Source organism: Shimia sp. R11_0, assembly GCF_017744035.1.
GTDB classification, from domain to species: domain Bacteria; phylum Pseudomonadota; class Alphaproteobacteria; order Rhodobacterales; family Rhodobacteraceae; genus Shimia; species Shimia marina.
Window position 1 is genome coordinate 345331 of the sequence record NZ_JAGHQY010000005.1, and the last position, 47065, is coordinate 392395.

At 59.2% G+C, this 47065-nt stretch carries 46 protein-coding genes (1 of these 46 cut by a window edge); 23 read left to right on the forward strand and 23 right to left on the reverse strand.

The genetic code is table 11. The annotated features are described in order from the left end of the window. Together fsa and J7382_RS13090 are read left to right on the forward strand one after the other, a co-directional pair. Positions 1–20, forward strand: partial view of a fructose-6-phosphate aldolase gene (fsa, locus tag J7382_RS13085; RefSeq protein WP_209069437.1) — the end only. 634 nt of this gene lie to the left of the window's left edge; the window shows 20 of its 654 coding nt (coding positions 635–654); its start codon lies off the left edge, out of view; the stop codon is at positions 18–20. 141 nt (positions 21–161) lie between these two features. Continuing rightward, complete coding sequence (locus tag J7382_RS13090; protein ID WP_209069438.1) at positions 162–1172, forward strand: hypothetical protein; 1011 nt, start codon at positions 162–164, stop codon at positions 1170–1172. Between the two features lie 39 nt (positions 1173–1211). Here the strand turns inward: J7382_RS13090 and J7382_RS13095 are convergent, their stop codons facing one another. The 6 genes from J7382_RS13095 to J7382_RS13120 all read right to left on the reverse strand — a co-directional run bounded on the left by J7382_RS13095 (position 1212) and on the right by J7382_RS13120 (position 7297). Continuing rightward, on the reverse strand, positions 1212–2642 hold the full coding sequence (locus tag J7382_RS13095) for an SPOR domain-containing protein (protein WP_209069439.1): 1431 nt from the start codon (positions 2640–2642) through the stop codon (positions 1212–1214). A 121-nt stretch (positions 2643–2763) separates the two neighbouring features. After that, entirely contained in the window at positions 2764–3396 is a 633-nt protein-coding gene (gene upp, locus J7382_RS13100; protein WP_058241314.1) for a uracil phosphoribosyltransferase, read from the reverse strand. Next, positions 3393–4379 carry an adenosine deaminase gene (locus J7382_RS13105; RefSeq protein ID WP_209069440.1) on the reverse strand — a complete coding sequence of 329 codons (987 nt, stop codon included), beginning with the start codon at positions 4377–4379 and terminating at the stop codon, positions 3393–3395. Before J7382_RS13105 ends, upp begins: the two co-directional genes overlap by 4 nt. Continuing rightward, a complete protein-coding gene (locus tag J7382_RS13110; protein ID WP_209069441.1) occupies positions 4376–5584 on the reverse strand; it encodes a phosphopentomutase in 1209 nt (402 codons plus the stop codon). Before J7382_RS13110 ends, J7382_RS13105 begins: the two co-directional genes overlap by 4 nt. Continuing rightward, positions 5585–6889 carry a thymidine phosphorylase gene (locus tag J7382_RS13115; RefSeq protein WP_209069442.1) on the reverse strand — a complete coding sequence of 435 codons (1305 nt, stop codon included), beginning with the start codon at positions 6887–6889 and terminating at the stop codon, positions 5585–5587. After that, positions 6890–7297: a cytidine deaminase gene (locus J7382_RS13120; RefSeq protein WP_058241310.1), complete on the reverse strand. Its 408-nt coding sequence runs from the start codon at positions 7295–7297 to the stop codon at positions 6890–6892. A 354-nt stretch (positions 7298–7651) separates the two neighbouring features. Between J7382_RS13120 and J7382_RS13125 the strand changes: the two genes are divergently transcribed. Further along, positions 7652–9931: an NADP-dependent malic enzyme gene (locus J7382_RS13125; RefSeq protein ID WP_209069443.1), complete on the forward strand. Its 2280-nt coding sequence runs from the start codon at positions 7652–7654 to the stop codon at positions 9929–9931. A gap of 87 nt (positions 9932–10018) precedes the next feature. Here the strand turns inward: J7382_RS13125 and J7382_RS13130 are convergent, their stop codons facing one another. Further along, a complete protein-coding gene (locus J7382_RS13130; RefSeq protein ID WP_348540028.1) occupies positions 10019–10696 on the reverse strand; it encodes a YceI family protein in 678 nt (225 codons plus the stop codon). Between the two features lie 246 nt (positions 10697–10942). Here J7382_RS13130 and prpE point away from each other — a divergent pair, with 246 nt between their 5' ends. Further along, a complete protein-coding gene (prpE, locus tag J7382_RS13135) occupies positions 10943–12835 on the forward strand; it encodes a propionate-CoA ligase PrpE (protein ID WP_209069444.1) in 1893 nt (630 codons plus the stop codon). A 100-nt stretch (positions 12836–12935) separates the two neighbouring features. On the opposite strand, the gene J7382_RS13140 is transcribed toward prpE, so the two are convergent. Beyond that, positions 12936–13697, reverse strand: a complete 762-nt coding sequence (locus tag J7382_RS13140; RefSeq protein ID WP_058241308.1) for an NAD kinase — start codon at positions 13695–13697, stop codon at positions 12936–12938. Between the two features lie 193 nt (positions 13698–13890). Here J7382_RS13140 and glyA point away from each other — a divergent pair, with 193 nt between their 5' ends. The 4 genes from glyA (at position 13891) to J7382_RS13160 (ending at position 18467) form a co-directional block, all read left to right on the forward strand. Beyond that, entirely contained in the window at positions 13891–15183 is a 1293-nt protein-coding gene (gene glyA, locus J7382_RS13145) for a serine hydroxymethyltransferase (RefSeq protein ID WP_058241553.1), read from the forward strand. A 115-nt stretch (positions 15184–15298) separates the two neighbouring features. After that, the gene (locus J7382_RS13150; protein ID WP_209069445.1) at positions 15299–16006 is read left to right on the forward strand and encodes a class I SAM-dependent methyltransferase; all 708 of its coding nucleotides are present in this window, start codon (positions 15299–15301) and stop codon (positions 16004–16006) included. A 274-nt stretch (positions 16007–16280) separates the two neighbouring features. Then, positions 16281–17150 carry a LysR substrate-binding domain-containing protein gene (locus J7382_RS13155; RefSeq protein ID WP_209069446.1) on the forward strand — a complete coding sequence of 290 codons (870 nt, stop codon included), beginning with the start codon at positions 16281–16283 and terminating at the stop codon, positions 17148–17150. Positions 17151–17294: 144 nt separating this feature from the next. Continuing rightward, positions 17295–18467, forward strand: a complete 1173-nt coding sequence (locus J7382_RS13160; protein ID WP_209069447.1) for a crosslink repair DNA glycosylase YcaQ family protein — start codon at positions 17295–17297, stop codon at positions 18465–18467. Between the two features lie 18 nt (positions 18468–18485). On the opposite strand, the gene J7382_RS13165 is transcribed toward J7382_RS13160, so the two are convergent. After that, positions 18486–18881, reverse strand: coding sequence for a hypothetical protein (locus J7382_RS13165; RefSeq protein ID WP_144432628.1), 396 nt, complete (start codon positions 18879–18881; stop codon positions 18486–18488). A 59-nt stretch (positions 18882–18940) separates the two neighbouring features. Here J7382_RS13165 and J7382_RS13170 point away from each other — a divergent pair, with 59 nt between their 5' ends. Next, a complete protein-coding gene (locus tag J7382_RS13170) occupies positions 18941–19723 on the forward strand; it encodes an alpha/beta fold hydrolase (RefSeq protein WP_209069448.1) in 783 nt (260 codons plus the stop codon). On the opposite strand, the gene J7382_RS13175 is transcribed toward J7382_RS13170, so the two are convergent. Beyond that, positions 19711–19893: a hypothetical protein gene (locus tag J7382_RS13175; RefSeq protein ID WP_058241302.1), complete on the reverse strand. Its 183-nt coding sequence runs from the start codon at positions 19891–19893 to the stop codon at positions 19711–19713. The genes J7382_RS13170 and J7382_RS13175 overlap by 13 nt on opposite strands. A gap of 132 nt (positions 19894–20025) precedes the next feature. Next, complete coding sequence (locus tag J7382_RS13180; RefSeq protein ID WP_209069449.1) at positions 20026–20784, reverse strand: META domain-containing protein; 759 nt, start codon at positions 20782–20784, stop codon at positions 20026–20028. 195 nt (positions 20785–20979) lie between these two features. Here J7382_RS13180 and J7382_RS13185 point away from each other — a divergent pair, with 195 nt between their 5' ends. From J7382_RS13185 to J7382_RS13205, 5 genes are all read left to right on the forward strand, one after another. Next, the gene (locus J7382_RS13185) at positions 20980–21666 is read left to right on the forward strand and encodes a response regulator transcription factor (RefSeq protein WP_209069450.1); all 687 of its coding nucleotides are present in this window, start codon (positions 20980–20982) and stop codon (positions 21664–21666) included. A 56-nt stretch (positions 21667–21722) separates the two neighbouring features. Next, complete coding sequence (locus J7382_RS13190; RefSeq protein WP_209069451.1) at positions 21723–22877, forward strand: FIST N-terminal domain-containing protein; 1155 nt, start codon at positions 21723–21725, stop codon at positions 22875–22877. 3 nt (positions 22878–22880) lie between these two features. Beyond that, positions 22881–25094 carry a PAS-domain containing protein gene (locus J7382_RS13195; RefSeq protein WP_209069452.1) on the forward strand — a complete coding sequence of 738 codons (2214 nt, stop codon included), beginning with the start codon at positions 22881–22883 and terminating at the stop codon, positions 25092–25094. 103 nt (positions 25095–25197) lie between these two features. Continuing rightward, on the forward strand, positions 25198–25767 hold the full coding sequence (locus tag J7382_RS13200; protein ID WP_209069453.1) for a DUF4202 domain-containing protein: 570 nt from the start codon (positions 25198–25200) through the stop codon (positions 25765–25767). Then, positions 25764–26456 carry a CbiX/SirB N-terminal domain-containing protein gene (locus J7382_RS13205; protein WP_209069454.1) on the forward strand — a complete coding sequence of 231 codons (693 nt, stop codon included), beginning with the start codon at positions 25764–25766 and terminating at the stop codon, positions 26454–26456. Before J7382_RS13200 ends, J7382_RS13205 begins: the two co-directional genes overlap by 4 nt. 22 nt (positions 26457–26478) lie before the next feature. Here J7382_RS13205 and J7382_RS13210 read toward each other — a convergent pair whose 3' ends face one another. Then, positions 26479–27477 carry a LacI family DNA-binding transcriptional regulator gene (locus J7382_RS13210; protein WP_209069486.1) on the reverse strand — a complete coding sequence of 333 codons (999 nt, stop codon included), beginning with the start codon at positions 27475–27477 and terminating at the stop codon, positions 26479–26481. Between the two features lie 170 nt (positions 27478–27647). Here J7382_RS13210 and gap point away from each other — a divergent pair, with 170 nt between their 5' ends. Genes gap through eda form a run of 4 tightly spaced genes read left to right on the forward strand, consistent with a single transcriptional unit; the run spans position 27648 to position 32617 of the window. Next, positions 27648–28655: a type I glyceraldehyde-3-phosphate dehydrogenase gene (gene gap, locus J7382_RS13215; protein ID WP_209069455.1), complete on the forward strand. Its 1008-nt coding sequence runs from the start codon at positions 27648–27650 to the stop codon at positions 28653–28655. 6 nt (positions 28656–28661) lie between these two features. Beyond that, positions 28662–30116, forward strand: a complete 1455-nt coding sequence (gene zwf, locus J7382_RS13220; RefSeq protein ID WP_209069456.1) for a glucose-6-phosphate dehydrogenase — start codon at positions 28662–28664, stop codon at positions 30114–30116. A gap of 39 nt (positions 30117–30155) precedes the next feature. After that, a complete protein-coding gene (gene edd / locus J7382_RS13225; protein WP_209069457.1) occupies positions 30156–31970 on the forward strand; it encodes a phosphogluconate dehydratase in 1815 nt (604 codons plus the stop codon). Then, positions 31970–32617 carry a bifunctional 4-hydroxy-2-oxoglutarate aldolase/2-dehydro-3-deoxy-phosphogluconate aldolase gene (gene eda, locus J7382_RS13230; protein ID WP_209069458.1) on the forward strand — a complete coding sequence of 216 codons (648 nt, stop codon included), beginning with the start codon at positions 31970–31972 and terminating at the stop codon, positions 32615–32617. The genes edd and eda overlap by 1 nt, the downstream gene beginning before the upstream one ends. A gap of 21 nt (positions 32618–32638) precedes the next feature. Here the strand turns inward: eda and J7382_RS13235 are convergent, their stop codons facing one another. The 9 genes from J7382_RS13235 to J7382_RS13275 form a co-directional block, all read right to left on the reverse strand. Continuing rightward, positions 32639–34027 (reverse strand): MATE family efflux transporter, encoded by a 1389-nt coding sequence (locus J7382_RS13235; RefSeq protein ID WP_247744992.1) that lies wholly within the window; start codon positions 34025–34027, stop codon positions 32639–32641. A gap of 2 nt (positions 34028–34029) precedes the next feature. Continuing rightward, the gene (locus tag J7382_RS13240) at positions 34030–35967 is read right to left on the reverse strand and encodes a cation:proton antiporter (protein WP_209069459.1); all 1938 of its coding nucleotides are present in this window, start codon (positions 35965–35967) and stop codon (positions 34030–34032) included. Further along, on the reverse strand, positions 35964–36566 hold the full coding sequence (locus J7382_RS13245) for an NAD(P)H-dependent oxidoreductase (protein WP_209069460.1): 603 nt from the start codon (positions 36564–36566) through the stop codon (positions 35964–35966). Before J7382_RS13245 ends, J7382_RS13240 begins: the two co-directional genes overlap by 4 nt. 174 nt (positions 36567–36740) lie before the next feature. Then, complete coding sequence (gene nqrF, locus J7382_RS13250) at positions 36741–37964, reverse strand: NADH:ubiquinone reductase (Na(+)-transporting) subunit F (protein ID WP_209069461.1); 1224 nt, start codon at positions 37962–37964, stop codon at positions 36741–36743. 16 nt (positions 37965–37980) lie between these two features. Beyond that, positions 37981–38589 (reverse strand): NADH:ubiquinone reductase (Na(+)-transporting) subunit E, encoded by a 609-nt coding sequence (nqrE, locus tag J7382_RS13255; RefSeq protein WP_058241289.1) that lies wholly within the window; start codon positions 38587–38589, stop codon positions 37981–37983. Next, a complete protein-coding gene (locus J7382_RS13260; protein WP_209069462.1) occupies positions 38589–39242 on the reverse strand; it encodes an NADH:ubiquinone reductase (Na(+)-transporting) subunit D in 654 nt (217 codons plus the stop codon). The genes nqrE and J7382_RS13260 overlap by 1 nt, the downstream gene beginning before the upstream one ends. Beyond that, positions 39242–40048 (reverse strand): Na(+)-translocating NADH-quinone reductase subunit C, encoded by an 807-nt coding sequence (locus J7382_RS13265; RefSeq protein WP_209069463.1) that lies wholly within the window; start codon positions 40046–40048, stop codon positions 39242–39244. Before J7382_RS13265 ends, J7382_RS13260 begins: the two co-directional genes overlap by 1 nt. Next, positions 40041–41240 (reverse strand): NADH:ubiquinone reductase (Na(+)-transporting) subunit B, encoded by a 1200-nt coding sequence (locus J7382_RS13270; RefSeq protein ID WP_058241286.1) that lies wholly within the window; start codon positions 41238–41240, stop codon positions 40041–40043. The genes J7382_RS13265 and J7382_RS13270 overlap by 8 nt, the downstream gene beginning before the upstream one ends. Positions 41241–41243: 3 nt before the next feature. After that, positions 41244–42581, reverse strand: coding sequence for a Na(+)-translocating NADH-quinone reductase subunit A (locus J7382_RS13275; RefSeq protein WP_209069464.1), 1338 nt, complete (start codon positions 42579–42581; stop codon positions 41244–41246). Between the two features lie 247 nt (positions 42582–42828). Between J7382_RS13275 and J7382_RS13280 the strand changes: the two genes are divergently transcribed. Both J7382_RS13280 and nqrM read left to right on the forward strand, forming a co-directional pair. Further along, a complete protein-coding gene (locus J7382_RS13280; RefSeq protein ID WP_247744993.1) occupies positions 42829–43851 on the forward strand; it encodes an FAD:protein FMN transferase in 1023 nt (340 codons plus the stop codon). A 16-nt stretch (positions 43852–43867) separates the two neighbouring features. Continuing rightward, positions 43868–44116, forward strand: a complete 249-nt coding sequence (gene nqrM / locus J7382_RS13285) for a (Na+)-NQR maturation NqrM (protein WP_209069465.1) — start codon at positions 43868–43870, stop codon at positions 44114–44116. 68 nt (positions 44117–44184) lie between these two features. On the opposite strand, the gene J7382_RS13290 is transcribed toward nqrM, so the two are convergent. Beyond that, entirely contained in the window at positions 44185–44562 is a 378-nt protein-coding gene (locus tag J7382_RS13290; RefSeq protein ID WP_209069466.1) for a helix-turn-helix domain-containing protein, read from the reverse strand. Positions 44563–44743: 181 nt separating this feature from the next. On the opposite strand from J7382_RS13290, the gene J7382_RS13295 reads away from it, so the two are divergent. Beyond that, complete coding sequence (locus J7382_RS13295; protein WP_209069467.1) at positions 44744–45508, forward strand: nuclear transport factor 2 family protein; 765 nt, start codon at positions 44744–44746, stop codon at positions 45506–45508. 100 nt (positions 45509–45608) lie between these two features. Here the strand turns inward: J7382_RS13295 and J7382_RS13300 are convergent, their stop codons facing one another. After that, positions 45609–45791, reverse strand: coding sequence for a hypothetical protein (locus J7382_RS13300; protein ID WP_209069468.1), 183 nt, complete (start codon positions 45789–45791; stop codon positions 45609–45611). An 82-nt stretch (positions 45792–45873) separates the two neighbouring features. On the opposite strand from J7382_RS13300, the gene J7382_RS13305 reads away from it, so the two are divergent. Then, on the forward strand, positions 45874–46395 hold the full coding sequence (locus J7382_RS13305; RefSeq protein ID WP_209069469.1) for a CBS domain-containing protein: 522 nt from the start codon (positions 45874–45876) through the stop codon (positions 46393–46395). Between the two features lie 470 nt (positions 46396–46865). Beyond that, a partial coding sequence (locus tag J7382_RS13310) for an acetyl-coenzyme A synthetase N-terminal domain-containing protein (protein ID WP_247744994.1) occupies positions 46866–47065 on the forward strand: 200 nt, incomplete at its 3' end.

A 47065-nucleotide genomic window follows, 5' to 3' on the forward strand; every position in this document is an offset into this window, starting at 1 on the left:
CAGGCATCAAAATCCTGTAAGTCTCTTCCAAGACATGCAAAGGCCCGGTTTTTGCCGGGCCTTTTTCATGACGGCCTGCGTGAGGCAGATTGCCCCGGCCTCTCGCCCCATGCTACCATACTGTGAAGAAGAGGCAGAGCAGACCGCCCACCAGATCCTACATGAGCACCGCACTAGATAAATTCCAACGCCTCGAAGCCATGGCCCTTTGGCGTGACACTCCCGAAGCCCAACGGCGCGACGTGATTGTCTCCCTCGGGGACGCGACTTTGGTGATCAAAGACACCAATGACCGCGCCTTGGCACATTGGTCCCTGCCTGCCGTACGCCGCCAAAACCCGGGCACCCTGCCTGCGGTGTTCTTCCCCGATGGCGATGAGGGCGAAACCATCGAAATTGGCGAAGATCATCTCGAAGTGATTGAGGCGATTGAGCAACTGCGCAAGGCTGTGGCACGGCCCACCAAAAACAGTGGACGCCTGCGCAAAGGGGTGATCGCCGCCACAACGCTTGGCATTCTGGGGCTGGGTGTGTTCTGGTTGCCGGGGGCCTTGGTCAACCATGCGCTGCGCGTCGTGCCAAATGTGGCACGCCAGACCATCGGTCAGGACATGATGCAGCTCACCACCCGCCTCACCGGGCAGCATTGTCGCAGCACAGATGCCATCGCTGCGGTGGATGCGCTGCAAAAACGTCTCAAAGTGCGCGTGATCACCGTCATTCCCAGCGCCCTGCGCGAGGCCGTGGCCCTGCCCGGCAACATCGTGCTGCTTGGGCGCGATGCGGTCGAAGACTATGAAGAACCAGATGTGGCGGCAGGGTTTGTGGTGGCCGCCCAGACCGCCAGCCCCGATCCGCTGCGCGGGGTCTTGGAAAGCGGTGGCATCTCTGCCAGCCTGCGCCTGCTGACTTCTGGAACCCTGCCCGAAGCCCTTCTGGTCCGCCATCTCGAAGATCTTTTCGCCACGCCCCCCCGCGCCTCGGCAGATGAAACACTGATCGCTGCCTTTGAGGAGCGGCGCGTGCGTCTGAAGCCCTATGCGTTGGCTATGGATCCTTCCGGCGAAAGCACCCTGCCCCTGATTGAAGCCGCACCTTTCACCGAAGAGTTGCCTGAGCCGGTTTTGAGCGACCGCTACTGGGTCGCCCTTCAGGGGATCTGCGGCAGCTGACCTGCCACAACCTTACCAAATCTCAGACTGCAGTGTCAGTTACTGGCGCAAAAACGCACCTGCAAAGCCCGCATCACGCGCCTTGGAAAGTGCAGCGCTCGCGCTGTCTTCCGCTGCAAACGGCCCGGCCAGAACAATACGCTGCGTCGCGCCATTCTGGGTGTATTTGCCAATACGCACCGGCAGCCCCATCCGGCGGATCTTTTTGGCTGCTGCCTGCGCCCGCGCCGCATCCCCAAAGGTGCCGACCTGCACATAAGGCGTGCCCGCAAGACGCAGAGATTTTGTCACTGGTTCCGATTTGGTGGCCACAGCTGTCGGGGCGATGACGTCATCCGAAGTGGCCGCTCGGGCAACAGGAGATGCCGCATCATCAACAGTGCGCTGGATCAACCGACGCGGCACCGTATTGGTCCAGATCGCCTCGGTCTGCGCAATACCGGCCACAGTCATCTGGGCACGTGTCTCACTCAACCGGCCATCCTCAAAAGCGCGTCGGTATCCCTCTCGCACTCTGGAATCCACCTGATTGGTCAGGTTGTTCTCATAAACATGCAAAGGCACCACACGCACATCCGGCGCAACCTCTGCAAGTTCACTGACCTTCACAACCGTCCCTACCGCAGGGCGGCGCAATGAACTGTTCTTGTCAAACCGCATTTGCGGCGGTGTGGCAGTCGGCCGCCCCGTGCCTGGTGTCACAGGTGACTGCGCCTGCGGACCACAACGCACCGGTGAGCCCTTATAAGTGGTAATGCCCTCACGACAGGGCGAAATGATGCCCGATGCGCGGGGCGCCTGCGTGGATGTGCGGCGCGGCTTTGTTGCGGTGGGCGCAACAGCGGCCTTTGGTGCCGTTTTAACCGGGGTCGTCGTAGTTGGCGCAGCCACTGGCGCGGCTGCCGGGGCAATGACTTTGGCATTTGTTGTCGGGCGCGCTGCCGTGGGCGTGGTGTAAAGCGGCTCGCCTCTTTTTTGTTTGACCACTTTCTTGGGCGGCTTAGGCGCTGCGGTCGTCACCACAGGCGCCGCTGCAGCCGCAGGTGTGGCCACCTTTTTTGCGGTAGGTGCCGAGGTCTTCTTCACGGTTTTTGGCTGCGTTTTTTGGGCAGCGGGTGCAGATGTTGCTGCTGCAGCTGTGCTTTCCGGTACTGCGGGCTGAATTTGCACCACGTTCTTGTCACGCTTGGGGGCCGCAGCAGGCGCGGTACGCGCCGCGGCATCAAACGTCGGCTTGAAACCACAAATCACCTTACGGTCTCGCGTCACACGCGGCACCCAGGTTGTGGCCCCATCCACACCCGCACGGATATAGACGCAACCTCGGCTATCGACAAACTGCTTGCCTTTGAAACTCGCCGGAGGAAATTCCGCCGGTGTCTGTCTGGCATTGATCGACTGGGCATGTGCCACCCCCAGTCCCGTAGATGCTGCGATTACGCCAATCGCTAGAAATCTGCTCAGCTTCATAATGCCCCCACAAGATGTAGGGGTATCCTACCAAATACATGGAAGATGAGTAAACCAAGGAAAGGCCCTATTGTGGTCAAATTTTAGACACAATTAACCAAATTAGGGCCTTTAAGGCGTCTTATTGTGTGCCAAACATCCGATCCCCGGCATCCCCAAGCCCGGGCAGGATATAGCCCTTCTCATTGAGACGCTCATCCAAAGAGGCCGTGACGATTGGCACATCCGGATGCGCTTCCTTCATCCGCGCGACGCCTTCAGGCGCTGCCAGCAGGCACAGGAAACGGATATTCTTCGCGCCCTTCTCTTTCAGAAGATCAATGGCAGCCGCAGAGCTGTTGCCCGTGGCCAGCATCGGATCCACAGCAATCACCAGACGTTCATCCAACTCACCCGGCGCTTTAAAGTAATATTGCACGGGCTCCAGCGTCTCTTCATCCCGGTACAGCCCCACAAAGCCAACCCGCGCGGAAGGTACGAGCTCCAGCATCCCGTCAAGCAAGCCATTGCCTGCCCGCAAAATGGACACCAGGGCCAGCTTGCGCCCCGCCAATGTCGGGGCCTCCATCTCGACCATCGGCGTTTGAATGGTCTTGGTGGTCATCGGCAACTCACGTGTCACCTCATAGGCCAGCAACTGGCTGATCTCACGCAGCAGGCGGCGAAACTCCCCGGTCGAGGTGGCCGCATCGCGCATGATTGTCAGTTTGTGTTGCACCAGCGGGTGATCCACTACGGTCAAATGATCCATCAGGCTTTCTCCAGTCTCTTGGCCACGACGGCCTTGGTCTCTTCATCACAGAACGCCGCATTGAGCGCGGTCTGGTTGATCTCTGCAAAATCCGCCACACCCCAGCCAAAGGCCTGCGCAAGCATCTCATATTCACGGCGCATGGTGGTGTGAAAAAATGGCGGATCATCTGTACTCACGGTGACTTGCACACCCGCATCGCGCAATGCCTGAATTGGATGCGCAGCAAAATCAGGAAACAGCCCCAACACCACATTGGATCCGGGGCAGACTTCCAGCGTGATCTGACGCGCCACAAGCTCCTTGATCAGATCAGGGTCTTCCATCGCCCGCACACCATGGCCAATGCGCGCCACATTCAGATCATTGAGCGCATCCCAAACGCTTTGGGCGCCGCCAAACTCCCCCGCATGGGTCGTCAGCTTAAGCCCGGCTTCGCGCGCCTGATCAAAGGCATAGGCAAAATCGCCCTGCGCAAACTGCCCCTCATCTCCGCCCATGCCAAAGCCAACCACAAACCGCCCCGCCGTTTCGGCGGCACACAGCGATGCACGTTTGGATTTTTCCGAGCCAAAATGGCGCACGGCCGTCACCACACCGCGCAGCGTGATGCCATGCTTGCGCTCCGCCATGGCCGCCGCCTCTTCAATGGCAGCCAGATATTCGCGCCAGGCCCCAAGATCCCCGCCACCACAGAAATCCGGGCTGATGAAACTCTCCGTGTACACAACCCCATTGGCCGCGCTTTCCTCAAGCCAGGCCGACGTCAGCCGGGCAAACTCTTCAGGCCCGGTCAGCACAGAGCTCGCCGCTTCATAAACGCTCAGGAAATGCACGAAATTTTCAAAGGCATACCCGCCATCCGGCGTAAACACCCGGCTTAGATCCACTTTCTTTTCATGGGCGAGCTGCTTGATAAAGGCTGGCGGCGCCGCGCCTTCATGGTGGATATGCAACTCCAGCTTTGGCAGGTCTGCCACAGTCATAGAAAGCTCCTTCCGCGCGGCGGCGTGATGCCAAGATGAGCCGCCGCCGTCGCCGCCACATCCACAAAGTCAATCAATCCAGCTTCTCCCGGTCCAACACCTGCACAAAGCACCGGCACACGTTCGCGCGTGTGATCTGTGCCCGGCCAGCTCGGATCGTTGCCATGATCCGCCGTCAGGATCAGCAGATCTCCCGGTGTCATCTTTTGCATAAAAGCACCGATTTCTCGGTCAAACCACTCCAGTGCACGTGCATACCCCGCGATATCACGGCGATGCCCATAAAGGCTGTCAAACTCGACAAAATTGGCAAATGTCAGACTACCATCCGGCGCGGTTTCGGCCAGCCCATGCAAATCCTGCATCAATTTGGCGTCGCTGCCCTTGGTGCAGCTGTCGATGCCTGCCATGGTGAAAATATCGCCGATCTTGCCCACGCCCAGCACCGCGCCCCCGGCATCCTGCACCCAGTTGGTCAACACCGGCTCCGGTGGGGCAATCGCGAAATCCCGGCGATTGGTGGTCCGCTCAAATCCGGTTTCCGCATCGCCCACAAAAGGCCGCGCAATCACCCGGCCAATTTTCATCGCATGCAGGCTTGGTGCCAACGCCCGACAGAGATCAATCAACCGTTCCAGCCCAAAATGCGTCTCATGCGCCGCAATCTGGAACACGCTGTCAGCAGAGGTGTAGCAAATCGGCCATCCACTGCGCAGATGCTCCGCGCCCAGTTCATTGATGATCACCGTACCAGAGGCGTGGCAGTTGCCAAGAATACCGTCGGTCTGCGCCAACTCACACACTTTAGCTACGAGGTCTTCGGGAAAACAGGGCGAGCCTTTGGGGAAATATCTCCAGTCCCATGGCACGGGCAGTCCGGCCAGTTCCCAATGTCCAGAGGGGGTATCCTTTCCCGGACTGCGCTCATTCGCGGCTCCCCAAAAACCGGTTGGTGTCGCCGCAAGGCCCGGTGTCTGCGCCCCAGACGCCAGCCGCACCGCCGCGCCAAGCCCAAGCCCATCCAGATGTGGCAGCATCAAAGGCCCAGAACGCCCTTCATCGGCGTGCCCTTCTGCACAGGTCTGCGCAATATGGGCCAGCGTATTGGCACCGCTGTCCGGCAAGGCCTCATTAAAGAAGCTGTCCGCATCCACGGCCCCACCGCAGCCAACGGAATCCATCACCACCAAAAACACCCGTGCCATTTATGAGCTCTCCTCATGAACAAGCGGCGGTATATCCGGCATTGTGGCGTCAATGGCAATGGCCGCGCGCACCTGTACCGCAGCCGCCTCCGCAGCAGCTTCCCGCGCCGCATGCACCCGCAACAGCGGCTGGCCCGCCTCCACATACTGCCCAAGGCGCACCACATCCGAGAATCCGACCGCAGGGTTGATCACATCGCTCTCAACCTGACGCCCCCCGCCAAGCCCCACCACCGCAAGGCCCAGCGCTTCGCCGTCAAGGGCAGTGATGTAGCCCGTTTTGGGCGCAGCAATTTCCCGTATGACCGGCGCTTCAGGCAAAAACCGCCGCCACTCCTCTGTAAAGCGCGCCGGCCCACCCATTGCGCCCACCATACGGCCAAACACCTCTGCGGCTTTGCCATTGTCCAGCACGTCACGCATCTGGCGCAGGCCTGCGTCGACATCACGCGCCATCCCGGCATTGGCCAGCAGACGCGCACCCAGAGCCACAGACAGTTCCGCAAGAGGCCCACCCGCCCCGTCACAGAGCACCGCCATACATTCAGCCACCTCAAGCGCATTGCCAAGCGACGCCGCGAGCGGCTGGTTCATATCCGAGATCACCGCACTTGTCGGACAGCCTGCCAAATTGGCGGTGCCCACCAAGGAGTGCGCCAACGCGCGTGCCTCTTGGGGGGATTTCATAAAGGCACCGGTTCCGACTTTCACATCCAGAACCAACCCCTCAAGACCAGCCGCCAGTTTTTTGGACAGAATGGACGCTGTGATCAGATCGAGACTTTCCACAGTCGCCGTCACATCCCGGATCGCGTAAAGCCGCTTGTCCGCGGGCGCGATCTCCGCTGTCGCACTGACAATGGCACAGCCCACCTGTGCCACAACCTCTTTGAACCGCGCCTCACTCAAGCCTGTGGACAATCCCGGAATGGCCTCCAGCTTGTCCAGCGTGCCCCCGGTATGCCCAAGGCCGCGACCTGAAATCATCGGTACATAAGCCCCACAGGCTGCCAAAGCCGGGGCCAGAATGAGCGACACGCAATCGCCCACCCCACCCGTGGAATGCTTGTCCAATACTGGCGCAGGCAGATCCCATACCATCCGGTCACCGCTGTCTCGCATCGCCAGCGTCAGCGCCACGCGCCCTTCCTCTGAGAGACCACGCAAACAGACCCCCATGGCAAAGGCACCAGCCTGCGCATCGCTGACCGTGCCATCCGCAAGCCCCCGCGCAAACCACGCCAATGCCTCACGGCTTGGTGTTTCTCCGCGACGCAGATGCGCGATGATTGAACGTGCGTCCATTTAGTCCCGGTCCTCGTGATCCGCATCCATGTGATCCGTGCCAAATGCGCCCGGCAGTAGCTCTGCCATGGTCATGGTCACACGCACCCCATCCAGGTTGGCCAAGGTCACCGTCGTGTCCTTACCGCCAAATTCCGCCAATTTCTGACGACACCCACCGCAGGGGCTCACCGGTTCCTTGCTGTCAGCAACCACAAACACTTCGGTCAACCGCGTCTCCCCCGCCGCGACCATGGCCGCAATCGCCCCGGCTTCGGCACAGGTGCCCTCAGGATAGGCGATATTTTCCACATTACAGCCAGCATAGATGGCACCGCTTTGCGCACGCACAGCCGCCCCCACCTTGAATTTGGAATATGGCGCATAGGCGTTTTCACGCACCTCAAAGGCTGTTTTTTCCAGTGTCATTCCCGTTCACCTTCAATGGATCACGTCCGTCATCGCCAGAAGCCCTGCGATGCCGCCGTTGAGTTTCACAAAGCCGGACAGACAGCCGGCATGACGTCACATGGCGCTGAACCAGACCCGCGCCATCTTGGCACCAGCTTCCTCCCGTACAGCACAAAGGTAAAGGGACGATCTTCGCCGCGCCCCAGCCCTGCGCACGCATAAATTTTCGATCGCCACAGAATGTAACCAAACGGTCAAAAATACAAGCCAATGCCGTTGCGTCAGAATTCCGCGTTTTCACCGCATGAAAACTGGTTTAAAGCTGAACTAATTTCTTTTTTCCGCACCAACAGTGCCACACAGAGGTCTCCAATGTCGGACAATCGCAATCAATCGCTGCGGGATGCGGCGCTTTTTTATCACGCTCATCCTAAACCCGGAAAACTGGAGATCCGCGCCACCAAACCTCTGGCCAATGGCCGAGATCTCTCGCGCGCCTACTCTCCCGGCGTGGCCGAAGCCTGCCTCGAAATCAAAGAAGATCCCGCAAACGCAGCACTTTACACCGCGCGTCAAAACCTCGTCGCCGTGGTGTCCAACGGCTCTGCCGTGCTGGGCCTTGGCAATATCGGCGCTCTGGCCTCCAAACCGGTGATGGAAGGTAAGGCGGTTCTGTTCAAGAATTTCGCCAATATCGACTGTTTTGACATCGAACTGGACGAAGCAGACCCCGAAAAGCTCGCAGAGATTGTCTGTGCCATGGGCCCGACATTTGGCGCGATCAATCTCGAAGACATCAAAGCCCCAGATTGCTTCATTGTCGAAAAAATCTGTCGTGAACGCATGAATATTCCGGTGTTCCACGACGATCAACACGGCACGGCGATTGTGGTCGGCGCCGCCGCAACCAACGCCCTGCGCGTGGCCAACAAGCGCTTTGAAGACATCAAAATTGTCTCCACCGGCGGCGGTGCAGCGGGCATTGCCTGCCTGAACATGCTGGTAAAACTGGGCGTGAAGCGCGAAAATATCTGGCTCTGCGACATTCACGGTCTGGTCTATGAAGGCCGCGAAGAGGATATGAATCCGCAGAAAGCCGAGTTTGCCCAAGCCTCTGACCTGCGCACACTGGACGACGTCATCGACGGCGCGGATATGTTCCTCGGCCTCTCAGGCCCCGGCGTACTGAAACCCGAACAGGTCGCAAAAATGACGGCGCAGCCGATCATCTTTGCGCTGGCCAATCCAACCCCGGAGATCATGCCGGATGAGGCACGCAAAGTGGCCCCGGATGCGATCATCGCCACAGGTCGCTCTGACTTCCCCAATCAGGTCAACAACGTGCTCTGCTTCCCTTTCATCTTCCGCGGCGCGCTGGATGTTGGGGCGACGGAAATCAACGACGAAATGTGCGTGGCCTGCGTGAACGGCATCGCCGAGCTCGCGCGTGCCACCACCTCCGCCGAAGCGGCCGCCGCCTATAAGGGAGAGCAACTCACCTTTGGGGCAGAATACCTTATTCCAAAACCATTTGACCCGCGTCTGGTCGGCGTGGTCTCCGCCGCTGTGGCTCAGGCCGCCATGGACAGCGGTGTTGCCACCCGCCCCATCCCTGACATCGACGCCTATGTGCATACGCTCAACCAGTCGGTCTTCAAATCCGCCCTGCTGATGCGCCCGGTGTTTGAAACGGCCCGCAAAGCCTCCCGCCGCATTGTCTTCTCCGAGGGCGAAGATGAGCGCGTTCTGCGGGCAGCGCAGGCCATTCTGGAGGAAACCACGGAAACCCCGATCCTGATTGGACGCCCCGAGGTGATCGAAGCCCGCTGCGAACGCGCAGGCCTTGCCATCCGCCCCGGTCAGGACTTCCAGATTGTGAACCCGGAAAACGATCCGCGCTATTTCGATTACTGGAACAGCTATCACGAGCTGATGGAGCGCGAAGGCGTCACCCCGGATCTGGCAAAGGCCATCATGCGCACGAATTCCACCGCGATTGGCGCCATCATGGTGCACCGCGAAGAAGCCGATAGCCTGATCTGTGGCACCTTTGGAGAATACCGCTGGCATCTGAATTATGTGGAACAGGTTCTGGGCAATAAAAACCTCTCCCCCCATGGCGCGCTCTCCCTGATGATCCTTGAAGACGGCCCGCTGTTTATCGCCGACACGCAGGTGCATGAGCTGCCCTCCCCCGAGGACATCGCCCGCATTGCCGAAGGCGCGGCCCGCCATGTGCGCCGCTTTGGTCTGGAGCCCAAAATCGCGCTCTGCTCCCAGAGCCAGTTTGGCAACCATCGCGTCGGCTCCGGCAAACGGCTGCGCGAAGCCATCGAAATTCTAGACAGCAAGCCACGTGATTTTGCCTATGAGGGCGAAATGAACGTGGACACGGCGCTGGATCCGGAGCTGCGGGCACGCATCTTCCCTCGCACCCGCCTGGAGGGCGAAGCCAATGTGCTGGTCTTTGCCCATGCAGATGCCGCCTCAGGCGTGCGCAACATTCTGAAAATGCGGGCCGGCGCGTTGGAAGTGGGGCCAATCCTGATGGGCATGGGCAACCGCGCCCACATCGTCAGCCCCTCAATCACCACACGCGGCCTGCTCAACATGGCCGCCATCGCGGGCTCTCCTGTCACCCACTACGGGTGAAGCCTTAGCAAAAATTTTTACAACATAAAGGGCGCCGCGCAGGCGCCCTCTATACTCTCAGGCCCATCAACACCCGATGCACCAACATCAGCGGCTGTCTTTGGTCACCCGCGCCAGAATGCGCAGATCAATGTTCGGGCCAACCAGATCAGGATAGCCCACCGCCCCAAACACCCGCCTGTCCAACTGCCCGGTCAAAAGGATCGACAGATTGTTCAAATCCCCCGCCTCTGTGCCGCGCTGACGAAACAGCTGCGCTGCCAGCGTCACCGGGCGCGTCACACCGCGTATCGTCAAATCCCCCGTCACCTGCGCGCCATGGATGGTGCCACTGATTTCGCGAGCAACAAACCGAATGGTGGGGTGATTGCTCACATCCAGCACCCGCGCCCCTTTCAACGCTTCAGTGGCAAAGATAAACCCAGCTTTCGCCTGTGCCGGGCTCAGCGTGACGTCAATCTTGCTCCGCCGCACATCCTGCAAATCTAGCAACAGATCCGCAGAGGCCACTGGCATAACCCCCTCCGTACCTGCATCACTCAAATAGTAGGTGAAGCCCACAACGCTGTTTTCCTTATCCAGCACATAGCGCTCCGGCGCGGCAAGCGCAGCCACCGCCCCTCCCAGCAAGCAAAGCAGCGCCCATACACCGCGCCTGATCTGGCGCAAATCCATCAGTCCCATAAACTCATCCCAACCGTTTCCCGTTTCACAATACCACAGCTTACGGCGCCCTGTGGCCAGTGGCTCAACTTCCAAGGTCACAACCGCCACACAATCACGCGAGCGTTCAGAGAGCTCTCGCCCAGAGCTGCAAACTTTGCTAATTTGCAAAACTCGCAAAATTTCCCGCGAATACGAGGGATATTTGGGGATTTGCAAAAATTTGCAGAAAGCACGAAAAGTTTCCTGCAAATTTATTTACGATATTCTTACAGGTCTTGCCCACGGGGCTTGCCGCCTTGGCAAAGGCTCCCTTATCCATTTGCTATAGAATGAGGAGGAGCCACCATGACGTATCAGGACGTCTATCAGACATGGAAAGATGATCCGGAAGCCTTTTGGATGAATGCCGCTGAGGCCATTGACTGGGACACAGCTCCGTCAAAGGCCCTGTTTGACAAAGGCGACCATCTCTACGAGTGGTTTTCCGATGCCAAGGTCAACACCTGCTGGAACGCCGTGGATCGCCACGTCGAAGCCGGTCGCGGTGAACAGACCGCCATCATCCACGACAGCCCGATCACCCACTCCAAGCGGGAAATCTCCTATGTAGAGCTGCGCAATCGCGTCGCCTCTCTCGCAGGCGCACTGCGCGCCAAGGGTGTGGAAAAGGGCGACCGTGTCATCATCTATATGCCGATGATCCCAGAAGCTCTCGAAGCCATGCTGGCCTGCGCACGTCTCGGCGCAATCCATTCCGTTGTCTTTGGCGGTTTTGCCTCCAACGAACTGGCGGTGCGGATTGACGACGCGAAACCCAAGGCCATCATCGCCGCCTCCTGCGGTCTGGAGCCCGGCCGCGTGGTGCACTACAAACCCCTGTTGGACGGCGCGATTGATCTGGCAACTCACAAACCCGACTTCTGCGTGATTTTTCAGCGCGAACAGGAAGTGGCCCAACTGATCGAAGGCCGGGATGTAAACTGGCATGGCTTCCAATATGGCGTGGAACCTGCTGAATGCGTGCCAGTCGAAGGCAACCATCCCGCTTATATTCTTTACACCTCCGGCACCACCGGTCAGCCCAAAGGCGTGGTACGTCATACCGCAGGCCATCTGGTTGCACTGAACTGGACCATGAAAAACGTTTTCAACGTCGATCCCGGCGACGTCTTCTGGGCGGCGTCGGATGTGGGCTGGGTGGTGGGCCACAGCTACATCACCTATGCGCCTCTGATCCACGGCAACACCACAATCGTGTTTGAAGGCAAGCCCGTAGGCACGCCGGATGCCGGCACCTTCTGGCGCGTGATTTCAGAGCATAAGGTCAAAACCTTCTTCACCGCGCCCACCGCCTTCCGCGCAGTCAAACGCGAAGACCCGCAAGGCGAATTTGTCAAAAAATATGACATGTCCTGCATGGAGCAGGTCTTCCTCGCCGGGGAACGCGCCGATCCGGATACGATCATCTGGGCACAGGAACAGCTGCAAAAACCCATCATCGACCACTGGTGGCAGACAGAGCTGGGCTACCCCGCCATCTGTAACCCGGTCGGGATCGAACTCCTGCCGATCAAACTCGGCAGCCCCTCCGTGCCCATGCCCGGCTATGACATGAAAGTGCTGGATGAGGGTGGCAACGAGCTTCCTCCCGGAGAGCTTGGCGCCATTGTCAGCAAACTGCCGCTGCCTCCCGGCACGCTGCCAACCCTGTGGAATGCAGAAGACCGCTTCAAAAAATCCTACCTGACCAACTTCCCCGGCTATTATGAAACCGGCGATGCGGGCATGATTGATGAAGATGGCTATGTCTACATCATGGCGCGCACCGACGACGTCATCAACGTGGCGGGCCACCGCCTCTCCACCGGCGGCATGGAAGAAGTGCTGGCCGGACACCCGGATGTGGCAGAATGCGCCGTTATCGGCGTTGCAGATCAACTCAAAGGCCAGATGCCTGTGGGCTTCCTCTGCCTGAACGCAGGCGCAGATCGTGACCATGCCGAGGTGGTCAAGGAAGTGGTCAAGCTGGTGCGTGAAAAGATCGGCCCGGTGGCCGCCTTTAAACTGGCCGTTGTGGTGGATCGCCTGCCCAAAACCCGCTCTGGCAAAATTCTGCGCGGCACCATGGTCAGCATCGCCGATGGCACCGAATGGAAAATGCCCGCCACGATCGATGATCCGGCCATCCTTGATGAGATCACCGAGGCACTGCAAAGCATCGGCTATGCCAAAGCCTGATCCAGTGGCTGGCGGGGCGCTGCTCCGCCCTCCGCTCAGGATCTGATACATAATCAAAAAAAGCCGCGCTCAGATTGGGCGCGGCTTTCTCTGTTTCTATTCAGACAAATTGCTCACGGATCAATCGCTCTTCCAAACCGTGGCCCGGATCAAACAGAATGCGGTGAGCGATCCGATCATCCGACAGGATCTCCACCGCCGCCACATGTTCAATGGATCGACTGTCCGCATGTGCCATCACTGGACGCTTGTCCGCCTCCAGCACTTCAAAGCGCACCGTGGCCTGTTTGGGCAGAAGTGCCCCACGCCAGCGACGCGGGCGAAATGGCGCAATCGCCGTCAGAGCCAAGACATCAGAGCCAATCGGCAGGATCGGCCCATGCGCAGAGTAATTATAAGCGGTCGATCCCGCAGGCGTGCTGATCAAGGCGCCATCACAGACCAGCTCCTCCATGCGCAGACGCCCGTCAATCTTGATGCGCAGCTTGGCCGCCTGTGAGCCCGCCCGCAACAGCGAAACCTCATTGATTGCCAGCGCCTCATGCACCGAATTGTTGACACAGGTGGCCCGCATCGCCAGCGGGTTCAGCGTCTCTTCTTCTGCCGCTGCCAGACGTTCAAGCAGATCACTTTCAGAATAGGCATTCATCAGAAAGCCCACCGTGCCCCGGTTCATACCATAGACCGGCGCTTCAAGCTCCTGCGTGTCATGCAGCGTGTGCAGCATGAAGCCATCGCCGCCCAGCGCCACAATCACATCCGCACTTTCCGGCGCCACATCCCCATAGCGCCCGATCAGCGCCGCCCGCGCGGTCTGTGCCACCGGCGCATTGCTGGCCATAAAGGCGATTCTCTCGGACATCACGGTCCCCACTTACAGACAAGCGGCCAAGTTTCCCTGCTCCGCCAAAGGTTTCCTATAGCGACATATGTTTATCCCCTGCACCATCTGCGGCGCTCAGGCAAGGCGTTGCGTCGCTTTGGGACCTTTCACCCCCCTTGTGTTTCCATTAGGAAACATCCAACGCGAACCTCTCATCAGGAGCTAGATGCCCATGACCACGACCCGTGATGCCGGTTTTTTCACCGAAACCCTCGCCTCCCGCGACCCTGAACTGTTTGGCTCGATCACAGATGAGCTGGGCCGCCAGCGCGACGAGATCGAACTGATCGCCTCCGAGAACATCGTTTCCGCCGCCGTGATGGAAGCGCAGGGCTCTGTGCTGACCAACAAATACGCCGAAGGCTACCCAGGCCGCCGCTACTATGGCGGGTGCCAGTTTGTGGATGTGGCAGAAAATCTCGCCATCGACCGCGCAAAAGAACTCTTCGGTGTGGAATTTGCCAACGTGCAGCCAAACTCCGGCTCCCAAGCCAACCAGGGTGTCTTCACCGCCCTGCTGCAGCCCGGCGACACCATCCTCGGCATGTCTCTGGACGCCGGTGGCCACCTGACCCACGGTGCTAAGCCAAACCAATCCGGCAAATGGTTCAACGCCGTGCAATATGGTGTGCGCAAAGAAGACAGCCTGCTGGACTACGATCAGGTTCAGGCGCTGGCCAATGAGCACAAACCCAAGCTGATCATCGCTGGCGGCTCTGCCATTCCACGTCAGATCGACTTCGCCAAGTTCCGCGAAATCGCTGATTCCGTAGGCGCATATCTGATGGTCGACATGGCGCACTTCGCCGGTCTGGTTGCCGCAGGCGAGCACCCCTCCCCGTTCCCCTATGCGGATGTTGCCACCACCACGACCCACAAAACTCTGCGCGGTCCACGCGGCGGCATGATCGTGACCAACGATGAAGCCATCGCCAAGAAGGTGAACTCCGCGATCTTCCCCGGCATTCAGGGCGGCCCCCTGATGCATGTGATCGCAGGTAAGGCCGTGGCCTTTGGCGAGGCCCTGCGCCCAGAGTTCAAAGAGTACCAGAAGCAGGTGCGTGCAAACGCCGTGGCGCTGGCCGACCAACTGGTCAAAGGTGGTCTGGACATCGTCACCGGTGGCACCGACACCCATGTGATGCTGGTCGACCTGCGCCCCAAAGGCGTGAAAGGCAACGCCACCGAAAAAGCACTGGGCCGCGCGCACATCACCTGCAACAAAAACGGCATTCCGTTTGACCCTGAAAAACCAATGGTCACCTCCGGCATCCGTCTGGGCACCCCAGCCGGCACCACCCGTGGCTTTGGCGAAGAAGAGTTCCGCGCGATTGCTGACATGATTGTTGAAGTGGTCGATGGCCTTGCCGCCAATGGCGAAGAGGGCAACGGCGCTGTGGAAGAGGCTGTCAAAGCCAAAGTGGCGGCCCTCTGCGCCCGCTTCCCAATGTATCCGAACCTGTAACTTTCGGATTTTATATTTTTGCAGGCCGCCGCTGGACATCCCAGCGGCGGTCTTTGCTTTTGTGACATCCCTTTGGGAACAGGCATCGCGCCACAAACAGGACGTAAGACAAACGATGAATGATGGATGGGAGACCTCTGCCTCTGCCTGGATCGCCAGCATGGGAGAAACAGGAGATTTCAGTCGGGAGTTTGTACTGGATGCGCCGATGCAGGCGCGCGTTGTCGCCTCTGGGGCTCAATCGGTGTTGGACTTGGGCTGTGGTGAAGGGCGCTTTTGCCGGCGTCTCGCGTCAGCGGTGCAGACGGTTGTGGGCATTGATCCAACGGAATCCCTGGTGGCACATGCCCGTTCGCGCGGTCAGGCCAGCTACCATGTGGCCAAAGCCGAAGATCTGCCCTTCTCCGAGGCTCAGTTCGATATGGTCGTCAGCTACCTGACACTGATCGACATTCCCGATATCCCAGCGGCCCTACGCGAAACGCACCGCGTTCTACGCCCCGGCGGGCGCTTGCTCATTGCCAATCTCAACAGCTTCACCACCGCTTGCCAAAGCAAAGGGACCCCCGTGAAAAACGCGGATGGCACAACAACGCTCACAATGGATCGCTATCTGGACAGTTTCCCGAGCTGGGCAGAATGGAGCGGGATTCGCATTCAGAATTGGCACCGCCCCCAAGCCTTCTACATGCAGGCCCTGCTCTCTGCGGGATTTCAGCTCATCCATTTTGATGAGCCGCGCGCATCCGGCGGCGCGCGGGCAGAAACCTACAACCGCGCGCCCTATCTGCACATCATGGAATGGCAGAAACCCGCCTCCTAGGCTCAGACGCCACCCCGTGCGCGTGACCACGGCCAAGACGAACGCCCCGCATCGCGGGCGCGCATATCCTGCGGCGTCTGTGAGAGCGGCGCAGGCGAAGCCGCCGCACGCGTCTCTGGCGCCCAGCGCTCCTCTCGTGTGGCCACTCGGATTGAACTTGAAAGAATTCCCAACATACCGTGATCCTCTACATTGATACCATGCACCTATTGTTCTGGACTTTGCGCCCACATGTGATTCAATATGATTTCTGAAATGTAAGTTGAGGTTTCATATGGATTGGTCCGCACTGCCCTCTCTGTCTGCTCTGCGCGCCTTTGAGGCCGCCGCGCGCCACAAGAGCCTCAGCGCCGCCGCCCGCGAGTTGAATGTGACCCACGCGGCCATTGCCCAACATGTGCGCCATCTGGAGGCGGAGTTTGGACAAAGCCTGCTGTTTCGTGCAGGCCGAGGTGTGGCCCCGACCGAGGCCGGACAACAGCTCGCAAACCAGCTCAATGAAGGCTTTGGCATCCTGTCTGATGCGGTGCACAGCCTGCGGCAAAGACAGGAAAACCGCCCTCTTGCCCTGAGCGTGACCCCCTCCTTTGCCATGAACTGGCTCATGCCGCGCATCGGCGCCTTCTGGCAGGCCCATCCAGACATTCCCGTGGCCATCACCCCCAGCATTGCTCTTGTGGATCTGAAACGGGACGGGTTTGACATGGCGATCCGCTTTGGCAATGGCGACTGGCCCGGCGTCCAAAGCACGCCTTTGACCGCCGGAGAGTTCTGGGTGGTGGCTCAGCCCGAGCTGTTGCATGCCCATGGGACACAGACGTTGCAGGAGGCCGAAAGCCTGCCCTGGCTGATGGAGCCGCATCTCATGGAATGGCGACGGGTTGTGAAAGAAGCCGGGCTTGATCTGGATCGGGTCAACATCACCGTGCTGGACAGCAATGAACTTGTGCTCTCTGCCACGCTGGCCGGCCTTGGGGTCTCGGTGCATCCACGCTCGCTGGTGGAACGCGATGTGGGCACGGGCGCGCTGACCTGTCTCTGTGCCCTCCCCACCGAAGGGCTTGGCTATCATGTGCTCACAGTTAACGGCCGAGACAGCCCCCGCCTGCGCCGCTTTGCCAAATGGCTCCATGCGACGGCTTGATGGGGATCACACACAAACACTCCCGCGCCTTTGACACTTCAGCACAGCTGAAGCCGCAAAGCCTTGGGCCCGGCTCAGCACAGCTGAGCCTGCCCCCGCGCATTTGTTCTTTAAATGTTCTCACCTCTGCGCTAGGCTGCCCCCATGAGCTTGCAGATATCAAACCGTGCCGCGCGCCATCTGTGGCTGTCCAAACAGGGGCTGTCTAAGCCCCCAACCGGCCCGGCAGATCCGCGCGCCACCATTCAGGCGCTCGGGTTTGTGCAGCTCGACAGCATTCAGGTGCTCTCCCGTGCCCATCACCATATTCTGTGGTCGCGCAATCAGAACTACCGCGAGCCCATGCTTGACCACCTTCTGGCCAAAGAGCGCGCCGTGTTTGAGCATTTCACCCATGATGCCTCGGTTTTACCCATCGAAACCTACCCCTATTGGCGCGCGCAATTTGCCCGCCGCAAAGCGCGGATGGACGCCAAAGGCTGGTATGCACAGGCCATGGAGGATTGCACAGATCTGAACATCAAAGACCGCATCGCGGCGCAGGGGGCGCTTTCCACCGAAGCCTTTGACACCAAAGTTGACGGCCCCAAGGAAATGTGGGCCCGCCCCCCACACAAACGCGCGCTGGACTACATGTGGTACGCGGGGGAATTGGCCACCTGCTTTCGCCACAACTTCAAGAAATTCTACAATCTGCCAGAGCGGGTGATCCCTGCGGAAGTCCGCGCCATCGACATACCCGCACAAGAGCAGATCTCATGGCTTTGCAATGCCGCGCTCGCCCGGCTTGGGTTTGCTACGACCGGCGACATCAAGCGTTTCTGGGAGGCCGTGGACACCGCCGATGTGCGCAGCTGGATCGCCAATACTTCACTGATCGAGGTGGAAATCGAAACTGCGCAGGGCGACTGGCGCCCCATGCTCGCCCCGCCCGATATTGCCAAAACCCTCGCCAACACCTCTGCCCCCACATCTCGCCTGCGCATCCTCAACCCGTTTGATCCCCTGATCCGGGACCGAAACCGGCTGTCACAGCTCTTTGGGTTTGACTATCGCATTGAAATCTTTGTTCCTGCCGCTAAGCGACAATGGGGCTACTATGTCTACCCACTGCTGGAAGGCGATCGGCTTGTCGGGCGCCTCGAAGCCAAAGCCAACCGAAAATCCGGCGAAATCATGGTGAAAAACCTCTGGCGCGAGACCTCTGTGCGATGGACGGAGGCACGGGCGCGCAAGCTGGATGCCGAACTGACCCGCATGGGCCGCTTCATCGGCGCTCCGACCATTCTGTGGGACTGTCCGCGCCAGCCCGCCTGAACGCTTGGCATTGGGCCGTCAGACCAGCCCCCGCCAGCGGAGAAAAATCATCAACAGCGCAGTCAAAGCGATCAGGTTGAAACTCACAGACCCTAGCACATCCAACAGCCGATCCATACGCCGCGCCCGCACATCTATGGCGGCCAGATGGCGTTCGATCTCTTCAAAAGCCAGCGTCACAGCCGCCGCATCAACCTGCATTCGCAGCTTGGGATGTACGCTCAGCCGCTGCGCCGTGCTGATCACCTTGGCCTGACGATGCAACCGCGCTGGCACACGACGCCCGATCTTGCGCATCGCCCGCTCCAGCGACTTTGCCCGCACACCAAATTTCTGCCGCGCCAACAGCAAAAGCCGCGCCACTTTTGTATCAATGTCCAGATCCGCTGTCATAAGGTCATTTAGGCGTCTCATTGCGGGATTTGCAACGCACAACTCTGGCCCCCGCGCACGCACCGCGCTATCACGGCACCATGTTGAACTTGATCGAACACGGCACCGCCACTGACCAACCTGATCTTCTCATTGTGCATGGGCTGTTTGGCTCCGGCCGCAACTGGGGTGCCGTGGCGAAACGGCTGGCCACAGAGCGCCGGGTGGTCTGCGTGGATCTGCGCAACCATGGTCTCAGCCCCTGGCAGGACAGCCACACCTATGAAGGCATGGCCGCCGATCTCGCAGAGGTGATCGACGCGCAGATGCGCCTCAAGCCAGTCCCTATGGATGTGCTGGGGCATTCCATGGGCGGCAAAGCCTCCATGCTGCTGGCGCTCACCCAGCCTGAGCTGGTCAACCGCCTGATCGTGGCAGACATTGCGCCGGTGACCTATGGCCATGATCAGAACCGCAACATCGAAGCCATGCGCGCCGTGGATCTGACCAAAGTCAACAAACGTTCAGATGCCATCGCCCAACTTGCTGACACGCTGGACGATCCTACCTTGCAAACCTTCTTCACCCAGTCACTGGATCTCAAAGAAATGCGCTGGCGGCTCAATCTGGATGTGCTGGAACGGGACATGCCCAATGTTTTGGGCTTTCCGGAGGTGGCTGGCCACTTTGACGGTCCCACCCTGTTTCTGAGCGGCGCGCAGTCCGACTATGTTACCCATGCGCACCGCCCGGTGATCCGGGAAAAATTCCCCAAGGCCCGCTTTGCGAAGATCACAGGCGCGGGCCATTGGCTGCATGCGGAAAAACCGCGAGAGTTTGTGGCCTCTGTCAAGACCTGGCTGGATATGGATCAGCGCGCGTAAAGCGCCTGCGCCACTTTGTAGCTCACTGGGAACGCCACCAAAAAACCGATCAGCGCGGCACAGGCCAATCCCATGGCCGTGTCATAGCCTGACACAAGCGCCGCAATCACGCCGACGCCGGCAAGTGTGGAACCGATAAACAGATGCAGGATCAACGACAGACGCAACATGGGACTCTCCTTTGTTCTGGTCCTTTGATGTGATCCTGTCCTCCCTGACACAGCGCCTCAAAAATCACCTTGATTTGGATCACCCCAACCCCGCGCACCGCACTTGATCTGGCGCCAAATCTCTGTGACCGATCACTGTGCCAGAAGCTTGATCACGGCTGTGCCTTCCGCATCCACAAAGACGGTATGCCCATCCTGCACCGCATGGCCAACCACCGCCTCTAGCGCCTGAAAAAACGCCATTTCCTGTGCGCCCAGCGCCCCGGGACAGGCCATTCGCGTGCTCGCCAACGGGCCGAACTCAAGCGCGCTGCCCTTGGCCGTATAGCTGCCGTTGAAACGGTTGCATCCGCTCGTGCCACTGACGCGACCATCCTCGCCAAATTCCATTTGAGGCAGGCGATCACCCGCCACATCCTCGCCGTTTATCCGCACCACAAGCCACGCCCCCGTGGTCAGAGCCGAAGGGGCATCCAACCTGACACGTTCCACCATGACATCTACCTGTTCTGGCGCATCCTGTGTCAGCGCTGCAAAGCTGCGCGTGCTGCGCCACAGCACATCCTCTCCGAGCCGGATCACCGCCCGCACGGAATAGCGCCCGCTGTCCACCACCATGCGGTCATCGTAGCGCAGCGCAAAATCAACAGGCACCTGCCCCTGCGGGCGCACAGTCTGATGCGCCAATACCGTGGCGGCCACATCCATTTTACTCACATCTTCAAGCGTGATCTCAACCAAAGCCTCCGGATGCAGGGCGATCTTCTCGCGGTAGCTGACGCTGCCCTCTAAGGTCTGAAACTCCGCCAAGGCCCCGCCGACGCTCAAAACCACAAGCCCTGCGGCCAAGCCGACAGTCCGTCTAATCGTTCCCATACGCATACGTGCCATATCTCTGCTCCTGCGTTGCACCCGCAATCGGGCGTTCTCTCTACCTAAGCACGAAACGTCTTTTACACAAAGCCTGCGGCATCCTTTCGGCAACTCCCCGCCTCCCTTTAGTCACAAGCTCGCATTTCCAGCAAAGTCCCATGATACGACCTTTGACCCCCTTGGCCTCCCCGCAGGCTCTGTTACGGTTGGACCATGGCTACCGTTCACGCTTCCTTGCCCCCCAATCGGTTCACCAGCGCGCTGGTCGTGGATGATCATCCGCTGTTTTGCGACGCTTTGGTCATGACCCTTCAGGCGGTCTCCCCAATCACCGAGATCGCCACTGCGCCCTGTCTGGCCGAAGCCCTGACCGCTCTGGAAACCAAGGCCACCCCAGACGTGGTGGTGCTGGATCTCAATCTGCCGGACGTGAATGGGTTTGACGGGTTGATCCGCCTGCGCAAAGCCACCCCAGCCAAGATCCTTGTTGTCTCTTCCATGGCCGACAGCCGCACCATCAATGCCGCGCTTCAGGCCGGTGCCGCAGGCTTTGTCCCCAAACACAGCCAGCGTGATATGTTCCGCCGTGCTCTGGATACGCTGGCAAGCGGCGCGACTTTCCTGCCAGAAGGTCATATGCCTACGCCCGACACTGAGGATGCCACGCAAGATGCTGTGGCCCGCCTCGCATCCCTGACCGCACAACAGGCGCGCATTCTTGATCTGATCTGCGAAGGCAAACTCAATAAGCAAATTGCCTTTGAACTGACCATTGCGGAAACCACAGTCAAAGCCCATGTCACAGCCATCATGCGCAAGCTGGGCGTTCATAGCCGCACACAGGCCGTATTGATTGCCAAAGAGGCCAGCTTTGAGGAGCACTTGCGCAGCAACGGCTAGCGCGCCTACTCTACCCTCAGCGGTCAAAGGAGAGGCCGCGGGAGGAGTTTGCCAGCATGGATGCCAGCACGCCATTCACAACCAAAGACATCGTGCGCCGCGGTTTTGTCGCCGCAGACCACGCCGATGCACTTGCTCAACTGGCGGCGACACTTGGGCCGGATCCCCTGGCGCTGATCATTCTCTTTGTCTCGCCCCAAACCGATCTGCCTGCACTGATCACCGGACTTAGGCGCCACGTCACAGCCACCGAGGTCGTGGGCTGCACCACCGCAGGCGAGCTGGGCGAAACAGGCTACACCGAAGGCGAGATTGTGGCCATAGGCCTGCCCTCCAGTCATTTCGCCACCAAAACCCTGCTCATTGAGGATCTGAACGACATCCGCGCGCAGGATCGGATCACAACGATGATCCACAACCGCACAGCCTTGGCCGAAAGCCATCCGCGCTGGACCTCCGAATTTGCCTTTCTCATGGTGGATGGCCTGTCGATGCGCGAAGACGCGCTGGCCGCGGATCTGGCCATGGGCCTTGGCCCCGTGCCACTGTTTGGCGGCTCCGCCGGAGATGGCGACGCCTTTGGTCAGACCTATGTGCTGCATGGCGGCCGCTTCCATGAAAATGCCGCTGTTCTGGTGCAGATCCGGTCCCGCTGTCCCGTGCATGTGTTCAAAACCGATCACCTGCAACCCACGGAAACCCGCATGGTCGTCACCGCCGCAGATCCCGCCAAGCGCCTGGTGCAGGAAATCAACGCTGAACCCGCCGCCCGCGAATATGCCCGCCTGCTGGGTAAAGACCCCGAGCAGCTCTCCACCTTCACCTTCGCCGCCCATCCGGTGGTTGTGCGCATCGGCGACCAAACCCACGTGCGCGCCATTCAAAAAGTGGCCGACAATGGCGATCTGGTTTTCTTTTCCGCGATAGACGAAGGCGTTGTGCTGTCTCTGGCGGAACCAGATGATATGGTGGCGCATCTGGATCGTGAGCTGGCCAGCCTTTCAAGCAAACACGCGCCCGCGCTTATACTCGGCTGCGATTGCCTGCTGCGCCGCGTGGAAGCCACGCAGAAACAGCTCACCAATGACATCTCCCGCGTGCTGGTAAAACACCGTGTGGTGGGCTTCTCCACATATGGCGAACAGGTCAACTCGATGCATGTGAACCACACCTTCACCGGCGTCGCCATCTACCCCCCACAGGAGGGCTAATCCATGGAAGCCCGCGCCCTTGTGGATCCCAAAGACACGCTGGAGCGACAAAACGCCAAACTGCTCACCATCGTGGGCACACTCATGCGCCGCGCCGAGGCCCGCCCAGACACCACCGGTGTCGCCTATGCCCAGTTTGAACGTGCCGTGCGCCTCGAAGAGGAGGTGCGCGCCCGCACGCTGGAGCTGGAGCATGCGCTCGATCTTTTGAACACCTCCAACGCCTCTCTGGCGCGCGCCAATGCCGAAGCACAGGCCGCCCGTGCCAATCTCGCCAATGCCATTGAAACCGTACAGGAGGGTTTTGCACTCTTTGATGCCAATGAAACGCTCGTGCTCTGCAACACGCGGTTTGGCAAACATATGCGCGACGTGCACCACCTCTTCAAACCGGGCCTGCCCTTTGCCGACTATGTGCGCATCGTCTCCCAAAGCCCGTTTCTGGAGCTGCCCGATGGCACCACGCCCCAAGAGTGGCAGGATCGCCGCATGACGCGCCACCGCGAACAGCATGTGGTGTTCAACGCCCGCATGGCCGGGGACCGCTGGCTTCAGGTCTCTGAGCACCGCACACCGGATGGCGGCACCGTGGTGCTTCAGACCGATGTCACCGACATGATGCTGATTGAGCGGCAGGAACGCGAACGCCTGCTTGATGATCAGGCCCGCCTGATCAAAGCCACGCTCGAACACCTCAAACAGGGCGTTGGTATCTTTGACCGCGAAGCCCGTCTGGTGGGCTGGAACCGGCGCCTTGGGGAGCTTCTGTCCATTCCCCTGCGCCGCTTCCGCCTCGGTCTGCCCTTTGCCACGATCTTCGAACAGCTCTCCCGCAAACTCGCCTTTCAAAGTGCTGCGGATGCGGAGGCGCTCTGCACATGGGCCTCTCAAACCCGCGCCCGCGCCGCGCTCACATTCGAGGTGGAACTGGGCGCAGATCGCATTCTGGCGGTCTTTGCGCAGACCATGCCGGATGGGGGATTTGTGATTTCCTTCACAGACATCACCACCGAACGCCGCGCCCTGCGCGCCATTTCTCAGGTCAATGAAACGCTGGAACGCCGGGTGCAGGATCGCACGCTGGAGCTGCGCGACGCGCTGGCAGACGCAGAACGCGCCAATGCCTCCAAATCCCGCTTCGTGGCCGCCGCCAGCCATGATCTGTTACAGCCGCTCTCCGCCGCCAAACTCTATATGGCGGCACTGGACAGCGATCTGGACAATGACGAACACCGCGATCGTCTCGCCAAAGCCAGCAGCGCGCTGCAAAGCGTGGAAGACATTCTCGGCGCTCTGCTGGACATCTCCCGGCTTGATTCAGGCCGCGCCGCCGTGCATCGCGCCCAGATCCCGCTGGGTGTTTTACTGCGTCAGCTGCATGATGAATTCGCGCCCGCCGCACGCGACAAGAATCTCCGCTTTGACCTGCGCGCGCCAGACATCACAGTACAGTCTGACGCCACCTATCTGCGCCGCATCCTGCAAAACCTGATCGCCAACGCCCTGCGCTACACCGATCAGGGGCGTGTGCTCATCGGCACCCGACGGCGCGGCGATTGCGTCACTGTGGAGATCTGGGACACCGGCCCCGGCATCGCGCTGGATCAACAGACGAAAGTCTTTGACGAGTTCCACCGCATCCATGCCCCCGCCAGCCCCGCCGAAGGCCTTGGGCTCGGTCTGGCCATTGTCGAGCGCGCCTGCCGCCTGCTGGATCATCCGCTGTCCCTGCAATCTGATCCCGGTCGCGGCACCCGCTTTTGCGTCACCCTGCCGCTGGCCTGCGCCCCAGCCGCCCCCAACCCGTCCCTGCCCCCTGTGCCCCCCGACCGCACGCCACTGGCCCATCGCATCATCCTGCTTGTGGAAAATGATGCTGAACTGCGCGAAGCCATCACCATGACCTTGGAAAACTGGGGCGCGGAGGTGCTCTCCTGTGGCAGCGACGTAGAAGCGCTTGATCTGCTGCGCGAAATCGACATCGCCCCGGATGTGGTTCTGGCCGATTATCAGCTTGAAAACGGTGCCACCGGCACCGATCTGATCTCTGTGCTACGTGCGCTATATGGCCCGCTACCGGCCTGTGTGATCACTGCCAATCGCGATCCGGAGGTCACCGCCCTGTGCCAGAGGCTTCAGGCCCCGCTGCTGCACAAACCTCTCGATTTGGAACACCTGCAAAAAGCGCTACAAAATGCACCAAACCCCGATGCCTGACGTATCCTGAAAACATCCATCCCGCGCCGACGTAGAATATCCCCTTTCCCGACAGCAGCTTGCTGCCTAAAATCGCTCAAAACACCGCAGCCCGGAGCCAGCCATGACACGCCTTCAATCCGTATTGGACGCCATAGATACCGCCAACGCCAAAGATCCAAATATCGAAGATGGCCAGCCCGAAGCGCTGCTCTATGGTAGCCGTATGACACAAGAGGCCAACCGCCTCTTTCCCGAGGCATCCGAGGCCCTTCAGATCGCTGCACGCGGTCAACACATCGAACGCTGGGTGCTCAAACGGGCCGATTTCCCCGAGGGCCGCGCAGGCTATCTGAAATGGCGCCGTGAGCTGGGCATTCACCATGCCAACCGCGTTTCTGATCTCATGTCGGAAGCGGGCTATGACGAAGAAGACATCGTCGCGGCCGGGACTATGCTGCGCAAAGAGGGTCTGAAGCGCAACGCCGAAGTGCAGGCGCTTGAAGACATCATCTGTTTTGTCTTCCTGAAATGGTATTTTGCGCCCTTTGCCGCCAAGCACCCCGAAGAGAAAGTGCTCGATATCGTTGTGAAAACCGCACGCAAAATGTCTGATGCAGGCCGCGCGCGCGTGCTGGCCGAATTTGACCTGCCCGCCGCCCTCGCCGCCGCATTCCAAGAGCCTGCTGCATGAGCCGTGAGGCTCTCATCGTGGCCCACGGCCAGCCTTCTGCCCCCGTGCCGCCAGAGCTCTGGCTCATGGGGTTCGCAGAAGCCGTGCGCAAACACCTGCCGGACTGGACCATTCGGGCAGCCACTTTGGCCATGCCCGAAGCCTTGGAACGCGAAGCGGCTGCGCTGCCTCCCAACGCGCCGGTTTTCCCCATGTTCATGGCAGATGGTTGGTTTGTGGGCAAAGTCCTGCCGCGTCGCCTGAACGGCGCTGAGGTGACCATTCTCCCCCCGTTGGGCTTTGACCCGAACCTGCCGGGTTTTGCCGCGCAATTGGTGAAAGATGCCCTGACAGCACGGGGCTGGGCCCTGAGCGAAAGCCGCCTGCTGCTGGCGGCGCATGGCTCTGCCAAAGGCCCCAAAGCCGCAGAATCCGCCAATGCGTTCGAGGCCGCACTGGCCGCCCAACTGCCCGATCTTCCCATCTCGGTGGGTTTTGTCGAAGAGGCCCCCTTTGTGGAGGAGGCTGCGCGAGACCTGCCGCCACAGACCCTCTGCCTGCCCTTTTTTGCGCTCGAAGGGGATCATTGCCGCGAAGACATTCCCGAAGCTCTGACCAAAGCGGCGTTTTCAGGAGACTTACTGCCGCCCCTTGGCACCTGGCCACAGGTGGCCCAGATGGTCGCTCAGTCTCTCAAAGACGCCGCCTGAACCCAAGCCAAGCGGCGCGATCTCAGAGCGACTGTCCCGTCGTCACCTCCGGCTGCAACGTCACCACCTGCGCCGGGCGCTCGCCGCTTTGACTTTCCAGAATGATTTCCGCAGCCTTCTGCCCAATTTGGAAGCGATGCGCATCGGTTGTGGCCAAAGTCAAAGGCAACCCGCGCAACAGCTCCAGATTGTTGAAGCCCGCCAAAGCCAGATCACCGGGCACCGAAATCCCCTTTGACAGACAATGCATATAGGCCCCAACGCTCAGCACATCGCTCGAAAAATAGATGCACTCAAGATCCGGCGTCCGTGCCAGTAAAAGCTCGGTCAGCTTATGCCCCGTCTCAATCGAGGACACACCGGAGTAAAGCTCCTGATCAGCCAGAGAGAGCCCCTCCGCTGCCAGAGCCTCGACAAATCCCTTGAAGCGCTTTTCCGCACGGTAATCCTGCGGCATCTTTGTGCCAATAAAACCGATGCGCCGATATCCCGCCTTTAGGATCGTCCGCGCCATGTCGCGCCCCGCTTCCAGATGCGAAATCCCCACACAGTGTTTCACCGGCGTGCCATCCACATCCATGACTTCCACCACCGGACAATCCGCATTGGCCAACATGGTGCGCGCCGCCTCATTGTGCTCAAGCCCCGCCACCACAACACCCGTGGGCCGCCAGCTCAGCATCTCGCGGATCACTTCCTCTTCTTCCAGAAGATCATAACCAGTCACACCAATCACCGGCTTCAAAGGCGTCGCCTTCAGTGTGGAGCTGATGCCAGACAAGACCTCCGGAAATACCGAGGAATTCAGACTCGGCACCACCACTCCGACAAGGTTCACCGTCTTGGAGGCCAGAGCCCCGGCAATGCGATTCGGCACATAGCCCACCTCGCGCGCAATCTTTTCAACCTTCTGGCGTGTGGCTTCGGAGACGTCCTGCGCCCCGCGCATGGCGCGTGAGGCGGTCATTTCGCTGACCCCGGCCAACTTGGCTATGTCTTTCAGCAGCAGCTTTTTTCCCATGGTCAGATCGTCTGACACAACCCTGCCCAAAAGCAACCCCAAAGCGACAAATTAAACCAGACAACAGGCCTCTTGATTTCAATCCGGATCCGCTATACCGATAGCGCTAACGGTGGCGCTATCGGCGACACGATCGAAAAGCGCAGACTATTGCTGTTGGAGAAAGACACATGACCACCAAGATTGCCATCAACGGGTTTGGCCGCATCGGGCGCGGCGTCCTGCGGGCCCTGATTGAGAGCGGCGCAAATGATATCGAAGTCGTCGCCATCAACGACCTCTCCCCCAATGATCACCTGCTGCACCTGCTGAAGTACGACAGCGTGCATGGCCGCCTGAATGCCGATGTCACTCTGGAAGGCGACGTGATGAAAGTGGCCGGTCAGACCATCCGCCTCACCGCCATCCGCGACCCGCAGGACCTGCCATGGTCTGATGTGGATGTGGCCTATGAATGCACCGGTATTTTCACCGCCAAAGACAAGGCCGAGTTGCTTTTGAAATCCGGGGCAAAGCGCGTGCTGATCTCCGCTCCCGGCAAAGACGCCGACAAAACCGTGGTGTTTGGCGTCAATGATGACACGCTGACGGCTGAGGACATCATCGTTTCCAACGCCTCCTGCACCACCAACTGCCTGGCCCCGGTGGCCAAGGTGCTCGACGATGCCTTTGGCCTCAAAACCGGCTATATGACCACGATCCACGCCTATACTGGCGATCAGCCCACCCATGATACCAACCACAAGGATCTCTACCGCGCCCGCGCCGCCGCGCTCTCGATGATCCCCACCTCCACCGGGGCCGCCCGCGCGATCTCCCTTGTGTTGCCACATCTGAAAGGCAAGCTTGAAGGCTCCGCAATCCGTGTGCCCACCGCCAATGTCTCCATGGTGGATCTGGTGTTTGTGCCAGCCAAAGAGGCCACCGCAGAAGACGTTAATGCTGCCATCAAAGCCGCCGCCGAAGGTCCTCTAAAAGGGGTGCTGGGATATGAAGAGGCGCCGTTGGTCTCCGCTGACTTCAATCATGATCCGCATTCTTCTGTTTTTGCCCCGGCACAGACCAGCGTCACAGACGACGGGCTGGTGCGTGTGGTAAGCTGGTATGACAACGAGTGGGGGTTCTCCAACCGCATGCTCGACACCGGCCGCCGCATGGGCGCCCTTTTGAAAGGATAAACACAGATGGTCGCGCGCGTTATTCCGGTAGAGCCTTTTGATCTTGTGATTTTTGGCGCCACCGGGGATCTGGCCCGGCGCAAAATTCTGCCCGGCCTCTTCCACCGCTTTCGCGCGGGACAAATGCCATCTGATGCCAAAATCATCGGCTCGGCGCGCTCAGAAATGGAGAGTGCCGAGTTCCGCACATTGGTCGGCGCAGCCATCGCAGAATTCGTTGCCCCAGACCTGCGCCCGCAAGATCAGCTCGACGCCTTTTTACAACGGCTCGACTATGTGCATATCGACGTCACCGGCGACATCGGCTGGGACGCTCTGCAAAAAATCCTGCGCCCCGATACGATCCGCACCTTCTATCTCTCGGTCTCCCCTGCACTTTTTGGGGCCATTGCCGAACGGCTCAGCACCCATGCCATCGCCACACCGCAAAGCCGGATCGTGGTCGAAAAACCCTTTGGTCACGATCTGGAAAGCGCCCGTGCCCTCAACCGCGATCTGCTGCGCCATTTTGATGAGGCACAGATCTACCGGATCGACCACTACCTCGGCAAAGAAACCGTGCAGAACCTCATGGCCCTGCGCTTTGCCAACTCCCTGTTTGAACCGCTCTGGAACGCCACCCACATTGACCACGTCCAAATCACCGTGGCCGAAAGCCTCGGCGTGGCCGGGCGTGGCGGCTACTATGATCAATCCGGTGCGATGCGCGACATGGTGCAAAACCACCTGATGCAGCTGCTCTGTCTGATTGCCATGGAGCCGCCCTCCAAATTCACGCCCAACTCGGTGCGCGATGAAAAAGTGAAGGTGATCGAAGCGCTGGATCCGGTGCCCCTGCGGGACATTGTCCGCGGCCAGTACCGCGCCGGACGAGACAACCAAAGTTATTTTGACGATGTGGAAAACCCCGACAGCCGCACAGAAAGCTTCATCGCCATGAAGCTCACCGTCGGCAACTGGCGCTGGGCCAGCACACCGTTTTATCTGCGCACCGGCAAACACCTGCGCGACCGCGTGTCCGAAATTGCCGTAATCTTCAAAGATCCGCCCCACAACATCTTCCCCAATAAGATGGAAGGGCGCAAAGGCAACGCGCTGATCATCCGCCTGCAACCAGACGAAGGCATTACCCTGCGCACCACCATCAAAGAGCCCGGCCCCGGCGGCATGCGGCTCACCGAGGTGGCGATGGACATGTCCTTTGCCGATGCGCTGGGCAAGGATCTCACCTCGCAGGATGCCTATGAACGTCTGGTGATGGATGTGATCCGCGGCGACCAAACGCTCTTCATGCGCGGCGACGAAGTCGAAGCGGCCTGGGCCTGGGCCGATCCGATGATTGCCGCATGGGAAGAGGCCAGCCAACGCCCTATGCCCTATGATCCCGGCAGCTCCGGCCCCGAAGAAGCGCTGATGCTGATGCATCAGGGCGGCCGCCGCTGGCGCCCCATTGGCGACTAACCCCCTGCCTCGACGCTCAAAATAGGAAGGATGGCCCTGATGCCGCTCCACCCAACCGTTGAAAAAGTCACCGCGCGCATCATCGCACGCAGCAAACCGCATCGGGATGCCTATCTGGAGCGCATGTCACAAGCGGCCAGCAAAGGCCCAGCCCGCGCCCACCTGAGTTGCTCAGGACAGGCCCACGCCTACGCAGGCGCAGGGGAAGATCAAGCTGCGCTGGCCACCGGATCCGCTGGAAATCTCGGCATTATCACGGCCTACAATGACATGCTGTCCGCCCATCAGCCCTTTGAACGCTATCCCAACGTGATCCGCGACGCTGTGCGCGCGGCTGGCGGCACGGCACAGGTGGCTGGCGGCGTGCCCGCCATGTGTGATGGCGTCACGCAGGGCGAAGCGGGCATGGAGCTGTCGCTGTTTTCACGCGATGTGATTGCCCTCGCCGCAGGTGTCGCGCTCAGTCACAATACCTTTGACGCCTCGGTCTATCTGGGCGTCTGTGACAAGATTGTGCCCGGCCTTGTGATTGCGGCACAGAGTTTCGGCCATCTGCCTGCGGTCTTCCTGCCAGCAGGCCCGATGAGCTCCGGCATATCCAATGATGAGAAAGCCAAAGTCCGCCAGCGTTTTGCCGCCGGTGAAGCCGACCGCGCCGAACTCATGGCATCAGAAATGGCCGCCTACCACGGTCCCGGCACCTGCACATTTTATGGTACGGCGAACACAAACCAGATGCTGATGGAATTTATGGGCCTGCATCTGCCCGGTGCCAGCTTTGTCTCACCCAACACGGACCTGCGCGATGCCCTCACCGCAGAAGGCGCCCGCCGCGCGCTTTCCCTGTCTGCCTTAGGCAACAGCTATACGCCCACCTGTGACATTCTGGATGAAAAAGCCTTTGTGAATGGCATGATCGGTCTCAATGCCACTGGTGGCTCAACCAACCTTCTGATCCATCTGATCGCCATGGCCCGCGCAGGCGGTGTGGTGCTCACATGGGAAGATTTTGCCGAACTCTCTGACGTCACCCCTCTCTTGGCACGCGTCTATCCCAACGGTCTGGCCGATGTGAACCACTTCCACGCCGCTGGCGGGCTCGGCTACATGATCGGAGAGTTGCTCTCCGCCAACCTGCTGCATCCTGACACAAAAACCATCGCAGGCGATGGCCTGGCGCATTACACGCAAGAGCCCAAGTTGATTGATGGCGCGCTGTCCTGGCAGCCCGGCACCACAACCTCGCTCAACGAAAAAATTGTGCGTCCCGCCCATGATCCGTTCCAGCCTACCGGCGGCTTGGCCCGCCTGACCGGCAATCTTGGCACCGCCGTTATGAAAATCTCCGCCGTCGCCCCCCAGCACCGCTTTGTCGAGGCCCCGGTACGGGTGTTCCATGATCAGGATGAGGTCAAAGCGGCCTTTCAGGCGGGAGAGCTGACCGAAGATGTGATCATCGTGGTGCGCTTTCAGGGCCCCAAAGCCAATGGCATGCCCGAGCTGCACAGCCTGACACCTCTCATGTCCATCATGCAGGGCCGCGGGCAAAAAGTGGCCTTTGTCACCGATGGGCGCATGTCCGGGGCCTCAGGTAAAATTCCCGCCGCAATCCATGTCAGCCCAGAAGCGCTGGATGGCGGGCCAATTGCCCAGCTTAAAGATGGCGACATCCTGCGGGTGGATGCCGAAGGTGGGGCGCTCACCATTCTGACCGAAGGCGTCACAGACCGCCCTCCTGTCAGCGCCGATCTCTCCGCCTATGAGGCGGGCACGGGCCGCGAACTCTTTGCCGCGTTCCGCAATGCCGTGGGCGCTGCCACAACCGGCGCCTCCATTTTTGAAGGATCTTACTGATGCCAATCTCCCCCAAAGAGGCCAGCCTGCGCGCCCGTGAAATCTGCAACGCCGCGCCGATTGTGCCGGTTCTGGTTGTAAAGGATGTCGCCCATGCCAAACCTCTGGCGCAGGCATTGGTGGCGGGCGGGCTGCCCGCATTGGAAGTCACCCTGCGCACCCCAGCCGCGCTGGATGTCATTCGCGCCATGTCAGACGTGCCGGGCGGCATGGTTGGCGCAGGCACGCTGCTCACACCAGAAGATGTCAAAGCGGCGAAAGCCGCCGGGGCCACCTTTGGGGTCTCTCCGGGGGCAACTGACGCGCTGTTGCAGGCCTGCGAAGCCGAAGGGCTGCCGCTCTTGCCCGGCGCGGCCTCCGCAAGCGAAGCCATGGCCCTGCTTGAGCGCGGCTATGACATGCTGAAGTTCTTTCCGGCTGAGGCCGCAGGCGGCGCAAAGTTCCTCGGGTCTTTGGCCAGCCCCCTGCCCCAGATCAGCTTCTGCCCCACCGGCGGCGTCAATTCTCAGAATGCGCCGGACTATCTCAAGCTGGCCAATGTGGTCTGTGCCGGTGGCAGCTGGGTCGCCCCCGCAGACCTCATGAACGCGGGCGCTTGGGATCAGATCGAGGCCCTCGCACAGGACGCCGCACAACTGCCGCGCTAACGCCGAAGCTGCCGCGCCCGACTACCAGTTCCGCCGCCCACTGACGTGATGCAATGTGCTGTCTTTGGCAAAGGGATCCACCGGTTCGGGCGCGCTGATCTTGCGGATGGTCTTCATCGCGAGCAGCAACGCGGCCAGCGCAAAGAACGCGCCCCCCACAGCCTGCCCCATCAGCACACCAGAAGCCCCCCAAATCGCGCCGCCTGCGATCACAAAGGGATAGGTGCCCAAACTGTGCCGCCCCCAGTTCACATAAGTGGAATAGATCGGATGGCCGAGATTGTTGAAACAGGCATTACAGACAAAGATCACCCCGTTGAAAAACTGCATCAACGCCAAAGGCCCGCAGAACAGATAGATCAAAGTCCGCATCTCACCGCTGGCCTCAAACACATCGGCAATCATCTGACGCGCCACAAAGAGAATGAGGGCAGCCAGAAGCGTATAGCCCAGCAGAAACTGCAACCCCGCCACCAGCGTGCCGCGCACCCGCGCAAACAGCCCGGCCCCGAAGTTCTGACCCACAATGGGCCCAATCGCGCCAGAGAGCGCAAAGACCACCGCGAAAGCCACCGGCATCAGACGCCCAATCACCGCCATCGCCGCCACCGCATCGGTGCCATAGACCGCAACCTCCCGCGTGACAATCGCATTGCCAACAGGTGAGGCCACATTGGTGAGAATAGCGGGGGCGGCAATGGCCGCAATCGCCCGCGCATCCCGCATCAGCACAGGCAGCGCTGGACGGGCAAATCCATTGTGCACCCGCCACACGCTTACCACGGCGTAGCTGCACATGACGATCCGCGCCATGACCGAGGCATAGGCCGCCCCATCAAGCCCCAGCCCCAGACCAAAGATCAGGAGGGGATCCAGCGCGGCGTTGACCGCCCCACCAAAGACCGTGCCCATCATCGAGCGCCGCGCATCTCCATGGGCGCGCAAGACTGCCATGCCGACCATCGCCAGCGACATCAATGGCATCGTGGGGATCACAATCCGCACATAGCGCTGCGCCAGCGCCAGCGTGTCCCCCTCCGCCCCGAGCCAGCTCAGGATCGGAGCCAGATTGCCCAGAACCACCAAAGGCAGCACCAGCCCCATCAGCACCCCCAGCACCGCCACGGAGGCGGCATATTCCCGCGCCCTGTCCGGCTGATCCGCGCCAATCGCCCGCGCCACCAGAGAGCCTGCCGAAATCGACAGCCCGATGTTGAAGGCATTGGTGAAAAACAACAGCGTGCCCGCATAGCCCACCGCCGCAGCCAGCGCTTTGTTGCCCAGCATCGAAATGAAGATCATATCGACAAAATCGACCGCAAAGATCGCCATCAACCCCACAGATGAGGTCAGCGACATCACCGCCACATGGCGCATCAAAGCCCCTTGCAAAAAGACCGCTTTCGCCAAACTCAGCGCCCCTCTTCCGGATCTGATCCAACGCTGGCAGGCGGCGGCACCCAGCCCTCATGGCCATCCACGCCAAACCCATCCTTGGCATTCAACAGCTCTTCTTCCATACGCGCATTCAGCTCCTTGGCCAGCTCAACAAACTCGGCATTGTCCGCCAGCAAGACCCCCGGTTTATGCACCGCCGCCGTTTTTACCAGCAAATCCCGGTCCGCTTTGGTAAAGCGGCGTGCCAGTTGTTCGGCCTGAAAAGGATGGATTCCAAGCGCTTCATAGGCGGCCCGCCCGGCCCGAACCGCACTGTCAAACGTCTCGCGAATGATGTCTTTAGCGCCTGCACTGTAAAGATCATAGACATGGCCCCGATCTACCGCCCGCGCCACGATATGCACATGCGGATGATGGCGGGCCACATGCTCCACCAGATGGGTGATCTGATCTTTGCCATCAATGGCAATCACCAGCATCTTTGCGTCTTCAATCCCCGCCGCATGCAACAGATCCGCCCGTGTGGCATCGCCAAAAAACACCTTGGTATCAAAGCGGCGCAGCATCTCCAGTTGGTGGGAGGAATAATCCACCACCACCGGCTGCTCCCCGATCTGGCGCAGCATCCGTGCCACGATCCCACCAAACCGCCCGTACCCTGCAACGATGATCTTGCTGCGGTGATCGATATCCTCCGCCGCCGCGTCCTGCGCCTGTAAAAACCGTGGCGCAATCCCCCGATCATAAAGGATAAACAGCCCCGGCGTCAGCAGCATAGAGAGGGCCACCACCAACAGCGCGATCTGCGCCACCTCCGGCGGAATCACATGGCTTGCCACCGTAAAGCTCAACAACACAAAGCCAAATTCCCCGGCCTGTGCGAGCCCCAAAGTGAACAGCCAACGGTCGCTTCCGGTCAGCTTGAACATCCGGGCCAGCGCATAAAGCACCCCCGCCTTCAGCGCCATCACCCCAAGCGTGGCGCCGATCACGAGGGCAAAATTCCCCCACAACAGGCCAAAGTCGATCGCCGCGCCCACAGTCATGAAAAACAGCCCCAACAGGAGCCCCCGAAACGGATCGATATCGCTTTCCAGTTCGTGGCGGTATTCACTATTGGCCAGCACCACGCCCGCCAGAAACGTGCCCAAAGCAGGCGACAGCCCCACCAGCGACATCAACAGCGCGATCCCCACCACCAATGCCAGCGCCGTGGCCACAAAGACCTCGCGCAAATTGGCCATCGCCACAAAGCGAAACAGCGGCCGGGCCAGGAAATTGCCAATCGCACCAATCGCGGCAACCGCCGCAAGCGTGATCATGGCCACCTGCCAGCCGGGGCGCCCCTCCACAAGGCTCATCGCAGCGTGCCCATCCCCATGTCCATCGCCGTGCGCCCCTCCGTGACCCGCCGCCTGCCCAGCCAGATCCGTAAGCTCAGGCATCGCCAGAAGCGGCAACAGCGCCAGCATGGGAATGACCGCAATGTCCTGAAACAACAGCACCTGAAACGAGCCCTGCCCGCCCTGCGCCTGCATCAGCCCCTTTTCGTTCAAAGTCTGCAGCACAATCGCCGTGGAGGAGAGTGCAAACACCATGCCCAGAGCCAGCGCAACACTCCAGCTCAGGCCAAACCCCATGCAGATCACCGCAATCAGCCCCGTGGTCACCGCCACCTGCAACCCGCCAAGCCCCAGCAGACGCCTGCGCATCGCCCAAAGCATCTTCGGGTCCAGCTCCAACCCGACAAGGAACAACATCATCACCACGCCAAATTCGGCAAAATGCTGAATTTCAATGATATCCACATGCAACCAATGCAGGATTGGCGAAATCACAATCCCCGCGATCAGATAGCCCAGCACAGATCCCAGCCCCAGTCGCGACGCCAGAGGCACCGCCAGAACTCCGGCAATCAGAAAAACAGTGGCCAGCAACAAAAAACCGGTCATTGGATCACCTCATTCAGATCATGCTCTTGCACCACATCCAGCGCATTGGCTTTCTCAAGCAGCACCCGGTCATCACGCAGCCCGATCAACCAGCGCCGCCAGCCTTCGGCATGCGGACCCAAACCGCCATTCTCCCGCTTCTCAAGCGCACCGTAGAGCACATAGGGAGAGAGAAAGCGCATGTGGCAAAGCCGGGCCGTCTGCTCCATCGGGGTGAGCAGCGTGCGCAGATCAAACCCATTGTAGCCTGCCGCCCCATAGGCCTCCTGCGGCGCGCCACAGGTGATGCCCATAGACCAGTATTTTCCGGCCAGCGCCCGACCTTCGCGGCCATAGGCAAATCCATGTTGCAGCACCAGATCCTGCCATTCCTTGATCAGAGACGGGGTCGAATACCAAAACAGCGGATATTGAAACAGGATCGCATCATGCGCCAACAGGCGGTCCTGCTCGCGCGCCACATCAATATCAAATCGCGGATATTCCGCGTATAAATCGACAAAGGTGATACCCTCGACCGATTGTGTGGCCGCATTCATCGCCTTGTTGGCCATAGAATGCACGGCACCGGGGTGCGCCTGATAGACCAATACACGCATTGGATGATGTCCTCCCCACCGGAATGCCCTACCGGGTTTTTTGTTCGCTCAGAGCACCTTGCCAGCAGTTTTTCCGAAGGCCAAGCCTGCAAGCTGTGCATCCACTCACAACGAGCGCTGCAAAAAAAACGCCGCTCCGGAGAGCGGCGTTTTCTGATCTTGTCCTGCTTTGGCTTAACCACCGAAGTCATCCAGCATGATGTCTTCCCGATCCACACCCAACTCAAGCAGCATGTTGATCACGGACTGGTTCATGATGGGCGGACCACACATGTAGAATTCGCAGTCTTCTGGGGCTGGGTGGTTCTTCAGATACTCTTCAAAGAGAACATTGTGGATAAAGCCCGTGTAGCCTTTCCAGTCATCCTCCGGCATCGCATCCGACAGCGCCACATGCCATTCGAAGTTGTCGAATTCTTCTGCCAGCTGGTCGAAGTCCTCAACAAAGAACATCTCTTTCTTGGAACGTGCCCCATACCAGAAGGTGATCTTGCGATCACGGTTCTCAAGGCGTTTGAGCTGATCAAAGATGTGGCTGCGCATCGGCGCCATACCGGCACCACCACCAATGAAGACCATCTCTTTTTGTGTCTCGCGGGCAAAGAATTCCCCAAACGGACCAGAGATTGTCACCTTGTCACCTGGCTTCAGGTTGAAGATGTAGCTCGACATCTGACCCGGAGGAACGCCCTGACTGCCCGGAGGGGGCGATGCCACACGCACGTTCAGCATGATCAGACCTTTTTCATCCGGATAGTTCGCCATCGAATACGCACGTTCGATCGGTTCAGGCACCGTGGATTCATATTGCCACAGGTTAAACTTGTCCCAGTCTTCGTGATACTCTTCCTGAATCGCAAAATCCTTGTAGGAGAGCTTGTGTGCCGGGGCCTCGATCTGAATGTAACCACCAGCGCGGAAGTTCACATCTTCGCCTTCGGGCAGTTCCAGTACGAGGTTCTTGATGAAGGTCGCGACGTTGTCGTTGGAGCGTACAGTACACTCCCACTTCTTCACGCCAAACACCTCTTCAGGCACTTCGATGTCCATGTCCTGCTTGACCGCGACCTGACAGGACAGACGGTCGCCACAGCTCGCTTCACGCTTGGTGATGTGGCTCTCTTCCGTCGGCAGGATCGAGCCGCCGCCGGAATGCACTTTCACGCGACACTGCGCACAGGTGCCACCACCACCACAGGCGGACGGCACAAACAGCTTCTGCTCCGCCAGCGTCTGCAACAGCTTGCCACCTGCGGGAACGGAAATGGTTTTCTCACCGTTGATGGTGATGTTCACGTCACCGGTGGACACAAGCTTAGACCGTGCCGCCAGAATGATCGTCACCAATGCAATAACGATCAGGGTGAACAGAAGGATACCTAATCCAAAAGTTGCCATATCTGTCTTGCCTTCCTCAGAGTTTCACGCCGCTGAAGGACATGAAGGCCATCGCCATCAGACCTGCGGTGATGAAGGTGATGCCTAGGCCCTGAAGACCATCGGGAATGTCCGAATATTTCAGTTTCTCACGCACACCGGCCATCGCGGTGATTGCAAGCGCCCAGCCAAAGCCGGAGGAAATACCGTAGGTGGTTGCCTCAGCAAAGTTGTAGCCGCGTTCCACCATGAACAGCGAGCCGCCCATGATTGCGCAGTTCACTGTGATCAGCGGAAGGAACACGCCCAGCGCGTTGTAAAGCGGTGGGAAATACTTATCGAGCACCATCTCAAGGATCTGCACCAGCGCAGCAATCACCCCGATATAGGAGATCAGGCCAAGGAAGGTCAGATCCACATCCGGGAACCCGGCCCATGCCAGCGCACCAGGCGCCAGCAGGTTGTTCAGGATCAGATTGTTCGCCGGAACCGTGATGGCCTGCACAATCATCACCGAAATCCCCAGCCCCATGGCCGTGGAAATCTTTTTGGACACGGCGATAAAGGTACACATGCCGAGGAAGAAGGACAGCGCGAGGTTTTCAACAAAAACCGCTTTGACTGCCAGAGAAATCAAGGCTTCCATCAGTGCGCCTCCACCACTTGGATTTTATATTCACGCGCTTCAACCTGCTCTGGTTTCCAGCTGCGGAACGCCCAGATCAACAGACCGATGACAAAGAACGCAGATGGCGGCAGCAACAGCAGACCATTGGGCACATACCAGCCACCGTTGTTCACGGTTTCCATGATGGTGATGCCAAACAGCGACCCAGAGCCAAACAGTTCACGGATCACACCCACCAGCATCAGGATCAGACCATAACCAAGACCGTTGCCGACACCGTCGATGAAGGACGCAATCGGAGGGTTCTTCATGGCAAAGGCTTCCGCCCGGCCCATCACGATACAGTTGGTGATGATCAGACCCACAAACACCGACAGGGTTTTGGAGATTTCATAGGCATAAGCCTTGAGCACCTGATCCACGATGATCACCAGCGAGGCGATGATCACCATCTGCACGATGATCCGGATCGATCCGGGGATCTGGTTGCGGATCATCGAAATGAACATGGATGAAAACGCCGTCACAGCGGTCACTGCGATGGACATCACGAAAGCCACCTGCAACGAAGACGTCACCGCCAGCGCAGAACAGATGCCCAGAACCTGCAGGGTGATCGGGTTGTTGTCGACCAATGGGTCGATCAGCATTTCTCTACGAGTTTGTGCCATCAGATCTCTCCCGCTTTGAGGTTCTCAAGGAAGGGCGCATAGCCAGCTTCGCTCATCCAGAAACGCACGAGGTTGTTCACGCCCACGCTTGTCAGGGTCGCCCCAGCCAGCGCGTCTACGTGGAAGTCTGCACCAGCAGGCGGCGCAGCTCTGGCAACCGTGATTTGCAAATTGCCATCTTCATCTGCAAGCCGCTTGCCCGGCCACAGCGCTTTCCAGCGTGGGTTGTCCACTTCCGCACCCAGACCGGGGGTCTCGGCGTGGCTGTAAAACTGCAGACCAAAAATGTCGTTGCCGTTGGCTTCAAGCGCAATGAAGCCATAAAGCGTCGACCAAAGACCATAGCCGTGGATCGGCAGGATCACCCGGTCAATGGCGCCCGCGTCATCGCGCAACAGATAAACGGTCACAAACTTGGACTGACGTCCAATACCGGCCGGATCGTCTTCCAGCGCCACAGAGGTCTCTGGATTGTCGGCAGCCGCACGGTCATCAAAAGTGGCCGCATCGAACTGATCGGTGAATTCACCTGTCGCCAGCTCCAGAACATGCGGTTCAAACGCTGCAAAGGCTTCCAGCACGTCCACTTCAGGATCATAGACACCGGCAACCTGCAGAATGTTGATCTGCTTGTCTTTCAGCTTGTTGATTTCCTGCACAGGCCGCAGGGATACCGCAACAGCGGACACCACCATGGAGGCGAGCAGACAGAGGGTTACGGCCACAAAAACGGTCTTTGGCACAGAGTCAGGTGGCAGTGCCAGAAAACGCCGGATCGGGCCCATTTGCTTAGTATCCTCAGGCATGGCGTTTAGCTCTCCGTTTGATATTGGCTTGGATCACGAAGTAGTCGATCAGCGGCGCAAACACGTTGCCGAACAGGATCGCCAGCATCATGCCCTCTGGGAAGGCCGGGTTGATCACACGGATCATCACAACCATGAAACCGATCAGCGCGCCGTAGATGTAGCGGCCCACATTGGTGTGGCTCGCAGACACAGGCTCGGTCACCATGAACACCATGCCAAAGGCGAAACCGCCCACAACAAAGTGCCAGTACCAAGGCATGGCAAACATCGGATTGCTGTCAGAGCCAATGGCGTTCAGCAGCAGGGTGAAGCCAATCATCCCGGCCATACAGCCCACAACCAGACGCCAGTTGGCAATCTGCGTGATCAGCAGGAAGCACAGGCCAATCAGACAGGCCAGAGCCGAGGTTTCACCAATGGAGCCCTGAACGGTGCCCACAAAGGAGTTCATCCAGTTCATGCCCTGTGCCGCCAGCTGCTCATAGCCAGCAGAGGAAGAGACAGACAGCGCGGTTGCACCAGAGAAGCCGTCCACCGGAGTCCAGATCGTGTCACCGGACATGTTTGCCGGATAGGCAAAATACAGGAACGCACGGCCAGTCAACGCCGGGTTCAGGAAGTTCTTGCCGGTCCCGCCAAAGACTTCTTTGCCGATCACCACCCCAAAGGAAATACCCAGCGCAACCTGCCACAATGGGGCAGACGGCGGCATGATCAGGGCAAACAGCATGGAGGTCACAAGGAAGCCTTCGTTCACTTCATGGCCACGCACCGTGGCAAAGATCACCTCCCAGATGCCCCCAACCACAAGCGTGGTGATGTAAATCGGCAAGAAATACAGCAAGCCATGGGCAAAATTCGCCAGCGGGTTGCTGGCATCAAAACCAATGCCCAGCGCAGAGATAATCGCCGCGCGCCAGCCACTTGGTGGGAAAGTCTCATAGGCCGAGTTGACCTGCAGACCCACATTGTAAAGCCCCATGATGATACAGGGGATTGTGGCGATCACGACATAGGTCATGATCCGCTTCATATCGACATAAGAGCGGGCGTGTGGCGCCGCAGTCGTGACCGTCTTCGGAGTGAACAGAAAGCTCTCCACCATCTCATAGATGGGGAACAGCTTTTCGTATTTGCCACCCTTCGTGAAGTTCGGTTCGATCCGATCAAAGAAGTTACGCACTCCCATCAATCAGCCCTCCCGTTCAATCTTAGTAAGGCTATCGCGCAGCGCTTCGCCGTATTCATATTTCGCCGGACAGGCAAACCCGATCAGACCGAGGTCTTCTTCGTCCAGCTCCAGCGCCCCCAGCTTCTGCGCTTCGTCGGTGTCCATCACCAACAAGGCCCGTGTGAGCTGCGTTGGCAGGAAATCCTGCGGCATCAGCTTTTCAAAAGTGCCCAGCGGCACCATTGCACGCCGTCCACCATTCAGGTTGGAGGTCAGTGGGTAAAGCTTCTTGGAGAAGGCAGAGCCCAGCACTGGCAGGAAAGAGTATTTGCTTGGCATCGGACGGATCCAGCCCATCGGGATCTGCTTGTGATCTTCTTCGATCAGCGTCACCTGACGTGCATAGCGCCCAAGATAAGCTTCCACCTCTTCGCCGGCATACCCGCTCAGGATCGAGCCGGACACCAGACGCACAGGCACGTCGCTGTTCATCTCACCTGCGGTCAAATCCGTCAGAGAAGCCCCATCCAAGGTGCGCACCAGACGCGGCTTGGCACAGAGTGGTCCACACAGTGCCACGACGCGTGTGCTGTCGATCTGACCCGTGGTCAGCAGACGCCCAATGGCAATCACATCATGATAACCGATGGTCCAGACCGTCTTCGTGGCGCTTGGTGGCTCCAGGAAATGCATATGTGTGCCTGCAAGCCCGGCAGGGTGCGGACCGGAGAAGGTCGCGACCTCAACACCGTCCACACTTGGCACATCTGCGCCCTGCGCATGACAGAGGTACGTCTTACCTTCAGTGAGACTTGCGATCGCCGCCAGCCCTTTGGCAAAGGCCTCTGCCGCATCTGCAATCACAACCGCAGGGTCCGCCGCAAGCGGCTCCGTATCCATTGCGTTCACATAGATCGCCGCGGGCGTCGTATCCGATCCAGGCACTTTTGAGTACGGCCGCGTGCGGAATGCGGTCCACAGACCCGCCGCACAGAGCCGCTCAACCAGACCTTCGCGCGTGCTGATGTCTCCCACATCGGAGAAGTCCACCGGCTCAGCCGCGGCAGCATCCACCTCGATCACAACGCTCAAAAGCTTTCGGCGCGCGCCCCGGTTGATCGCTTTGACGCGCCCGGAGACCGGCGAAACCACTTTTGTTTCTGGTGAGTCTTTATGCGCCAGAATCGGCGCTCCTGCGGCTACTATATCGCCTTCTGATACGGCGATACGTGGCTTCAATCCAATATAGTCGGCCCCCAAGACCGCCACGGTTTTTACCGCTGCAGCCTCATGGATTCCGTCGCCGGGGGCCCCGGTGATCGGAAGGTTTAGGCCTTTTCGTAGCGCAAAATGCTGCACGCCAATGCCATCCTGTCGTTAGGTTCGTCTTACAAGTCTTGTCTGATTGCGCCTGCCGTATACGCGGAGTCTCGCCCAACAACCAGTCCCAATACGGTCACTTTCCTATTGTTTCTGACTTACCAGAGCAATAACGTGCGCCCGAAATTCCGCGCCAGACCAGCAAGCGTTGCAAACTGCCGCAAAAATTCGCTGATGCGTTGGCGGTTTGCCCTTCCTTAGCCCAGTTGACGTAACGTTGATTCTTATGCCCAAACTCTCCCGCCGCAGCTTTATCTTCATGACGCTGGCATTGGCAGCCTGCAAACGCGGCGCCGCGGACCTGCTGCTCACCGGACAGACTATGGGCACAAGCTATTCGGTCGTGGCCGTCAATGACGCGGACGTCGACCCAAAAGCGCTGGATGCCGCATTGCAGGACGCGCTGCAGGACGTGGACATCAAGATGTCAAACTGGAACCCCGCTTCAGAAGTCTCAGCGATCAATGCGCACCGTGGCGCCGATCCCCTGCCTCTCTCCGCAGACATGGCCACCTTACTGAAGGCCGCAGAGGATGTGCATCACGCCAGCGACCGGCAGTTTGACATCACGCTTGGCCCTTTGATTGATCTCTGGGGCTTCGGCGCGGCCCGGCCACCGGGCAGTGTGCCGCCGGATGCCGAGGTTCGGGCCACACAGGTTCACACCGGCCAAAGCCGCGTTCTCTCCTTAGATGGGCAGACCGTGACCAAACATGTGCCTGAGGGAGGCCTTTATCTCTCCGCCATCGGCAAGGGTTTCGGTGTCGATCGCCTTGGCGCGGTGCTCGCGGATTTTGGCCTCACCAACTACATGGTGGAAATCGGAGGCGATATCGTCACTTCCGGTCAAAATGCTGAGAGCAGACCTTGGCAAATCGCCATAGAAGAGCCAGATGCTCTGCAAAGAAGTATTCTTAAGGTTGTGGGTGTATCCAACATTGGCATGGCCACCTCTGGAGATTACCGCAACTACTTCGAAAAGTATGGCATCCGCTATTCACATATTCTGGACGCCCAGACCGGGCGCCCGGTCACACATACCACCGCGTCCGTCACGGTGCTGGCTGAAAACGCCATGCTCGCAGACGCTTGGGCCACGGCATTGCTTGCACTTGGCACAAAACGCGGTATGCAGATCGCCGAAGAGCGCGGCATCGCCGCACTCTTTATAGACAGGAACACGTCTTCCGGAGACATGCGATTTGTCTCCGAAGCCAGCACGCAATTTGACGTCGTGCAACTCGGGTAGAAAAGGCACACCTCTCATGGAAACGTTTATGATCGCATTTGCGCTGCTGCTTCTGGTCACGCTGGGCATGTCGCTTGGGGTGATGTTCATGGGCAAAACCATCAAAGGATCCTGCGGTGGGCTCAACGCGATCAGCGATTCCGACAAATGCGTGGTCTGCGCCAAAGACATCGATCCGGACAGCCCGCTGCGTGAACGTCTGCAATGCCCACGTGCACGCAAAATGCTTGAACAGATGGAAGCGGAAGACACCGTTCAGAGCTGAAAAATCTGTTGTCAGTTTGAATTTTTCAAATGCCGCACCGCCGCGTGCGGCATTTTTTGTTGCGCGCCTCACTTGGCCTGTGCGCGATCATATTCCATACGCTGCCGGCGCACTTCTTCCATCTGCTCATGAGACCAAAACACCAGTGGCTTGAGCATCTCCAAAAGCGTGCGCCCCAGAGGGGTCAGCTCATATGACACGGCGATCGGCGGCCCCGGCTCGACCGAACGGGTGATATAGCCGTCCCGCTGCAATCCGCGCAGATTGTCGGTCAGCACACTTTGCGTAACATCGCCAATACAGCGCTTCAAATCTCCAAACCGCTTGGGCTCATCTTCAAGCGCAAGGATGATGATCATCCGCCACTTGCCCGTCACATTAGACAGCACAGAACGGATCGAGCAGTTGGACGCCTCCGCCTTATTCGCAACACCAATCGGTAGCATCTTACACCCTCGTATCAACTGAAGACCGCCTGCACATCTACGCCAAGAACACCTGAATACGCAAGCTCACCTATCCTAGGTGGTAGCTTTCACCCTACCTGGTTCGCTTAAAGTACGTAATTGCTATCTAGTATTGATTAGCTACCACTTAAGGAGAAACATCGAATCAAAGGAACACAACATGACCCCCAAAGAACTCGTCCTCGCCTTTTTCACCGCCGCATTCGTTGATCACGATCCACAGGCTGCAGACGCCTTGGTCACCCCGGATTATATTCAGCACAATCCACAGATCCCCACCGGCGCACAGGGGCTGACGGGCTTCATTCCAATGGTCGCACAATCCGGCATGACCGTGACAACCCACCGCGTCCTCTCCGAAGGGGATCTGGTGGTACTGCATAGCAGCTTTGACAACGCCGTTGCCTTTGGCGCACCGAGCCTCGCGGCGTTTGATATCTTTCGCGTGGAAGACGGCAAAGTCGCAGAACATTGGGACAATCTACAGCCTATCCCGCAAACCACAGCCTCCGGGCGCGGCATGCTTGACGGCCCAACAGAGATCAAGGACCACGCCCATACAGAAGCCAACAAAGCGCTGGTGCTGGGGTTTGTACACGACGTCCTTGGCGGCGCCGCCCCCGAGAAGGCACCGCAATATTCAGAAGTCTACATGCAGCACAATCCACAACTTGCCGACGGCATCGATGGGCTAATGGCAGGCACAAAGGCCTGGGCTGATCAGGGCTATGTCATCACCAAATTTGAACCACAGATCGTTGTGGCAGAAGGCAACTTTGTCTTTGTCGCCTCAGATGCCACCGTCAGCGGGGAGCCATGGGCTTTCTTTGATCTCTGGCGGGTCGAAGACCATAAGATCGTGGAGCACTGGGATGTGGTTGCCCCCACACCTGCCCAGATGGCGCATGACAACGGCAAGTTCTAACGCCCCTCATCCTAAAGTCGGTCGATCTGGCTGCACCTCATATAACGCCAGACGGCCGCAGGACGGGCGCGTACCGCGTACCACCCAAAAGGCGCTGATCCTAGCCGGGCACCACGGGAAACAAGGCCACTGCCAAAAGACAGCCCGCCGCCAGCAGGCCAGAGACCCAAAGCTGCCAGCGTGGACCCTCCTCTTTCCAGACCCGGCGATAGCGGTGGCCCGCCAGACAGGCGAGCACAAACAGCACAGTGGCCAGCGCCGGAGAAAGCGTCACATCAGGCAAAGAAAAATCCCCCAAAGGCGAAACTTGTGGTTAGGCTGGACCCATAACCTCTGAACTTTTTCCATGCAAGGAGCCTTCATACATGCCCAGTTCCTACCAAGCACCCAACCGCAAATCGGAAGAAAAAGCCAAGACCGTGAGCCAGTCTGCCAGCTCCAATATGTCGGCAGCCTCCGCTTCGGTGCATATGGTTTTGGACCAGAAAGGCAAAAATGTCTTTGCCATCCGCCCACAAGATACCCTGGGCAAGGCTGTGGAAGTGCTGCGTGACAAACACATCGGGGCGCTTCTCGTGACCGATGCCAACGGCAGCCTCCAAGGCATCCTGTCGGAGCGTGATATTGTCCGCAAGCTGGCTGACACCCCCGGCCAGACCCTCCCCCAGAAGGTCGAAGACGTGATGACCAGCGAGGTACAGGTCTGTGCGCCCGACGATGCCATGGTGGATGTGCTGCGCCGCATGACCGAAGGCCGCTTCCGCCACATGCCGGTTGCAGATGACAGCGGCCTGCTGGGCATGGTCACCATCGGCGATCTTGTCAATTTCCGTCTCACCCAGCTTGAGCATGAAGCCCTGCAAATGAAACAGCTCATCGTGGGTTGACACCCAGTCGCGCGCAGGCGCCCCCGTCTGCGCGCCTCAAAGTCTGCATAAAGCCACAGCGCACCGTTGCGCAGCTGGCGCCTACGCAAGGCGCCACACTTTATCGCTGATTTTCACCCCCAAGAATCGCCCAATTCAACCTCACGACCTCTGCGCCCACACCTCTGCTCCGTTTTGTCACAGGGTAGGGCCGCAAGATGTTCGCGGTAACAGCTGCATTTCCCAGCACAGAGCCCGTTAACCGCGGATTCACACAGGTTAACCAACTCCTTGCAAATAGAGGGTTTCCTCGACCCACCCACAATTCCTTTACAAAAACACATGCTGTTCAGGAAATATATTTACAGATTTTCTGTTTTATTTCGGCGCCTTATTCACTTGTTTTCTCATTTGCCTATTCTGCCATCGGGGTCTCAGGTCATCGCACCTGAGAGAGGAGATTAAGTTATTGGACCGAGGGAGGAGCCTTCATGTCACTGGACGCCAAAGCACCCACCAGCTTTTCGCCATCTGCCGAACTGACCCAAAACGCTCATATTGACACCGCCACCTACGAGGAGATGTATGCGTCTTCGCTTGCGGATCCTGAGGCGTTCTGGGGAGAGCATGGCAAGCGCGTGGAGTGGATCAAGCCTTACAGCAAGGTGAAGAACACCTCCTTCGCCCCGGG

Coding starts and splice junctions, on each gene's coding strand:
- J7382_RS13205 (WP_209069454.1), top strand. CDS start 25,764: ATGAGCCGTGAGGCTCTCATCGTGGCCCACGGCCAGCCTTCTGCCCCC.
- nqrF (WP_209069461.1), bottom strand. CDS start 37,964: ATGGCAACTTTTGGATTAGGTATCCTTCTGTTCACCCTGATCGTTATT.
- J7382_RS13240 (WP_209069459.1), bottom strand. CDS start 35,967: ATGACCGGTTTTTTGTTGCTGGCCACTGTTTTTCTGATTGCCGGAGTT.
- nqrE (WP_058241289.1), bottom strand. CDS start 38,589: ATGGAAGCCTTGATTTCTCTGGCAGTCAAAGCGGTTTTTGTTGAAAAC.
- J7382_RS13210 (WP_209069486.1), bottom strand. CDS start 27,477: ATGGGAAAAAAGCTGCTGCTGAAAGACATAGCCAAGTTGGCCGGGGTC.
- J7382_RS13150 (WP_209069445.1), top strand. CDS start 15,299: ATGAATGATGGATGGGAGACCTCTGCCTCTGCCTGGATCGCCAGCATG.
- J7382_RS13265 (WP_209069463.1), bottom strand. CDS start 40,048: ATGCCTGAGGATACTAAGCAAATGGGCCCGATCCGGCGTTTTCTGGCA.
- prpE (WP_209069444.1), top strand. CDS start 10,943: ATGACGTATCAGGACGTCTATCAGACATGGAAAGATGATCCGGAAGCC.
- J7382_RS13165 (WP_144432628.1), bottom strand. CDS start 18,881: ATGAGACGCCTAAATGACCTTATGACAGCGGATCTGGACATTGATACA.
- J7382_RS13155 (WP_209069446.1), top strand. CDS start 16,281: ATGGATTGGTCCGCACTGCCCTCTCTGTCTGCTCTGCGCGCCTTTGAG.
- gap (WP_209069455.1), top strand. CDS start 27,648: ATGACCACCAAGATTGCCATCAACGGGTTTGGCCGCATCGGGCGCGGC.
- J7382_RS13280 (WP_247744993.1), top strand. CDS start 42,829: ATGCCCAAACTCTCCCGCCGCAGCTTTATCTTCATGACGCTGGCATTG.
- eda (WP_209069458.1), top strand. CDS start 31,970: ATGCCAATCTCCCCCAAAGAGGCCAGCCTGCGCGCCCGTGAAATCTGC.
- J7382_RS13245 (WP_209069460.1), bottom strand. CDS start 36,566: ATGCGTGTATTGGTCTATCAGGCGCACCCCGGTGCCGTGCATTCTATG.
- J7382_RS13200 (WP_209069453.1), top strand. CDS start 25,198: ATGACACGCCTTCAATCCGTATTGGACGCCATAGATACCGCCAACGCC.
- J7382_RS13180 (WP_209069449.1), bottom strand. CDS start 20,784: ATGGCACGTATGCGTATGGGAACGATTAGACGGACTGTCGGCTTGGCC.
- J7382_RS13260 (WP_209069462.1), bottom strand. CDS start 39,242: ATGGCACAAACTCGTAGAGAAATGCTGATCGACCCATTGGTCGACAAC.
- J7382_RS13115 (WP_209069442.1), bottom strand. CDS start 6,889: ATGGACGCACGTTCAATCATCGCGCATCTGCGTCGCGGAGAAACACCA.
- J7382_RS13295 (WP_209069467.1), top strand. CDS start 44,744: ATGACCCCCAAAGAACTCGTCCTCGCCTTTTTCACCGCCGCATTCGTT.
- J7382_RS13270 (WP_058241286.1), bottom strand. CDS start 41,240: ATGGGAGTGCGTAACTTCTTTGATCGGATCGAACCGAACTTCACGAAG.
- J7382_RS13120 (WP_058241310.1), bottom strand. CDS start 7,297: ATGACACTGGAAAAAACAGCCTTTGAGGTGCGTGAAAACGCCTATGCG.
- J7382_RS13190 (WP_209069451.1), top strand. CDS start 21,723: ATGGATGCCAGCACGCCATTCACAACCAAAGACATCGTGCGCCGCGGT.
- J7382_RS13160 (WP_209069447.1), top strand. CDS start 17,295: ATGAGCTTGCAGATATCAAACCGTGCCGCGCGCCATCTGTGGCTGTCC.
- J7382_RS13195 (WP_209069452.1), top strand. CDS start 22,881: ATGGAAGCCCGCGCCCTTGTGGATCCCAAAGACACGCTGGAGCGACAA.
- J7382_RS13170 (WP_209069448.1), top strand. CDS start 18,941: ATGTTGAACTTGATCGAACACGGCACCGCCACTGACCAACCTGATCTT.
- J7382_RS13125 (WP_209069443.1), top strand. CDS start 7,652: ATGTCGGACAATCGCAATCAATCGCTGCGGGATGCGGCGCTTTTTTAT.
- J7382_RS13305 (WP_209069469.1), top strand. CDS start 45,874: ATGCCCAGTTCCTACCAAGCACCCAACCGCAAATCGGAAGAAAAAGCC.
- edd (WP_209069457.1), top strand. CDS start 30,156: ATGCCGCTCCACCCAACCGTTGAAAAAGTCACCGCGCGCATCATCGCA.
- J7382_RS13175 (WP_058241302.1), bottom strand. CDS start 19,893: ATGTTGCGTCTGTCGTTGATCCTGCATCTGTTTATCGGTTCCACACTT.
- zwf (WP_209069456.1), top strand. CDS start 28,662: ATGGTCGCGCGCGTTATTCCGGTAGAGCCTTTTGATCTTGTGATTTTT.
- J7382_RS13185 (WP_209069450.1), top strand. CDS start 20,980: ATGGCTACCGTTCACGCTTCCTTGCCCCCCAATCGGTTCACCAGCGCG.
- nqrM (WP_209069465.1), top strand. CDS start 43,868: ATGGAAACGTTTATGATCGCATTTGCGCTGCTGCTTCTGGTCACGCTG.
- J7382_RS13090 (WP_209069438.1), top strand. CDS start 162: ATGAGCACCGCACTAGATAAATTCCAACGCCTCGAAGCCATGGCCCTT.
- glyA (WP_058241553.1), top strand. CDS start 13,891: ATGACCACGACCCGTGATGCCGGTTTTTTCACCGAAACCCTCGCCTCC.
- J7382_RS13140 (WP_058241308.1), bottom strand. CDS start 13,697: ATGTCCGAGAGAATCGCCTTTATGGCCAGCAATGCGCCGGTGGCACAG.
- J7382_RS13290 (WP_209069466.1), bottom strand. CDS start 44,562: ATGCTACCGATTGGTGTTGCGAATAAGGCGGAGGCGTCCAACTGCTCG.
- J7382_RS13095 (WP_209069439.1), bottom strand. CDS start 2,642: ATGAAGCTGAGCAGATTTCTAGCGATTGGCGTAATCGCAGCATCTACG.
- J7382_RS13110 (WP_209069441.1), bottom strand. CDS start 5,584: ATGGCACGGGTGTTTTTGGTGGTGATGGATTCCGTTGGCTGCGGTGGG.
- J7382_RS13105 (WP_209069440.1), bottom strand. CDS start 4,379: ATGACTGTGGCAGACCTGCCAAAGCTGGAGTTGCATATCCACCATGAA.